The organism is Methylomicrobium sp. Wu6 (assembly GCF_035916875.1).
Lineage (GTDB): Bacteria > Pseudomonadota > Gammaproteobacteria > Methylococcales > Methylomonadaceae > Methylomicrobium.
Map to the genome: position 1 here is coordinate 1 of NZ_JAXUHN010000086.1, position 57,671 is coordinate 57,671.

Here is a 57,671-nt window from a genome sequence, read left to right on the forward strand (position 1 = left end):
TCCCGCACCAAGCGAACCGCTCGTTCCCGAAATTCGGGTGAATAATGGTTTGTGGTTTTCTCTTTCATAGCTTCATCTTCTCAAAAGTTGAAGCCTCCATCAAACCCGGGGCGGTTCACTATAGCGGTCAGTCCTGCATCGCTCAGGCGCGCTTGTCGGCAGCCAAATTCGGGTTTTAAAACTAGCCTTATGATATGGCTACACTAAACCGGACACACTGTTTAAAATCCCCTTAAGCAAAGAGTGAACCCTAATGAAACCAGAAAAACCCAATACTTATACAGCCAAATTCAGAGCCTCAGCCGGTAACCGTTCACGCCCCAGGAGGCAAACAAATCAAAGCCAGGATGGTTACGTTTTCTAACAATCGACACGGGCTTGGCAAGGGCGCGAACGGTTACAGCAAATTTTTTGATCTGCACCAGACCAACGCTAGCCCCATGGCGCTGGAGGCTTTGCAGCGCATCGCCCTGCTGCCATCGAAGCCGACGTGCCGCTGCGATTCAGTCTTTGCTTGGCACCGCCAAGCTCAATGGCTTTGATCCAGCGGCTTGGTTGAAAGAGATCCTGATGGGCAAACAGTCGCATCGACGAACTGCTACCTTTTTATACCGGGAATTGAATCAGGGGAAAACGGTTATGACTCGGTAATTGGGACGTGCACTTACCCAGAAATTCCTTTCTTGCCCACCCCATTTGCGCCTACCCGTCCTTGGTCAGAAAAAACCCGGTAGATTACAGAATTATGCAAATTGTGTATAACGAGATGGGCTAAACGCTTACGCTATTTTAAATCAGTGTGCCCGGCCTAGTGTAGCCACTTCAAGTGTTTGTTTTCAGCAAAATTTCCTCCAGTGCCTTGCCAACCGGCAAGATTCTAGCATTGGAATCCTGCGAGTACCTCACAACTTCCTCGAAAAACTGTGGTAAGCACCCATAAGGTGTAGGTTTTTTACTAATATCGTGAGTTGCAAATATCAACCAACCATTATTTAGGCAAGTTTCGTCAATCAATTTTTTTATTGTCTGGATATCATCTCTGCTTTTTTCTAGAAAAAACGCTTTCAAGTAATTTAGGTCAACTGCCTTCGCATTATATGTTTGACCTCCACATCTACATGAATTGAAGTATTTCCCGGCAATGCGCTTTATACTGGGTCGAGGAACGCTTATTGGATAGCTAAAAGAACTGAGGTCGGCATCGGGAACTAGTGTACTAAGAATTAACTTGTTTTTCAGTATTGAAGACTCAAATGTTTTTGGCTTGGTATCCCACGAATGGCAATGAGCAAATGTGTGGCACCCTAATTCGTGTCCTTGAGCAAGTAATTTTTCGATATCATCAGGAACGAAAATGTTACCGGTTGGCCCATCGGTATTCATCAAGCCTAAAGATGCGTAATAGGTGCCCCTCAAACCATAACGGAATAGGATATCACCTCCTGTATATAGGGCCGATCTGGGAAAGTCGTCAAATGTAAATGAAATAAAGGGAATACGATTATTCATCTTTACTACGCGTCTATATGTAATGTCTGCTAGAACTCTTTGGTAGCGGCCAAATACACGTACATGAAATTGGGAAATGTTCATAGGATGCATACCTTAATTTGATTTGTTAACGGATCGCAGCCCTTGTCTAGAAACATAGCTTGCAGCATAGGGACTCTTATTGTTATTGCTATTTGTTACTGTCTTATATAGATCAAAAACGTCTCGACGCGGATATTTCATCGCAGCAATGAGCAGTATCAACCAGACAAGACTAAGGCGATTAAACATCGCCTCTGTCCAATTATAGAAAACAGAAAGAACAAGAAAGGTAAAACATAGTATCCCATACTTTTCTCCGAGTAAAACATCCCTCCTCAGTTTGAGAGCGGTTGTAATAATCAACCCAAACAGTAGGCTAATCGCAATCAATCCACCATCCAAATAAGTCTGCAAATAACCGTTATGTGCTTGATTTGGAGTAAAAACTAATCTCAATTTCTCTACAATGAGTGACGTGATCTCTGTCTCTCCCCAGAAACTTTGGTAACCTTCTCCAAGAAGACGATTGATGGGCGTCCGAAGTAATTGTTCCCATAGATCGGTACGTCCGGTGAGGGTTAAGTCCTCGCCTAACATATCAAGAATACTCGTTGTAATCTCAGGAGCCATATTTAATATGACTATGAGCAATACTGCTATAAAACAATACAACCCAAGATACTTGAGTTGTCTTTTGCCAAAGGAACTTCTTAGGATGCAAATAATACCTGTGCCCATAATAAAACAAACAAGCGCAGTCGAGCTATTTGCTTTTTCTATTAGCCAAATTACCATAAATATAAGCAACGCATGACTCAAATAATCCATTTTTCCGACAGATCTGAGTTCATTTGTTACTCGATATTGTTGACGATCGCTTGAAACTGAGCTATGAATCTTACTTTGCTCCGATGCAATCGGAGTAATCTTTCGCTTTATTCGAGATAAGGATACCGGAGCAGCGGATATCGTATTTTTATCAATCTGCTTAGCTTGGTTTTTTTCTTTCATTTCGAATAAATTCCAAACTAAAAATATGCCTGAGACGAACGAAACAGCCCCAAGAGCATTCTTTTCGGTTGTGATACCGCAATAAGCATATTCCCAAAGAAAAGAATCAAGATATCGGCCAAGGTCAGGGTAATATTTAATGAATACTACCGAAAGTGGTAAAGCCACATAACAGTATCTTAGGAATATTGCTTTCATAGCATGAATATGATCAGATTCTGTCAGAATTATCATTACCATAATAATATTGCCAAAATCCTTGACCCATCGCTTGATCGCAACAAATGGGTTTTCAGCCCAAAAGACACTAATTAGCCAATATGTAAACAATGCAAAGACCCATCGGTTCTCAGCGAAAGTTTCACTCCAATTTACTTTGCGCTTCGATAAAGTAATGCCGCCTCCAATTATTAAAACAAAGTAAACAGTGGCATCTAAGGGACTCCCTTCGGAGATTTGAGGGGAAACTGAATTATCTCCACCGGTTCCCAACCAGTCTGTAATTGATCTCGATCCAATAATGAAAATCCATACCAATGGAATCCAGGCCGCCAGCGAAGGCATTGGGTGCAAATTTCTATCTCTCCGAAACAGCCACCAAGTGAAGATAAATGAACTGAATAAAGCTAATTGTGGTGTCATTATTTTTCTAAAACGAGGTCTCGCCATTACTAATCATCGCCCCATCATCTATCATTAAGGGAACACTTTAGCGAAGTGATCAATCTGTTCGTAATAGAGGTGGATTCTTTATAACAAAAGTTCTCTCAAGAATTTACAAAATTGTGTTCATTAGAACCCAAAGATACATTAGTCCTAATATGAGTCCATTTTTCATTAAAAAAAATTTCATATCTACAATGGTTAAATCCACGCTTATATAAAATTGAGTTACCTGATTACCAACAAGCCTCAGCCACTTGGAGCAATCGGCGGGGCATCGGTGGGGTCAAGGCGCAGGCACGAAGTAGCCAGGGCACCATGCTGGCCAGGTCGAAACAACGGTTGGGTATTCGAACTCCGCCAAATAGCGTGGTAAATGACGGCTGTTGAGGGCGTGATAAGTGCCATGCAAAGCGTGTTGCCCCAAAAAAAGGCGAGGTTCTCGACACTTTTTTTGCCGCTCCCGGTCACGACTTCATGATCCACCCCCGCTTCATCCAGCCCTTGAAAGGCTCCCAAGCCATCCGTAACGACATGGCTGCCGGCTTTGACCTGCGCTTGACACCAGTGTTTGACCTGCTGTTTGCGAAAGCCTTTCACCTTGTGCATTTTCATGCGCACGGGTCTGCCGTCCTCGGTGGTTTCCACGGCCGCTAAAAAGGGTGTCTTGTTTTCGCTGCCTCCGCCGCGTCCGCGTTTGCCGGCATGCACGCCAGCCCAGTAAGCGTCATCCAACTCAATACGGCCTCCAAGCGGTTGCTGTCTTTCGCTCTCCAGCATCACTTGCATCAGCTTGTGTTTGAGGCTCCAGGCGGTGTTATATAGGGCACCCTTGCATGGTCATTGCTCCTGAATTACCCGTGTCTTACGTTAATTCTTCGACTCTAGAAATGGGCTGAGGGTGCTACGTAATCTAGTAATGGAAATCATGGATGATCGCCATGAACAATCCGCTACCGCCATCCTCAGTCAATTGCCTACCGACCAATGGTATCAAATCGATTGGCGATAATACGTTAGCCGATGCCATTTTAGAACCGATGCACAACGCACACCGGATTAATCTGAAAGGCAAATCAATGCGGAAAAATTTGTATTTCTTGACGCAAGTTGAACACTTGGGATAAAAATTCGTTTCCACCGATAAGTGCTTCGCGAGAAGTTCGTTTGCAACCTGTGAATAGCAAATCAATGACTTAGAGAGCTCAAGAAATGCCAATGAACTTGTTGCTATTCACTTATGTTAGGATTTTGACTGTTCAAATAAATCAGAATACGAGCTGCTGCCACTTCGCTTCGCGAATTAAATCATAACGATTTAGTCATGGCTTTGTGGTTCCGTTGGCCGCTTACGATCGATCCCAAAGAACTTCCGAAAATGTCCGGCGAAACCCGATAATCCTACCTTTGCGTGGCCTTCGATCGCGCCAGTCGCTGGGTATATTTCACAATCCTGACCGACAATGGCAAAGAATTCACCGATCGTTTTACCGCTCAAGGCGAACGCGAACCCAGCGAAAAGCATCCTTTCGACTAAGCTTGCAAGGCCCCGAGGCTGAACACCGTCTGATTCCCCTCGCCATCCGCAAACTAACGGCATGGGTCGAACGCTTCAATGGACGCACCGCTGACTTGCTCAGAAGCACCCGCTTTCTCAGCGCCAGCGAACTCGCCATCACGATCGATCACTATCTGAAACTCTATAATGGCCAAATACCACAACGGCACTTGCTCATCTTTATCCTCTTCAGACACTCAAGGCGCGGCAGGAAAAAGAGCCGGACAGATTCATTTCAGTCATACATAATCTTACGGAACTTGACAATTCTATTGCTGCTCAGCCTTAATTCTGGGGTGCCGAAAAAATCGACTGTAACACTTATTACGGATCTTCAGGTGACTTCTTTATAATGTAGATCAAATTTGCGTGTTTTGCCGAAAGTGTTTTTAACGAAGCAAAGTGTATCATCCAGATGAACGATACAAGTAAAGCATGAACGCCCCAGCTTTTGTTTCGCCGACCATGCCCCACAGAATACTCTGCTTGTATGCTAAGCCTATGTTTTTTACAAAAAGCATAGACTCCCTTTCTCGAAACTACCTTATCATAAAATGTTGGGTAAGGTGCATAACCAGGCTTCCCAGCATCGCGATCGCCTGTAATGAACTTTCTAAAAAAGACGTGGAACCAAAATGGCGTCATCCGTGTCATAAATCCCCAAACTGAATCTCTATTAGGGATCACCAAAACTAAGATGCCGCCAGGTTTCAGCCATCGTACAAAGTTAATTAATACATCCTCAGCCCCACTTACATGCTCCAGAACATAGGAATTAAATATGACATCGTACTTCCCTTCTTCCAGCATCACGGTACGAAGATCACCATAAATCCCAATATCCAGGTCTTTCTCCTGATTTTGCCGCAGATCCAAAGCATGTTGATCAAGATCTATACCTGACAATATATACGGTATATCTTTAAGATCAAGCCCCCAACTTGTACCACATCCTGCTTCTAGGATTTGGAGTGGAATCTCACCGCCGCTTACTTCTCTGATATGGGCAGCCATAACCGCCTTTTCTTCATGCCAGTTATCTAGTTTTATGGGCTCAGGTAGCTCGTAAAAATTACTCATCCCTTTCACACCTCTCAAAAATTGTTCATATTTCCGAAGTTTCTTTCCAATATAAATAAGCGTTTAGCAATAAATCAACAGGTATTCATGGCTTTTTCGCCCTTTGTTTGCGGGTTTCGTCAGAAAACGACACAGGTAAACTTTTTGTTAAGCGCTTATGTTTAGTCATGCATAGTAACTATAGTCCATCGAAAAAAATGGTTCTATGTGATTCGCAGTAGGTAATGCGAAAATACCCCCATGAACTGTGAAGCATCATTCAGCCTCGCCTTGGGACTACAGTCGCCCTGGCAAATTACCGACCTGAATTTCGCAGCCGGCGCAAGTAGACGCAAAGAGCTACACCTTTACATCGGGTTCGCGCTTTCCCGATTCCTTGGGAACGTTATGTCCGGTCCATGATACGGTTGAACGCCAGTGGCAGCACCTAAACTTTTTCGAACATACCTGTTTATCTGCATTGCGCCGCGCATCCTCCCGGACGGTAAGGTAGTCAGCTTCCGTGTTCCGTGGGCGCGACCCGGCAGCGGCTTCACGTTCTTCTTCGAAGCGTTGGTAATGGCAATGATCGAGCGGGAAATGGCGGCCAACCGCTGCTGCACGTCAACCCGCAGCGTATCTGGATCGCATTCAACCATTGGGTCGGCAAGGCGCACTTAGCGTACAATCCATCCGGGATCGAACAACTCGGCATCGACGAGACGTCCATATGCAAGGGACACCATTATGTCACCTTCGGTGTCGACCTGGACCAGGCTGGGTCATCCATGCCGTTGAGGGCAAAGGTAAGAAAACTCTCAAAGACATCCAGCAACACTTGCAAAGCAAAGACGTCGCCAAAGAGCAAATCCAACAAGCCAGCCTGAATTTTCACTGGCCTTTATCGTTGGTGTGAATGAATATTTTCCCAGAGACCCTGCTCACCTTGACCGCTTCCATGTCGTCAAGTTGCTCACCGAGGCGATGGTTCGGGTCCTCCGTGTCGAGCGTAAGGAACACGCGGCACTAAGGACACAAATACACCTTCCTGAAAAACCGTGAAAACCTCTCGGAAAAGCAGTAAACGCAACTGACCGAACTGATCATCCTGCATCCAACATTAGGAACTGCCTACCACCTGAAAGTGCTGTTCAACGACCTATGGACTATGCCCGACAAAGCCTCCGCCCAGACGTTTCTGACACATTGGTGCAAAGAGCTGAGGGCCAAGAACACCTACCTCTATGGACTTCGCCAAGACTGTCAAGGCGCACTGACACGGCCTCGTCCATTTCGTTGCATCCCGCCTCACCAACGGCATCCTGGAGGGGTCAACACAAGGCGCATTAGCCAAACGCCGCGCCTGGGGCTTTCGTAATAAGGCTAATTTCATCAATATGATTATTTCCTCTAAAGCCAAAAACATTCTACCAGAAAGCACGCGAAGCTTCAGGAGAAATAAATATAAAAGCATTGCCCTGATGACTTTAGCTTATCACATGCATTGGGTAACGGTTCACGCCCTTGCCAAGCCTATGTCCGTAAGCGGCTGAAGGTCAAAGCCTAGCACACCCCATGGACGATTTGTCGGCAAAGGCTGATGAATGGTGGCCCGCGCCTCCTTTCGCTTGCCGTTCCCGGCTTTGATTTGTTTGCCTTCTGAGGCGTGAACGGTTACCTGCGCCTTGACCCCGCCGATGCCCCACCGGTTGTTCAAAGTGGCTGAGGCTTGTTGGTAATCAAGTTAAGTTTTAACAGATGCTTTTAGTTGGGAAAATATAGCATCCATGATTTTTGACGTTGTCAAAATCTCTTTATAAGAAATAGGCAGGCTAGCATTATCAGTGATTGATTTATAGAATGCCTCAATTAAGTATTTCATACCTCCTTTCATATGAAAGTCACGACGTAAAAAATGACTGATGTTAGTCAGATTATTTGCCGCATATTGAGCTGATAACAAAACAGGAGGAATAAATTTTTCAAGATAACTTTTATACTTGCTACCTGTGATTTTAATGCAGGTTTGTTGATCATGATCAACGTCTAATGAATTATTCTTTCCGTAAACCCTGAAATGATGCAAGGTCGGACGTATCTGTGTTGAAAAAGTAAAATATGCTGATCTGCACTCGTTCTCAATAATAGTAACCCTAAGCTCATCGATAATGTCATCTTCTCCAAGCTCTTTGAGAAACTCGCTAGTGTAACCTTGAGCAATAACTAAAGGATTTTCCTCGGTAAGGTATTCAGCAATGCTAGCAATTCCATGACTTATATTGTTGTGCATCAAGGCTCCAGGCAACATCCTTACCCAATGATTTTTATCCCCTAAAATCGCCTTTGCATAAGTTTCCGAGCCAAGTTCATAGCAATGATAGCTTTCCATATGTATTGGTGGTCCGCCGAGGTAGCCTGACTTTATCAATTCTCGCATCCTACGTTTCGCATGAGTAAACTGATAATCATGTCCAACAGTAATTTTTCGATCTACTTTTGTTGCAAGATCGATTAAGGCAGAAGCCTCAGCCGTATTGACAGTGAATGGCTTTTCCATATAGACGTGCGCCCCAGCCTCTAAACACAATTTACCAAGAAAATAATGACTTTGAGGTGGCGTCGTGATATGTACGACATCAGGTTTTGATTGTTCTAATAGGTCGCTGGCGCTACTGTAATACTTTGGTATGTCAAACCGCTCAGCAAGTTGCTTTGCCATTAACTCCTCTGTATCGCATGTTGCGATAATTTCTGCACCTTTAATTCTAATTATTTGTTCAACATGGGAATCAGCGATCTTACCGCATCCAATTATTCCAACCCGGATCACTTGTTTTCTCCTACTTGATTTTGGTATTCAAAATAGCGCGAAATAGCTTCATTTGCATCTATCCTGACTTTCCAATTTAGACGTTGCTTAATTTTCTTATTGGAATATGTATTACCTTTCCAATAGTTTTCCCATCTTTTACAGTTAAATGTTGGAGGGAGCTGACGTTCTGACCATTCAGAATATTTTTCCCAAACAAAAGATAATAAATGACTTAAGAAATGGGGTAAATAAATCGAAGGGAACCACCCTACTTTCTGTTTATATGCTTTCAAAAGCTCTCTGCTTGTGGGCGGATTATCGTCGATAATGTTGAAAACCTCACCATCAACGCCATCAACTATTCCTGCTAAAACAATAGCTTCCGCGCAGTTATCGACATAAGTAAGGGGTATCCTATTCTGGCCACCCAAATGTAGAAAAATACCAAACGTGCCTATTCCGACTCTACCGCTTATCCCCTTGCTTCCAGGCCCATAGACTACTGCAGGCCTGGCAATAACATAAGGTATGTTATATTTTTCCCCATAGTCCATAACCAATTCGTCCTGCCGAACTTTCGCGTAGCAGTAGGCCTCGCCTGTTTTGTGAGGCTCATCTTCAATTGCACAACTCTCATCTAATAGGCCTCCTGGAGATATTTTTTGATTGGAATACACCGCAAATGAACTGATATTAACAAATCTTTTAAATTGCGGTGACCCGCTGATGGTATCCAGCAGATTTCGTGTTGTGACAACTGAATTCATAAAAGCATCTGCATAGGATTTTTCTCCTCTGCCAGCGGCTAAATGATAGATGACAGAAACACCCTCCGCACATATAGCACAATCAGTACGAGACTGCAAATTACCTTTAATAATTTGGATTTTGGCATGCTCATTATTCTCGATAATTTTTTTTAGCGAAGCCAGATTACTAGATGGTCTTACAAGGCATCTCAGATTAGTGAATCCATGATCTATTAAATTTTCAACAACTTTGGAGCCGATAAATCCGCTGGCTCCAGTAATCAAAATTGGATCAGAAAAATTTATTATAAATGCGTTGCCGTTCATTGTTTGCTCCACTGACTGTTGCGCCCATGAGTTTCTTGAAAATTTATTTGGTTATGTACTTATCTTTGATGACATCCAGCCCAAGAAAAGAAATAACCCTGCCGATATGATCGAAATAACTGACTAAATACTTCATGAACAAATGATGCTGCACCAGTAGCAAGAATGGCAGTAATATTGTGTACAAAGGTATCGCAATTAGAGACTTCGCATAGGATAAGTAATTATGATTGTAAGGGGTTTTACCCCTGAGTAGCGCACGTCTTAACATAAACCACCTTTTATGTCTTTCCGGAGGTACTATTTCATACACTGGGGCTTCCGCGCACCATACGAATTTATGGCCCTGATCAATGAGCCGACGAAAAAGATCCCTGTCTTCACCTCCACTGCCAAATTCAACTCTGAACAAATTTCCCTCTTCTCTGAAAAGATCGCGTCGCAGCAAGGCATTTCCTGTTCTAGTCTGTTTCCACGTGAGAACCGTTCCGGTCTCGTGCGAAGGTCTCTCATGGAATCTACCTTTTACTATCCAATTCGGCGGGGGAGTTTCGTAATAAGGCAATACAGGGGCAAGAATTCCATCAACTTGAAATCTCATATAGGCTTTAAAAAGTACTAGTAACCAATTTTCGGGGGGAAGTTCGTCGTCATCTATAAATGCAACCAAGTCACCATCAGCATTTTCTATGGCCCGATTTCTTGCAAGGGAAATATTTTGTTCCGCTTCTACAAAATACTTTGCTTGAATCTTTGAAATTTTGTCAAACACCTCAACAATTGGATAAGCTGTTCCGTTCCGATCATTATCTACGATCACCAAGGAAAATGAAAAAAGCCCTTCAGTAAGTTGGCAAGACAGTTTATCCAATAAACCTTTCAGAAATTCCGGTCTCTTAAAAGTACAAATACAAACAGTAATATGCATAATTTCAGGTTTTTTAAATTAGCCAATCAATTGATTGGTTCGTTAAGTGAATAGCAACAAGTTCATTGGCATTTCTTGAGCTCTCTAAGTCATTGATTTGCTATTCACAGGTTGCAAACGAACTTCTCGCGAAGCACTTAATACATTTCGGAAATCACAAAAAATCGTATAGCGATTAAATGAATTTCGCTCCTGCCAACATTCATCTTTTATCGTCTCCCAGTACCATTATTTATCAAACATGGATCGCTGAAGTAACTCAAGTGACAGAAGTTTAGTTATCTCAGTTGTGTAATTAACTCGCCCTTTTGTGTGATCGGTAACTATATCCGCCATAAATTGTCTATTTATATAGGATCTACTTAAACTTCTGTCATCAAGTAAAATTTCTTTAATATAACTTGATAATTCATCTCGAAACCAGACCCGGAAATGATGGAATTTATGCCTACCTAGAAACAGTTGTTCAAAATGCAATGGCGCAAAAACATAGTAGTCCAGAGTTGAGAGCCATTTCGGCATGCCATAGTTAAACGCATAGTCAGCCTTGAACAGGAATTCACGATAAAAGTGAATTAGATGAGTGCTTAAATTAGATTGTTCTCTACTCAATAATCCTCTGTCCGTCATCATTCTGCCAAGCAGAGGATTACCGTCATTAATAAGCCGAAAAGAAAGTTCACTGCTACGGAGTACCTCGATAGGCGCCTGAAACATGAGCTTAACTAACTCGTTGTCTAAATAAGGTGATCGCAGCCTAAGCTGTGATTGCTCCAATCCAAATCTATTAAAATGATGCCAAGGCGACTGTTTAAATGCAGCCAAGGACACTGGATGCCCATGCCAGTTACTGTCGAGGGTATGACTTGCAAGCATTATGTCTTTTTCGAAGCTTGGCTCAAAGAGGCCATGACAAGGAGCTACAGCTTTTAGATGTCGCGCCCCCCTGAGAATCTCGCTACCATAATTTCCTGTCAACCTTATTGGCGCAATATTTCTTGCTAACTGATTAACATATAGATCTGCAGCGCCTGTTACGTCAAGCCCGCCATCGGTTATATAAACAGTCTTATTCGCAAGCTCAGGGAATTGCGATAGGAATTGTTTTCCAACTTCAAATACTTGGTGGGGTTGATTGATAACTTTTGCAATTTTGCGAGAGATCTTAACATCGTAACATTCGTTATACATGCCTCCAAAACTATAACCAGGCAATATATCTGGCGCAAGTTTAAGGTTGGCCAATATCATTCTGGTATCTAGACCTCCCGTCAGCGACATAGCGATCTGATTTGAAGGCTCTAGATATCTTGGCAAAATCTTTATAAAAGTTTCTCTGAAGACTTTGTAAAACTCATCTGGTTCAAGTTGATTTTGACCTTCCCACGTTTCCGGTTTGAAATAGAATTTCTTATTGATTTTGCGTTCCTGATCTAATGTCCATATTGATGCCGGAGGTAATAGCGTTACATTCGCAAAAAGACTGCGATTTTCTAATGCACAACCAAAACTGAAAAACTCACCCAAACTCTTATAATCAAACCGTCTCAGCTCGGGACAGACAGCCAATAAGGCCTTTGCCTCGGATGCAAAATAGATGATGTCCTTGCTTGCAAAAATATACAGACGTTGCATACCATAACGATCATTAAACAATAATGATCTATTGGTTTTAAGATCAATTATTACCCCGCAAAACCATCCATTTAAGAGAGGCATCATTTTTTCGCCATGGACCTCATAGAGATCCAATAGGTAGTTTGCATTAAGGTGAAAGGAACCTTCAAAGCTTTGATTTCGAGTTGGAGAAAAACGCTCATCTGAGAAATCTTCACCCGAGAAAATAAGACAAATATCTTTAGTTTTGTTCCATATCGGCAAACAATCGCTAAAGGAATCCTTATGGTTGACCCAACCTACTGATAAATGAAGCTGTTCATTGGTGTAAGATCCTGAGGTATAAAACGTTTCGTGCACCATACTCTCTAACATTTTTGTTAGAGTAGATGAACTTTCCTTATTTATATCCCTCCCAAAAATTCCGACAATTCCTGGCATATATTAGTTATCCTCTTTAAGAACAAGACCCATAATGTTGTTACAGTCGAGCACATCTAGGCTACTGGCAAGATCAATAGTTCCAGCAATAACTTTAAATTTTTCAACTCAATCAATTCAGAATAATAAAGAAGAAATATTCAGAATAATCTGATACCGCTATTTTAACAAATAGCCGAATGGTAATCCATGACTTTATCCCGAGTGATAAAATATTTTACCGGTTATATTTAAACTGATTCCATTTACGCCTAATATCTAGAATAAAATTTAGCCATGATTCCGGCAACAGTTCTTTTACAGGGCGGTGTAAACTGAGTGCCAAAGTAATTTGACCCTTAAGGCTCAGAGGAATATAAAAACGTTTGAGATCTAGCCGCTCAAAAGCATGGTGTCTCTTAAAATCTCCTAAGCCATGCCTGCTCCAAATTCCGTAATGAAGATAAGGTACACCCTTCTGTGCGCAGATTTGAACGGCTTCGGAAATTAAAGCATTGGTTGGCGCTTTATTACGATGTTCTATCATTGAAATAATTTGCATCAAATGAGAGATACCATCACCATGAACTAACTTGATAAAACCAATAAGTTTATCTTCGTAAAAAGCACCTATAAACTGACTTCGATCCAAAAATGAAATATGGTCGTTTCTCAGGACATCTAAATTTTTTCCATAATGCTTGAAAGCCTTTCCTTGACGCAGCGGGGATTCATCGTAAATTTCTTTAATGCCCTTAATTAATTGATCATTAAATTCGACTTCACGGAGTACCACACCACTTTTTTGTGCTCGACGTATCATATTACGAGTTTTATCATTTATCTGACTTTTCCACCAAGTCTCATAAGTAGTTATTGGCAACACTGAAATGCTATCAATTTCAAAATGAAGTTCGGGAAACAATTCAGTCGAATGGATAGCCTGTAGAAAAGTGAATAAATCTGCGTTCAAATTCTGCGATTTAAGGTCCTCTGTGAATTGCTTAAGATCGTTTACCCATTCATAGTACTCTGCTCTTAATTTAACAGTTTTAACCAAACTGCTTGTAACAACAATTTCTTTATTTTCAATGAGTGTTGGATTTTTACTAATTGTCATTTTCAAGCTATTTGTATAAATGAAGAAATAACTTCTTCTTAGAAAGAATTCTAAAGGCTGTACATTTCGGAAAAGTTGAAAACTCGAACACTATAATTTTACCCTTTTTGATAACTGATTAACTAACATCGATTTACTATGAAGCCTATCTACTAATGAACACAAATTTTTTAAAAAAGTTATTGAGTCTGCTCATCTGCTCCTGTCTACGAAAACCTTCGAGTTCTTTCGAAACAGCTTTCTCAACACCGGATATTTTTGCCCAAATATAACCAGCAAGTATATAAAGACCACCAAGAAAATATGGCTTTTTTTTCATTTGGTAAACCGCCCTAAATAACTCCCAAAGCGGATGTCCACCCAAATAATAATCTTGTTTACCAAATCTGAAGCGTGACTTCAGAATACCACTCATACCTGTACCCATGATTCTATGATGAACAAACGCCCGTTCTGTAAACGTTCTGGTCTCCCAACCCTTCATCCGAGCTGTTGTCACTGCTACCCAGTCAACTCCTCCTCCCTTGATTGGAACATAGCCTCCCATTTGATCAAAGCATTTACGCCTGAAGAGTTGGCATTGCCCCGACACATGATCAATGTTCACAATCTCGTAGTCGTAAGCCACTTTTGAATCTTCTATGAATGCCGTTCCAGCTACACCTAAACGAGGGTTTTCCTTAAATTTTGTGAGTAGTAATTCAAAATGATCTTGCTCAAAGGATATGTCTGCATCAACATTACCAATGATTTCGAAATCCAATGATTTTGTAAGTTCATATCCAGCATTAAATGAGTATGCTTTTCCTGCAAAATTCCTCTCAGTTCGTTCTTCCATTCGCGATAGCTTTATCCAATCGTGAGTAATTAAATATTTTTCAATAATCTCATCGGTTCCATCAGTAGATCCATCACTTATAATCATCCACATTAATGGCAAAACTGTTTGAGAGATCATTGACTTAATCGTCAGCTCTATAAAATCAGCCTCATTTCGAGCTGGAGTTACAATAACATAAGTGGGCAGATTTTTGGCTAATATAGGATCCGCCACAAATCCAGATACTACCTGATTATTTTTCATGAAATTTTCTCTTCAAATAAAACTTATATTACTTGTTCGGAAATATATGCTTGATAACTGTCTTCAAGTAAATAGGTTAGCGCCAGCAGCATCCAAGCTTGAGACCATCTCATATAGGAAATTTTATTTTTCCAAAAAGGAAGATCCACAAAATAAAAATAACCGGATTTTTCATTCCACATTTGCTCAATGGCCCATTCGCATACAAAATATGCTAATCTTAAGTTATTTTCATTGTACTGTTTAAAGTCTATCAGTGTAATAATGCTCTGAGCTACGCTATGAATATCAATTGGATAGACTTTATCGTGAAAATATTTAGGCGCATTATCATCTCTAAAAAAATGATTGCAAAAAAAATCAAACCCTTGACGTGTACTCTTGTCAAATTCTGTTGACTGGATACACTTACTCAACGTTTTTAGTGCACAAAGGTTATAACCCGTATGAAAATTATCAATCCATCTATATTTTGGTGACTCTCCGTAATCCCATGAGCCATCATTATGTTGCATGGAGGCGGAATATCTTGCAGCCTCAATGGCAGGACCTAAAAAGTTCTTTTCCTTAGTATATCGGCTTAATCTCGTTAGCAGCGCTGCAGCTAGTAAGTTGGCATTATGGACAGGTATTCGCATAGTAGGAAATGGATAAGAAAAATAAACTTTCCCATCATCTTCATGTCGATACAGTTCAGCCAGAATATAATCTCCCGCACTGATAGCCATCTCAAGGCATCTTTTGTCATTATTAAACTCAAAAGTATCTAATAACGCATTCGCCACAAAAACCGTACAAACTAAATTTGGCGCACCCTTTGGAACTAGTATTGTTCGCGTCTGCCATGGGAAGCTATAACCCCAGCACCAATATGAACTGTCTTGTGACCGATGGGCTATTAGTTCATCAACCATCTTAGTAATAAGGTCTTCTTGGACGAGAAGCCCGAGCTTTGAAAGCTTGATGAACGACATCAAGAATAGCCCAAGTGCTTTAGGGTTATGTGTCTTGGGTATCTGTAATAGCGGCCTCAGATTGAATGGACACCTCTTCAGAAGCTGGGTAAGAACAAGTCGTGGAATCCTGAAATTGAGAAAAGGTAAGAACTCGAATATTCTGCTGTTTAGAGCGTCATAAGGGTCATAACCCGCCCAATTATTTTTGTTGCAATAATCAAGAAGTTTAAGTGTAATAGTTTTTATACTTTCAATTTGAAACTTATCTACTGGAGGCATATAAGATAATCCAGATATATTTTTCACTTTGCTAATTCATAAAGAATGCCAATCATTAAATAAATCCAAATACCATTTATGTTAAGAATCGTGTGGCATTGTAACTTCATAACAACTTTTGGTGTGCAAGATAAACCTAACACTCCATTAGCCAGTTAATTGAGTCCTTTCTTAAATAAATCTTCATGTTTTCAAATTAAACCTCAATGACCTGATCCCACCTAGTTCCAGGGCCTCCTTAAGCGTCTTTTTTCTTTCCCAAGATTCCCATGCATAGATTAACCATCTTCTCAAGATACTTTGTTTCTTTCGCCAGTTACCTTGAGCGACATGAACTCCAAATTTTCCAAAATGGTTCCAATATTTGGAATCGCATACATTTTCTGGGAAGAGGACTTTGACCTGCGTAGCTGCATCGGGATACTCTGCCAAGGTTCTGGAAACTAAGCCTGGTCCACTGGTGTAAAAAACGAGGTACTCTTCACGAAACAATTTTGGAATCGGCCTCATGATCGCTTGTGTCCACTTCATGTCTTCTTGGGCTCGTATGCAGTTCTTAATAATTGCATGGATAAATGGATGCCCTGCAGTCGCGCCAAATGCATAGTTACCAACTTCCCAGTCCATACCATACTCCTGTCGCAGAAAACCATTAATTGTCAATTCTTCAAATGGAAATACACACTCACAGTTCAATAGTTCCGATAGATTTGACGCGAGGAAAATATCCATGTCGAAGTAAAAACCACCAAGGCGATAAACCGCCAAATACCTAAAGAAATCAAATCGCTGGATAGGAAAACGGAACGAATCAAATACGCTTCGGTATTCTGGAAAATGTTCGTTAATAAAATTTTCCATACTTTCGTCATTAAAAAACAGATATTCAAATTCAGGATTGAGTAGTTTTATATTTTCGGCAGATGCTTTTGAAAACAAAGGCAAATCGAGACTCCCTCCCCATACCTGGATGATGCGTTTTGGAATTTTAGAATTCATAAATCACTTTTCCTCTTCATGGGTTAATCGCAAGTGTCTAGGCTCCTTCGGATATTAATCCGCCAGTTGCCTTCTAAACCAGCGGAGCAATGGCTTAAGAGGACGAGCTAAAATAATCGGGCGCGTGATTAATGCGTGCCCAGCGTTCAGGATACTCCTCAGAAATTTTCCTTGACACCAGTATAGCCGTGCTGTCAGGAAACGGTACTCAGCGACTATATGTAACTTAACATGTTTCCAGTCAAGGGAATGTAGCATCTCAAGCAGCAAGTCTGAAGCAACCTCGTATTCAGTAGCGTCGCACATACTACGAATGCTCGTGAGATATGCCCTAGCCACAGAAGCCTGCTGCATACTCTCTGTGACACCAAGTTCGCTTAATACCTTTGGCGTAATCTCTTCGACCGAGTCTAATGGATCCGATTTTCCACTTCTTCTTAACAACGCTGCAGCCCTGGCACCAAGATTGCTAAGAGCCTGCTGTCTAAACTTACGCACGGATACTTGGCACTGATGGCGCCTATACTTGAGTACCGGCGCATCAAGGTTAGCCAATTTGCAATGCTCAGCGAACCTCAACCACAGATCGAAGTCTTCAGCGTCGACAGCGACCTTCCTGTATCCCCCCACCGAAAGGTAAACGTCTGTTCGCATGAGAACGGTCGGATGCACCAACGGACATTCGCCTCGTAAGAGGCCTGACTTGATCTCGTAATCATCGACAACATTAGTGTCGGGTGTCAACAACTTACCCGTCGCGTTGATGATCTCGGTAGCACCGCCAAGAACGCCGACCTCTGGATGTCTTTCCATGAACTCAACCTGCCACAACAGGCGGTTTTTAAAAGAGATGTCATCGGCATCCATCCGTGCAATGTACTTGCCTCGTGCGAGCCCGCAGCCGCGGTTCAGAGATTCAACCAAACCCCTATTTTCCTGGTGGTAAACTCGCACGCGTGGATCATTTCTTTGGTAAGAATCAAGAATCGCGGAAGAGGAATCGGTCGAGCCGTCATCAATGATGGTGAACTCGAACTCCCGAAAGCTTTGGTTGAGAATGCTCTCGACGGCTTCGCGCAGGAAGCTGTCGCCATTAAAAACACTCATCACAACTGAAACTATTGGAGTAGTCATATTTTTTCTCTTGTCCGAAAGTCTGTGTTACCTAAGAGCTATTGCTTCGTGCCGCCGTCGATAGAATCCCGCCGGTGAATATTCCTCAAACTGGTCACAGCCCATAAGCGGCGTCGCAGATCGGCACTTCATTAATGTATGGTTTCGAGCGTTCTCATGGATAATCACAAACAAGACAATCACTGAATACCTTACGTATCCCACAACCTTTGGTTCTTTGCCGATCGACTTAAGATCTCAGCTATGTCGGCACGCAGCTTCACTTTGCAAAAACGCCACAAAACCAAGCGCCCCATCAACCTGGGCCACTACTGCCTTACCTTTCCACTATCTCCGTTGGCTCCGGAGGGCTAGAGCGCATAAAGAATTTTCTTTCTCTCAAATACACGGCAGCAGTTCTAAGTCCGTCAAAGGCCGTCTCGTGAAGTCGTGGCATATCAGCCACAGCGGCGCGACAGAACTCAGCGAGGCGGGAAGCTACCTCTTCTAGAGAAAAACTTCGCTGAACGAACTGCCGTGAGAATTGCCCGAGCGCCACGAGCTGGTCGTCGGGATGCTCCGCAAGCCAGCGGATGTCTTCAACGAGACGTGCGTTGCTAGGATGACCGTTGCCCCGACCGAAGATACCCTTGTAATAGAAGGATTCAGCCGTCTGCGGGGTGAGCGGAGCGGAGAACCCCTGCTCTCCAACTATGATGACCGGCTTGCCGAATGCCATCCCACGTAGGGCGGACCCTCCCATGCCGACGACGATATCGGCTGAGGCATATGCCGGCCGGGGGTCAAGACGCGCCCCCGCTAACACCACTGCAGGTCGCCCCAACTCGTCGTTGATCTCATCTGCTAGCCGTTCAAGCTTAGCACGCGCCGTGCCGTCTCCTACGATCACAAATCGTAGCGGTAGGTCGCGGCCTAGCGTGCGGACCGCACTGATCGTCCGAAATAAGCTCTCGCTCTTCATTTCCTCAACGAGCCGGGAGACCGTCACTAGCGTAATGTCGCTGTCCCTGATACCATACTCCCTGCGGAACTTAGTTGGATCTACAACACCCGGCGCATTTACGTTAACGTCGACCGGGGGTAGCAAAAGTTCTACTCGCCGATAGCTCATGGCCTTTGCCTTATCCACGAGTTCTGGGATCCCGAACGTCGTTGGCAGCCCCTTAGGCAGCAGACGGGTTACATTCATTTGCATGTCGGTTACGAGCATCGGAATGCGCATCGGCAGATGCACGGCGTAGAAAGTATCGACGCACGGCCACAACTCCCATACATGGATGAGATCGGGGCGTTCACGTCGCACAGCGTCACGTAAGGCGCTCATCCGTGCAGGCGATGGAAAGAAGGGTGCTGTGGGTGCGGGTAGAAATCGCAGGCCTTTCTCCACAATCAGTCGGACCATCGGCCCCGGTGTCGCAAAAAAAACCACGTCGCAACCATGGAAATCGCGGAGCGCCGCAGCGAGCTCTATAGAGTTCACCAGGGTGCCGCCTATGTCAAGTTGATGGACGAAGACGAGGATCTTCATTTCTTTACGCAGAAAGGGAGTGGATCAATGCTCTTGCCGACCGAAGGATACTGCCCCAAATTGCCCGGATTCCCGTTTTCAAGTCCACTATTCTCTAACAGGGCGTTTAAAACACGTTGCGCAGCCCGACCATCCCAGTACTTGGGTATTTGCCCAGCCGGACGTCGCTCTTGCAGGATCTCCTCAATGTCAGGCAACAATTGATCAAGGGTTGTAAGTTTATTCGTGCCCACTTCAATAGTGACGGGCCTCTCTGTGTTTGGCCTGAGGGTTAAGCAGGGAGTTTTGAAGTAGGTACTCTCCTCCTGTAGTCCACCGGAATCTGTGAGAATAAATCGCGCAGACTCTGTTAGACACAGGGAATCGTGATAGCTGAGCGGCTCCACAATCCGTAGTCCTTTTACCCCATCCAATAGAATGTTAAATTGTTCGCACATTTTGCGTGTCCTAGGGTGCATTGGAAACACGACAGGCATGTCTTTAGCGATGAGCCCTAACACTTTAATAACTGAAAACAAACCAGTTTGATTATCCACATTGGAAGGCCGGTGAAGAGTTACAAATATAAATTTCTTCTTTTCTAATTCAAGCCGGCTTAGAATTGAGCTGGCCCGAGCTTTCTCAAGATTTGCCACTAGCGAATCAATCATTACATTGCCGACAAGTTTTATCTTTGTTTCTGGAATCCCTTCTCGTTTTAAATTATCATTAGCGTCAGCCGAAGGCGTTAGCAACAGATCCGCCAATGCATCCGTGACGAGCCGGTTTACCTCCTCGGGCATGCTGCGATCAAAGCTACGTAAACCAGCCTCCACGTGCGCCACCTTGATTCCAAGCTTCGAACAAACTAAGGTGCATGCCATGGTTGAGTTAACATCTCCAACGACTACCACCCAGTCTGGTTTCTCCTGTTCGCAAATGGGCTCAAATTTCGTCATAATATTGGCGGTCTGCACTGCATGCGATCCGGAGCCTACAGCCAGATTGATGTCTGGCTCGGGAATACCAAGGTCAGCAAAAAAAATATCCGACATTTTTTCATCGTAATGCTGGCCGGTATGGATCAGTCGATACTCCAACTCCGTTCCATGGTTAGCGGCATCAGAAGAATAACTTCGTATTTGCTGAATAATAGGAGCCACTTTCATAAAGTTAGGTCGAGCACCAGCAATAATGAAAAATTTAAGTTTTTTGCTCATAATTTCTTTCAGTTTAATATGTTTTCAAATTAAGTTCTACGAGGATATTCTTTCATCATTATCGCCTCAATGTGCGCCATTATCATTTGGAGGGTTTTTTGAGAACTCAACTTAACTGGATTTGTACCTTTGCTACGCCGCTGAAGTAGTATTTTGTTATTAACTTCATCCACATTTTCAATTAATATGAGCCTTCCTTCGTTTTGAAGTTGCCGATCAACAGCACCGCTTTTGCCACGAAATATGCTGTAAACTGGAACACCTAAAGCAGCCGCCTCACGATTCATTGTTCCACCACCACTTACCACCAGATCAGAATGCCAAAGCAGATTGAGGCCATTAACTGCTCGCTTAGGCACAGTCACCTTGGAGTTATTAAACCACTGAGGCCAATCGCTTCTTAATTGGGATTCCTGTAATTTATTCCGTGGCAAGAGGATCGCCTTAACTCCTTTTGTAGCGCAAACTCTTGTCATGAACGAAATAAAAAGAGCATCGCTTTCTGGATTGTGATAGTGTGCTTCATTCGCTGGAGGCCTAACAGTAACCACTATATCATCATCGTTAAGATTAAGTTCGGCAACAATACTTTCATCAGGTTTGAACTCGGGAGCATACACGTCTTCTTTTATACCCTCGTAACTGAATATTCTCTCTTTCTTTTTACATTGAACGTTCTCAGTAGAAAGCGCGGCAGGAATAATTTCCCATCGTGGCTGTAACAATAATGGGGTTCGAGCGTGTTCATAGTCCATGATCATCACGGTCGGGATACGTAGTAGGTTACATAAGAGAATTTGTGACCTAGAGCCGTGAGATAGACCCAACATTGGCTTTTCACCCATGATTAATGGCAAGAATTGCAAGCTGCGCAAGCAGAGACCTATCACTTTCATAATTGGGTTCTTGCCATAATGCCTGCCTACTTTTTTATAGGATAATCCAACCAGATTAGCCAACTCACATACTTGAAAAGCATCACGTGCCGTCAATATCACATTATGACCCTGCTTTTCCAATTCCCTTATGATAGGTTTGAAAAAAGGCACGTGCGGCGTATTGTCAAGATCAATCCAGATTTTCATGAAAGGATAAAATGTATGTTAAAAAATAGTAGCAGGTCCATTCTTAATCATGCTGTTCTTAAGCCAAAACCGGCTGTCAATACTTGCTAGACTCTGATACATATCCATAATGGTATATGGGAAGCGGTTGCCTAGCCTTGTTCAGAACTAAACCAAGCAGGTTTGTCTGTTCTAGAATGTACATAGCTTGTTGAAGCTCATCTGAAGTATTCTTTCCATCCTCTACAACAAGTAGACCAGCATCGACATAGGGCATAAGCAACAATGCATCATCTGCTACAAAAATCGGGGGAATATCGAAGATAATGATTCGCGATTCATATCGCGATTTAATTTCTTTGATAAGATTAGCCATTATTTTGGAAGAAATTAATTCCGAATAATTGATATTTGAGTCTTTTCCCGGCAGTAAAACTAGATTTTCTATGCCTGGATTTATCAATATATTTTCTAGAGGAGTACCCCCCGCCAAATAATCGACAAAGCCGTATTTACATTGGAGACCAAGATATTGGCCCACGTTGGGACGCCTGAGATCGGCATCAATAAGGAGAACACTTTGATTTCCCTCCATCGCTATCGCAATCGCGAGATTTACGGATATGAAAGTTTTTCCTGCGCCAGGCGTCGCACTTGTTATTGCAAAGCTGTTCCAGTTATTTTCCCGAAGCTGCCTGAGGATATTAGTCCGGAGTACACGAAAGATATCTGCTCTTGGATCGTTGTAGAGTCCCATAATAACTCGATTATTACGCAGCACATCCGGATCAATAATGGCCGTTTGAGTTTGTGTGTATCGGGTCGAGTAGTTCTGGCGTCCGTTAGCACCACTATTCATTGACTGTCCGCCAAAAAAGTACAAAACTGCGCGATTATCATCATATTATATTTTCCCTGAGTTTGGATTCATGTTTTCACTAATGGAAGAAAAACAATGCCCATTACTATGCTAGCCAATAGGATGAAAGCTGCGCTAGTCCAGACTATAATCTTCTTCATTTGACGCTGCTTAACAAGACGCTCTTCCAAGTCTGAAGGTGCCTCTATGTAAGGAACCACAACAAGAGGCATAAGCCCGGTGACTTCGCTAATTGCCCGGTACCCCCTAACTCCGGGATCTAGAAATTCGACAAAGAAAGCAACCCCAAAACCCGCGATGATTCCCATAAAAAACCCGCCAATGGCCACTTTTCTTCTAACCGCTTTTTCTGGATGTGTAGGGATAAGAGGCTGCTCGATGAGGGTAAGTGTTTGTCCTTGCTGCTGCTCTTCCAATGTTTGAACAAGTTTTGCATCCAACCATTTTTCTTTGAGCTGTGTGTATTTCTTAATGATACTATCTCGCTCTCTTATCAAATCTGTATAAGCCATTTCAACCTCAGGCGCCTGCGAGAGGATTTTTTGCAATTTTTCAAGTTTCGCTTTCAAATAATCCTGTTTCTGAATCAATGACTCAAGTTCTGATTGACTGCTTTTATATTGTTCTTGTACCCCCAGGTAAGCCGGATTAGTGGAATAAATAGCCGTCTCCTTCTGTTCTTCCTGCAAACGCGGCGGCGTATTTGTTAATTGTTGTTCCAGCCTTTCTATTTGTTTTTTCCGTTTAGATATATCCGGGTGATTACCTGCATATGTTTCTTCCAGTATTTTCAGTTCGCGCCTCGCCTCCGCCAACTGGTTAAGAACGTCTTCATCGACTGGTTGCCCTTCAAAGGTGGGATCCAAAGCCTTTATTTCTCGTTTTAGGCGGACCACAGACGGATGTGAAGGGGAATAAATGCTGGAAATTCGAAAGTATTGCGCACGCAAGATTCTTAGGGCATCATCCCGGCTTTGCGGCACTTTGTCATCAAGCCTACCAGGTAGTTCTTGTTGTGCTCTTGCCAACTCCGCTGTTAAAAAAGCAATCCTTTCCTTCGTGGCGCGGATCTGATGTTCGGTATCTCTCAGTTCGTTCTCAGCTCGGTCTATCGCAGCCATATTGACTTCCGCTTGCTCCGGCAAACTGTAATTATTTTGCTCCTTGAATATTGCAATTTTGTGGTCAATTTCCTGAAGCTCTCGATTTAGCTTATCCGATTCCTCCATGAGGAAATCAGTCGCCTTAATAGCGCGCTGTGTACGGGCCTTATCATTTTGCTCGATGAATAAAGTGGCTAGCTTACTCGCAACCTCTTTTGCCTTAATTGCTTCGCCATGGCTAAACGAAATATCAAAGGCAAGCTCAGCTGTTCCAGAATTAGTTTTAGAAGCAAGAGTAGCAGTGGCTAACTTAACTTCAGCGTTACCCTTGAACAAATTCGCTAGTTCATTTTTCGTAGAGCCATTCTTGATATCGCTATAAAGGCCAGTCGACTCAATAATCGAAAGCACATTTTCGGTCGTCATGACTCTTTGGTAAATTGATTGAATCCGTTCATCTGCATATTGAGATACTGCCGAATCGGGTAGTGCTGTTGGAATTGGCGCTTCAATCAACATCGTTGCCGTTGAGCGATAAATTTTGGGTAGATTATATGCAACAATTAGGGATATTAAGCTGACAAGCAGCCAAGTAGCTACAATGTAATACTTACGCCGTTTTGCAAGATCAAGATAATCAGCTAATGTTTTAGTATATTGTTGCATAGCGCTTGAAAATGGATATCCTATTAAGACACTTACTAAACTCCTGATAACTCCGCTTCCACAGACTCAGGGAATACAGTGATTTCTCTGAATTCATTCCTTTATTTTCCGTTCGTAACGAGCCCTTCGGCAACGCTCAGGAGAACGCTGCCGAAGCCTCCTTTTGGCTTTGCAAGTATCTTTATTAATCACGCAAGGCACCAAACAAGGACTTTACTACATAATCTTGCTGTTCAATATCCATTTGTGGGAACAACGGCAGGATAATCGTTTTCTCCTGTGCCTCTTGGCTGTGCCTAAGTTTCCGGCAGAAGCCAACGGCACAACTGCATTCCTGGTTTCTACCGGCACAAGACCATGAATCAACTGGATAAGCGTCCTCCCGATGTGAACACATTATTCCCCGACGTGTCGCTATTCCTGCATCCAGCATTGACTGCATAACACGCCTCTGGTCTTTTCCTAATGGTAGACGAACACAAAAACTTTGCCAGGTACTGCGCGCCCAGTCCGGCTCTACGGGTAAACCGACACCTGGTATCTCTGCGAGAAGTTTCTTGTAGCGGGCAGCTAAATCCCTACGCTTCTCGACAATCCCCGGTAGACGCTTAAGTTGCTCCCTGCCTACGGCAGCTTGGATATCAGTCATACGGTAATTGTAGCCAACGATCGGATAGGATTCGAAGATCACTTGGCTGGAACCATGACGCACGGTATCAGGGACACTCATGCCATGTTGACGTAACAACCTGAACTTGGCATCCCATTCAGGGTTCGCTGTGGTGATCATTCCACCGTCGCCAGTACTTATCACTTTACGCGGATGAAACGAAAAGCAGGCAACATCACCTTGCGGCTTGCCGATTTTTTCCCATTGCCCCTGCCAAAAAATTTCGCTACCAATGGCGCAAGCAGCGTCCTCAACGACGGGTAATGAATGACGGCGCGCAATTTCAATGATCTCTGCAAGATCGCAGGGCATGCCTATCTGATGAACACACAAAATCGCGCGGGTACGATCCGTCACGGCACTTTCGAGCTGGGTGGGATCGAGGTTAAACGTATCAGGCTCAATGTCAACGAATACCGGCGTGGCGCCGCAATAGCGGATCACGTTAGCAGTGGCTATAAATGAATGGCTGACGGTAATGACTTCGTCTCCAGGCAGAACGCCCACTGCCAGCAGCGCCAAATGCAAAGCCGTGGTACAACTGGATACTGCACATGCATGCGGCGCTCCTACATATTCAGCAAATTCCCTCTCGAATGCGACAACTTCTGGGCCCTGACTAGTCCAGCCACTCAAAATGACGCGCCGTGCCGCCTCAGCCTCATTCTCGCCTAACATCGGCTTGGTAATAGGGATCATGATTGCACCGCCGTCTTGTTCATGCGCCACCAGTCGACCAGCTGCGAAAGCCCATCTTCCAAGCCAACCTGCGCTTGAAAACCAAGCAATCGCCCTGCTTTGGATGTGTCAGCTAGACGCCGCGATACAGGATTTACTGTACGTTCAGGGCCATATTCCGGCTGTAAATCGGAACTCATCACGTTAAGCAACGCCGCGGCCAACTCGTTTAGGCTGGTCTCAGAGCCGCTGGCGACATTGAAAACCTCATCACTCACATCAGATTGTAGGGCCAAGATATTTGATCGGGCGACGTCTTCGATATAGACGAAATCCATGGTTTGGGTACCATCTCCAAGGATCAGAGGTGGCTGCCCTGCAGCTATACGTTCCATCCAACGAATCAGGACTTCGGTATATTTACCATGAATATCCATACGTGGACCATAAACGTTAAAATAGCGCAACGCCACGTAGGGCAGTCCATACATATCATTGAACGAACGCAGCAACCCTTCCAACATAATTTTGCTGGCGCCGTACCAGGTGCGGTTGTTGTAAGGGTGATGGTCCTCTCGCGTAGGAAAGGTATCGGCCAGACCATAGATCGACGCCGAAGATGCCGCCACTACCTTTTTTACACCAGCAATCTGCGCGGCCTCTACTACATGGAAGCTACCATCACACATTACACCCATTGCCTCGCTCGGATTCGCCGCGCAGGCGGTAATGCGCAATGCTGCCATATGGATTAACGCATCAATACCCTGCATCGCTCTTTGCACGGCCTTCACGTCACGAATGTCTTCTTGCACCAGCGTCACACGGGGATCTTTTAAAGCTGCTTCAACATTGGCCAGCGTTCCCCGACTTAAATCATCAAGAATGACGATCCTTGCGGGTGAATAGTCCTTCAGCAACAAATCTATGGTTGTGGAGCCGATCAGACCGCAGCCCCCTGTCACCAGTATGTTCGAATCTTTAATATCCATAAGCTCCTAATTATTTCTGTTATCCGTAATGATGCGGACGATGCGTTTCTCGAAGTTAGTTTCTATATCTTAAGTTTATTTAAACCTTGTCCTGATACTTTTTATGTAATCAAAAGGCGCCATTACCCTACCATCAACCTCAATCTCCAACACCTCAAGAAAGCCGTCCCTACAGGCCACCCATACAGTGTTAGTATCTTTGTTCAACGCGACAACATGGCCAGGGATAGCAAGGTATTTTTCAGTTGGAATTAACTTATTCGCCTTCCAGATGATCACTTTCTTTCCGTCGAGATTACTGAAGGCTCCCTGATATGGGCGGGATGAAGCTCGTATCAGTCTGCAAATGGTTTCGATGCTTTCCTGCCAGTTAATTTGATTGTCCTCTGGAAGACGCGGATAGCATCTAAGTCCCTGTTTCAACCCTTTAACCATATAAAAACCCGGCTGAGACATAGCTGTTTCAATCGCTATCTCAAAGAGCGCAGGAGCTTCTTTTTCAGCCTGTTTCAGGATATCTCCCACATACGTTTCAGACGTGATGGGAATCGACTTACGAGATAAAACGTCCCCTACATCCAACTCTGCTTCCATACGGTGGATATTACCATAGATATGGTCTTCTCCATTTATGATGGACCAGTTGACAGTGGCATTCCCTTTATAATCAGGCAAATTCCCGAGATGGAAGTTCAGGATACCGCACTCGAAACGGTTCAGGAAATCTAGCGGAAGAGTATATTTCCAGTTAACGCTGACGGCCAACCTGATTCCGTATTCATGAAGAAGATTAAAAAGTTCCTCCTGCATTACGTTTTTTGTGACAAAGATTGTAGCCCCGATTTCCGCTGCGAGTGCCTCAAAATCCTGTGCTTTTACATCGTATTCTTCATATGCTTCTTCAGTAATGATAGCTTTGAACTGGAAACCACGGCCAACTAGATATTTGATAGAGTCATAAAGAAAACGGGAGCGCCCAATAGCTACCAGCTTTTTTTCGTAGGTCATATAAGTTCAACTATTTGTACATCGTTATAGATATGTTTTCCGGTTATTAGCGCCTCGGCCGCTTTCAGTCCCCCTGCCTGCAACCGGATGATAGGATCGAAACCAACAGCCGAGGGTAGTACACCCATATGGCCGCTGTGCACTTGGGCCGGAAAATAGCGAACGCCGGATTGTTCAATTTCCGCCAAGGACAGGTCCCCACAATAGCGAAGTATATAAGGATCAAGAAGCTGTTTTTTAATGCTATCCAGCTTCACTGGGTGACTATTCCCAATCCATTCCTTAGTAAAGGGGTAAGCGGTAAAGATTATGGCTTCCGCCTCTCGATAGGATTCCGGTATGCTAACTTCAGGGAAAGCGCCCATCCAATCCACAGGCATACCCGAGTATTTTTCTCGATGCTTGTCATCGTCAATCACCAGCAGCCCCGCGCAGTTCCTTCCCAACACTTTGGCAATATAGGGGCCAAAATCATTGTTGCACAACAGGATGAATCGATTGTTGTATGGGCATAAACCCGCATCAAAAATCATTTTCAGCGCCATATCACCAAGGTAATTGAACACATCCACATCTGGATGCCGCTCATTGGTCGCACCCAGTGCGAATCCGCGCTTCCGGATATACGCTAAGTCCATGTCGGCATCCCGCCATTCCCAAGCCTCATACATAAGGGGTATCACCAGCCCATTTTGGGCATGCCTGAGCTTTTCTTCGTTAAGCGGCCTCAAATGACCTGAGTTGGTAATTACATCCGCTTTACCGATGATTTCAGGAGTTAGCTCTTCCACAAAATGGATATCCAACTCCATGAAATGGCATTCCTCAATAAGTTTACGCGTGAGACTGAAAATCTCATCTACAGTGCCGTAGCGAGTCGACTCAGTGAAGGCATATACTCTTGCACCAGAAAGAGCAGCCAGGACAGGTGTCACCACGTAGGAACCGCTGGCCGCTTCAGTGAGAACTGTCTTCCCTTTCAAATTCAAATCAAGAGACTTTACCGTGCGGTACAACTTATCGATTAGCATACTTAATAATTATCAAAGTGTATCAATATCGCATTACACTCCTTCATCGCTCAGTTCCTACGGATATCTGCTGGCTGTGAGCCATGAGGTACTGGACCCGTGAAGAGCAATAGAGACGATCAGGGGGCTCGCTATAACCACCGTATTGAATTAAAATCAATGGTATTTTAACTTTTTCATGTCAAAAATATTTTACCTAAACTGATTAGACCGTTATCTCGTTTTCTTCAATCATTCTAATAGCTTCACAAACATCTTCACATTGAGCACGAGTTAACTCCGGGAACATGGGTAATGACAGCACTTCGTCAGCCGCCTGTTCTGAATGGGGAAAATCTCCCCTTATATAACCCAAGTCGGCATAGGCCGGCAGAAGATGTACTGGGATAGGATAATGGATCCCGGTCTGGATACCTTTAGCTTGCAAGACCTGTTGCCATTGACTGCGCTGTTTAGTACGGATCGCATAAATGTGATATACATGTCGAGCATAAGACATTTCCTTCGGCGTTGGGACGCCGCTACCGGACAACAGCTCATTGTAATATACGGCAACCGTTCGCCGCGCTTCTGTCCATGCTTCCAGATGCCGCAGTTTCACCCTGAGGACCGCTCCTTGAATACCCTCCAGGCGAAAATTGTAGCCCTTGAGTACATGGTGGTATTTCTGCTCTGCACCCCAGTCACGAAGCATACGGATGGTACGGGTATACTCAGCGTTATCAGTAACAACCATGCCACCTTCACCATAGGCCCCTAAGTTCTTACCAGGATAAAAACTAAAACAGCCCATATCACCTATACTTCCTACCCTTTTCCCTTTGTACTCGGCGCCATGAGCCTGAGCGGCATCTTCTATCACAATCAAGTTATATTTCTTGGCAATTTCAAGAATGGGATCCATGTCCGCCGGTTGCCCATACAGGTGCACGGGAAGGATTGCTTTGGTTTTGTCGGTGATTGCGGCTTCGATTGACTTCACATCGATAGTAAAGGTGCGCGGGTCGATGTCAACAAACACCGGCTTAGCGCCGGTATAGTAAATCGCCGCCACGGTCGCCACAAATGTAAATGGGACCGTAATCACCTCATCATTGGGACCAATTCCGGCCGCAAGAAGGGCAAGATGCAGAGCACTAGTGCCAGTGTTCACGCCAATCCCATGCTGGGCCTGACAATAATCGGCAAATTCATTCTCAAACGCGGCCACTTCACTTCCCAAAGTAAACTGGCAAGTATCCAATATGCCTTGGATCGCTTTGTTGACTTCGTCCTTAATCCCCGTATATTGGGCTTTGAGATCGACAAACGGTATCATGCTACTCTCCTGCCTTGATACATAATTTTCCCATTGACTTCGACGGATCGGCCACGCTCATTCATTGAGCGAGTCGCCGCCTCGATTAATTCGACCACCCTTAAACCGAGATGGCCATTAGTAGATGGTGCCGTTCCATTTTCAATACACTCCACGAAATGTTTTCCTTCAACTAGTAATGCCTCCGTACCGTCTAGCCGTGGCGCCCACATATCCCCGGAGCGGTAGCCGACCCGCATCTCATAAATCTGCTGCGGATCGTCGGTAAAGCTGACACCCTTGTCATAAATTCTGACCTTTTCGCTTGGCTCCAGATCATCGTAGGTGATCATTTTTTTGCTGCCGCCAACAAGAATTTGGCGCATTTTCACCGGCGCCAGCCAGTTCACGTTGACATGCGCAATCATTCCCGAATTATAGAACAATGTCAGGTACGACAGATTTTCCGGTGTGCCAGGAAAATGGTTGGTGCCAACTGCTGACACTGCAATTGGTTGCTCACCCAGTAGATACTCAAGTATAGAAAAGTCATGCACGGCCAAGTCAGAGATGACGCTGACATCCCGCTGAAACAAACCGAGATTGATCCGGGTAGAGTCATAGTATAATACGTCCCCAAAACCATCACCTTTTATGATCTCGGCCATTTTACGTACTGCTCCTGTATAGCAGAACGTATGATCGACGATTAATACAAGACCTCGTTTATCAGCTTCGTCAACCAACTGGCGTGCCTGCTGGGAGGTTTCTGCCATGGGCTTTTCGAGCCACAAATGTTTGCCAGCTTTGAGAATTGCCATTCCTAAATCGAAGTGCGTGCTGACCGGAGTCGCCACCGCAATAGCGTCGATGGATGGGTCCTCAACCAGATCCTGGAATTGCGTAGTCGTTTTTACGCCCGGGTATCGTTTCTGAACGATATCAAGTTTTTTCTGATCCAGATCCGCAACGCCAGCCATGGTAAGCCCCGGTGTTTCGGCAAAATTTCTCACCAGATTGGGTCCCCAATAACCGTATCCAATAACGCCTATTTTAATCATGATGGTCTCCTTAATTGGAATGGTAAACTTTATATTTATCGTTTAGACGAGTACTTCACTTGGAATTAGCATTTTAAATCGATATTATGATCGATTGCCGAACAAGGATTCTCACTCATTATGGTTTGTTTCGCACATCCCCGATTACTCGAGCAGGATTGCCGGCGACGATCGCATAATCAGGAACATCCTTGGTCACCACGGCACCGGCTCCAATCAACGCGCTTTCACCGATCGTGATACCGCACAGAATAGTTGCATTGCTACCGATCGAAGCCTGGGTTTTAATCCGGGTTCGAATCAATTGCCAATCGGCCTCCGTTTGCAGTTTACCCTCTTCGTCAACAGCTCTTGGATAGGTGTCATTGATGAACATGACGCCATGACCCACGAAAACGCCATCCTCAATATCCACGCCTTCGCAAATAAAAGTGTGACTGGAAATTTTACAGTTAGCCCCAATGGAGGCTCCCTTTTGTATTTCTACAAAAGTGCCTATCTTGGAGCCTTGCCCTATTTGGCAACCATATAAATTCACAAGATCCGGATGAAAAATGACTACATCTTTCCCCAGAACCACATTCTCTTTTATCATTTTTTATCCTTATTCCTTGACCTTAAGCTAAAAATTGAATGATTTTATTTCTTCCAAAATAATTCTAGCCCAAATACCGTTTTATAAGTAGGTAACTTTCACCGCTATCCAATCCAGTGAAAAGTCGCGACTGGTGTTCGAGGCCACATTAATCACGCGAACTCGAAAATTAGCATTCGAAAAGTTAGTTACAGTCCAAGCCCTTCCCCAAGTATCGGTTGCACTACCCAAAACATATGTCGCTTCACTTGTGGCCAACGTCGTGGTGTTCTGAGTGGCTGTCCAGGTTAAGCCTCCATCCCACGAGAATTGCACGCACATCTTGGGCGTGCCGGTTGTACTGTCTACAAGAGCATCCAAACGAACTTCGATGCCTTTTATAACGGCACCGCTCGGTATGTTGAAGTTATAATTATAGTAAAGATGCTTGTCCTTTCCACTATTGGTGCATGAAGTGCTCGTATTAATACCACTGTTCGTATCCACGGCAAATAATGTGTCATTCGCGTAGGCATTAGCCGGTGTTGTCTCGAATCCATTGCTATCGCCATTTAATAGAACTGCTAAATTGGAGCTCGGACTTAGGAAGCCAGTTACATTTGGGGTTACCGCAGTTGCCGCATTCGAATAGGCAGAGTTACCGATTCCGTTATAAGCGACCATGCGATAACTGTAGCTGGTATTCGGAGTAAGCCCGGTGGTGTCGGCATAGGCAGTTATATTACTTCCGAGGGTTGCGATCTGCGCAAAAGTCGAACAGCCAGCCCCTTGGCAACGTTCGATTTTGAAGCCGTTCTCATTGGTCGCATTGTCGGTCCAGCTCAAATTGATTTGAGTGCTTGAAGCCGCTGTGGCGGTTAAAGCCGATGGAGCTAATGGGACAGTGTTTGACACTGTGACTGAAATATTGGCGGCGGTTGCCGTATTGCCGGCGGCATCGCTGGCCCGTGCACTGAGGGTATGAGCACCATTAGAGGCAAGTGTCGAATCCCAGGTAATGCTATAAGGCGCCACCGTATCCGGTGCGCCAAGAGACGCACCATCCAATAGGAACTGAACACTGCTCACCCCAACGTTATCGCTCGCATTCGCTGATACGGTGACTGACGAGCCTGAAACGGTCGCTCCATTCGCCGGCACGGTCATTGACACCGTTGGCGCTGTCGTGTCCGCGCCGGAGCCGACATTAACACTAATCCCAGTTGCCGGCGTTTCCAGATTCAGGCTGTCGTCGACCGCGCGACTCTTGATGGTCACCGTTGTCGAAGTTGCCGGCGTTGTCCAACTGTAAGTCCACGTGCTGCGGCCTGTTGCCGGATGCCAGGTTGCTCCTCCGTCGACCGAAACTTCGACGCCACCGACCAAGCCGCCACCGGCATCCGTCGCGGTACCGCTGATTACGACATTGCTTCCTAGCGCAACGGAGGAACCTCCGGCTGGCGAAGTAATCGTGGAAACCGGCGGTGTTGTATCGGTCGATTTTGTCGCCGCTATCAGCCCTGATTGTAACGTTGCAGGTTGCACGTTCATGTCTGCGAACAAATTCACTGTTGCCTGTTGCATCGAAACGTCTGTAGCCGTGCCTGCTCGGTCATGGTTACTGTCCAGCCCCCAAGGCCACTGCACGGTACCAGCTCCGAAAACGAGGGCTCCGTTGCTGGAACGATACAGTGTCAGGGCATGATTTGCAGTACCGGTGCCGAAAGTGGAACCGAAATCCGTCAGGATCGGTGCATTATTGACGATGGTCGTCGAAAGCCGAATCAGACCGGCTGGGCGGACACCGTTATCGAGATCCACATCCCATTCGTAACCCAACGTCCCATTAGGCAAAGTAGCAGTATTGCCAGGAGCGAGTGTCGCGATACTGGTATTTCTCCAAAACCTCATTTTACCGTCTGCTTCAGGTACGGTGATACTGGTTGTCGCGCCATCGTTCACCATGAAGATGGGACCCAATAACGCATTCTCCGGACGTCCGCCATCTGCAGGAGGTGAGTTTCTTGGGTCACGCCAAGTCCCGGTCCAGGTTGGAGGATCATTCGGATCTTGATTGTTAGGAAAGTTATGTGTTTCTTTATAGCAAACGAGAGTGCGGTACGCTGAACCGGACCCATCAATGCTGCTTTCCCAGCGAGTCTTCCAATACACTTCATTGCCGCTAAAGAAAGCCAAGTTTATGCCGGCCCCTCGAGCAGCTTCAACATTGGTCCGTTGTGCGCCTGACCAGTATTCGTCGTGACCGACGGATAGGAAGACTTTATGGTTGGCTATTAAATTGCCACGGCGGTCGCTATCAATACCAGTAAAGTAACTGACGCTGTACCCGTTGGCCTCCAGCCAGCGCACCATCGGATATTCGGCATTAAATACCCAATCTTGTCCGTTATCGACTGCGCGAGTGTTGAAAGGCCGGTTGTAGCTTACCTTGTAGGCTCGGCCAGCCGAGTTACCGCCGGTGCCGGGCCCGGTACCCTGGTACAGACTATTTCCTCCATAGTTGTTATAGGCTTGCCAAGTCGTATCCGATGTTTGGAAGAGCAAATCAGAGGTACTGCTGTCGTCGCGCACTACGAAAACGATGTGGCTCGCCCCCTGAGTATCGTTCCGCACAACCTTCGCGAAATAAATGCCCGACACGGCGTCGGCAGGAACAGACCAAGATGCAGACAAACCCCAATTACCGCAGTCGATGAGACCGGTAGCATTAGTCAGACAGTTCGGCTGTGTCTGCGGTAGTGTAGCCGAGGGTGTGATCGAAGCAATCTTGCGCGCACCCAAGCCGCCGTAAAAACCCATGCGGTAGATGTCGAGCCGGTAGGCCGTGGCATCAGTTTTGATCTTGAAGGATACGGTGTTACCCCGATTCACACTGATATCGGTGGCGTAACCCTGGATGGTCGTATCCCCAGCGCCGGTGATATCCCATTCACTTGAAGGATTACCGGTCTTGCTGTTTTCACAAACAATCGGATTGCCTCCGGCAGAGCAGGGATCAACGCCGGTCGTGAATGACCATGCGTAATCCGCTGCTAATGGATTGCCCGCAAGATCCTTGACTCCGCTTAACTTCGCGGTGTAAGGCGTAGATGCCGTCAACGAGCTGCTGGGTGTCAATGTCGCCGTATTGTTGGCAACTGTATAGGATGCAGGTACCAATGTATTGCTTGCATCCAGCAGTTGAAAGGTCGAGGAATTAACAGTGGCCCCATCAACCGCTTCGCTGAAAGTCGCTGTTACCGGATTGCCAGGAAGGGCTCCCGTGGCACCGGTTGCTGGCGATGTTGATGTGACAGTCGGCGGCGTAGTGTCTGGACCAGTATTCGCGGTGAATACCACATCCACCCAGTAGTTTGTTGCCTGGAAGGTGTTTACCGGGAACCCGCCGGTGCCATAGAGATATACCCCGTTGCCTCCACTTCCTGCGCTACTGAGTGCAGTCAGCGGGCCACTTGTGACGTCTGCTGAAAAGTAGTTACTGTTTATTGAATAACGTCCGACTGGGGCCAGATAGGAGGCTACATACTGAGTGCCCGCCGTTATCGCTATCGGCGTAGTGAAGCTCACTTGCTGCCAACCGGAGGCTGTTTCACTCTGGAAAGTCGCGCTAGCGAGCAAGGCTCCCGTTGTACGGTTCCAAAGCTTTCCTACATGCGTTCCGGTATTGGTGCTGCCTTTGTAGAAGCGTACGCCGCAAATCCAGCCGTTCTGCGTAGACGTGAACTTGACCCCGAGCTCAACAGATGAAGTATCTGAATCGCTAATAACCGACGGAGTAGGATTAGTGGGCCAGATCGAACTGGTCCCCGTACTGCAATTAGGGGCGCCGGAGGCTCCCGTCGTGAAAGACCAATTCACGTTAGCCGCAAGCGGATTGCCTGCAATATCCTTGACACCATTGGTACCGCCTTTGACCGTCGCCGTATAGGTCGTGTTTGCGGAAAGCGCACTGGCCGGCGTCAAAGTCGCGGTATTGTTCGCATAGCTCACCGTTGCCGTTATCGGCGCGTTGCTACCGGCCTGCAATTGAAAGTTGGAAGCGTTGGCACCTGTTATTGTCGTCGCATCCAGCGCTTCACTGAATGTCGCCGTGACAGCAGTGTTCGTTGCAACCCCGGTTGCATTAGGCGCAGGACTTTGAGCTGTCACCGTGGGCGGCGTCGTATCAGGTCCCGTTGCGGTTGAAAAGACGACATCAACCCAATAATTGCTCGAGTTATAAGTGTTAGTTGGAAAGGTGCTACTCGCACTATACACATAGACGCCGTTACCACCGCTAACCCCATCCTGTAAAAGATGTATTGGAGGGTTATCAACTCCGGATGAAGAAAATTGCGGACTGTTATTAACCGCATAATTGCCATTAGGCGCATGGTAAGAAGCGACGTACACGGTATTGGCCGTAATCGCTACCGGGTTCGAAAAAGTAACTTGTTGCCAGCCCGATGTGGTGGCAGTGACGTTTGCCGTTGCTAACTGTTGTCCGCCTAGAGTCCACAAGGCCGCTGTATATGTGCCCGCATTGACTTGATAGAAACGAATGCCGGTAATGACACCATTCAGATCCGACTTGAACTTCACGCCGAGCTCGACAGAACTGGGATCGTTTACCGATGGAGTTCCCGGTGTGGCCGAACTATTCCACGCACTGCAAGGCGTGGCTGCACAAGGCTGGGCCTGTGTTGTGAAGGACCATGTGTAGGGGGCAGCCAGGGCATTACCGGCCAAATCCTTGATGCCTGTCAGAATCGTAGCGGTATAGGTCGTCGAAGCAGACAGCACGGTGCTGGGCGTCAGCTTTGCGGTGTTCGTACTGGAATCGTACCTGACTGTAGCGGACACCGGCGGATTATTCCCGAACTGCAATTTAAAGTTAGAGCTGGTGACGGTCGCCGGATCGACCGGCTCACTAAAAGTAGCCGTGACCGTAGGCTGCTGAATCACACCTGTCGCGCCGTTCACTGGGGAGATCGATGTCACCGTTGGAGGTGTCGTGTCTGCCGCGTAAGCCGCAGTGTAGCCTCCCGCCGCCGCCGCGAAAAAGGCGTATTGAGTTCCTTTAATGCTATCGGTCGTATATGGAACGGCAGCGCCACCCGGCCCGCTGAGCCCAACCAAAACGCCCGCAGCAGTGTGTACCGGTAGCATGGCTTGCAGCCCATTGGCACCGGGGCCCGGGGAAACCGCAAAGCTCAAATTGCTGCCATTCCAAGCCAGCGACCCAAACGACGAATTGTTGCGTGCGTCCAACCACGTCAACATCTGAATACTGGAAACCACTGGCACGCCGCGAGTGAGGGCCGAGTTGACTGTAAAGGTGGCCGCGTCCTCCGTGGGCAAATCGGTATGGGCATTGATGGTATAAGCGCCGTAGTAGGCTTCGGCCCCGAGCGCCCGGTCCAACAAAGTGTTTATCGTGAACGGATAGGTCTGGCCCGACTCGTCAGTCATGTGGCTAACTGCTTGGTAAACATCGATCAGATTACCGCTGAGATCGGCAAACCGCATCGGCATCGCTGAACCGGTAAAGTTACCCGGACGGTCATTGACCCAGCTGGGCGGCCAAAAGTAAAAACTGGTGTCGAGCCGGATACCATGGCTCAGTTCAGTCTGCGCAGCCGTGATCCAGTCGCTCCAGACGAGACAATGGTGGCGCATTGTTTGGGGCGTGGGAACACTGGGATAAGCAGCTTGGAATGCGCCGATCTGTTGCACGTAGTTCGATTCAAGTGAGGTAGGCGTGAAATCTGTGCAATTGGTGTTGATGTGCAAGCCCACCTCGAAACCCGCGGCGCTATAGGCAGCGGCTTGCGCATCGGAAAGATTGCCGGTCTCGGGGTAAATGTACGAGGTACCCCGCACACATTCCCAGTTGGCCACATTACAGCCCGCTGGGCTCAACGAGGTGAACTGATCAAACCGGGGTCCGGTTCCTCCGTTCCCATGATCGTCCCCGGTCATAATGACGACGGCTTTTTTACCGCGCGGGAAATACCAGAAGCGCGGTAAAGGCTTCTTGGCGAGGTTAATCTGGGTAATGAGATTGGCGAGCAGGCGTTGCTGCTCGTCAGCCTGAGGAACAGCCACCAGATTTAGCAGATCGACCCAGTCCGGTTGAGGATCGCCAGATGCATTGCCGTAAAACTTGTCGTCGGAGCGGATCGGCGTGAATCCGTCGCGCTCCTGTGCTGCCCAAGCCGGGTTGCCTTGACGTGTATAGACAATTGAAGCCGCCAGATCGTAAGCGAACGCCGCGGCGTGACCACCGTTTGCACCAACGCTACGGAGTGTAACAGCAGGGCTCACAGTCGCCGTCGTCCAATTGCTGTACAGTGTGGCAACGCTTGATGCGCCATTAAGGGTATAGTTATCTGCAGTGCCGTGAAACTGCATCGGCTGACCGCTGACCCCGATTCCGTTGCCCGGGACTTGCGAGGTATCGACGAGAAGATAGCCATCCGACAAAGTAGATCCCACTGAAATGAGTCCCAGCAAACCGGCGAGCTGCGGATCAGGCCGTATTGCGATCAGGTTGCCGCCGGCTGTAGTCACCCAGTCAGTCAGTGTGGTCACTTGGCCTGAAGTTAAGGGCATCTGCGCCAGAATAACGACGTCATAGGCGGAAAGTAACGCCGGCGTAACGGTAGAGATATCGGCTACGGCAAACGCATTTAGACCCTCCGTCCGCAAAATCTCGGTGTAATAATTATTATAGATGCCACAGGTGGGGCAATTGGATGTGACGACAAGAATCGGCCCGCCTGGCGGGTTAGGGATGGCCGCCTCGGCGACAGGAATCACCCAATCTAAAAGCTGATTAACAATAGAACTTAAGGCTGTATTACTTGGCTTTACATTTTCTATGCTTGTCTTTCCAACAAAATGACGTGAGGCCAACACATCTGAATTTGGTTTAAGTGCGAGAGTAAGCGGCTCCGAACGGCTAGTTTGTGGACCTACTGGAGATGTGTCTGGTACTACTATAGTTCCTACTTTGGTGTCGGTATCTGTATTAAACTCAGTAATCTCACTGTTTTCACTTGCAACATCCAAACTTCCATCCGGACCAAAAGCCAAAGCATTAATGGCGGCAGGCGGTCCTCCTGCCAGTTGCGCCTGCAATTGGCCGGTTGTTGGATTCCACACCAATATCTTGGTGTCTTCTCCCGCGCTCACTAATTTTTTCCCATTGGGACTGAAGGCTACAGCCCTTACACTGCCCTGATGTCCAGAAAGCGCTTTGATTTGCTGACCTGTTGTTATATCCCATAACATAACCGTACTATCCGCGCTGGCGCTGGCCAAAAGCGTCCCCCCGACCGGATTGAAAGCTACCGCATTGACTTCGTCAGCATGACCCAGCAGTGTCTGTAAACGCTTACCCGTCGCAACGTCCCACACTAGAATGCTTCCGTCAGCACCGCCGCTGGCCAACAACTGCCCATTCGGACTGAATGCCAGCCCATTTACAAAATCTTTGTGGCCTGAAAAAATCTTGCTTAATTTGTGCGCTGCGGCGTCATAAAGCAAAACTCTTGTATCTTCGCCAGCGGTTGCGATAAATCGGTCATCGGGGCTCGCTGCGATAGCTCGTGGAGGGTGTTCGGGTCCGTAAAATGTCTGAAGATTCTTACCAGCATCATCCCAAATTTTTATTTCCGTATCTCCACCTACACTTGCCCATTCATTTGCCTTTCCTCGGAAAGCCAAACCCCTAACGGCTCTGCCATGATGCCCTGATACTTTCCAGCGCTGTTTACCGGTCTTATTAAAAACCTGGATCGTACCATCCTCGGCCGCAACCCCCATTTCCTGGCCATCCTGACTTATTGCTATTGCTCTGACTCCCTTCCAGTTTTGTGCACTCCTCCGTTTCTTGCTCATTCCATTACCTTTATTAGCAACTTGATTGCTTCCGGCTGCTTGAGATGCATTTTTTGCTACACCGGGTGCGTTGGAAACATTCAATTGTGAAGGAATATTAGAAACAGAGCTCACGGAAGTTGACGCTTGAGAGCCTGCCAATGATGCACTGAGTAATGTTGGGATCTGAAAAATTTGACGCCCCACTCCCGTTACTAAATCCCAAACGAATACGCCTCCATCCTTTCCAATGGCCGCCAAAGAAGGTTGTTTCGAATTGAAAGCGGCTTTGGTAATTAATTCGGTCGGGCCCACGAGAAGTTTTTTCATTTCCCCCGTAGGAACATCAATCAAACTGATAAGGGAGTCCTCGCCAATACTTGCCAGAAGCCTTCCATCAGGACTGAAAAATAAATGGGTAACAGGTACGCCGCTCTCAGTTGGATGTTCAAAGATCAAACTGCCAGCCACAGGATTCCATAACTGGATTTTAGACTCCTTTCTTCCACTGCTAATTGCTAGTGTCTTGCTATCCGGACTAAATGCGACATCGCTGATTTCCTCCTTAACATCTAGAATTCGTTTAACCGCACCGGAGCGATCAGGATCCCAGAGAGAGACATGCCCCCCCTGTACACTTGCTAAGGTTTTGCCATCTGGACTGTATGCCAAGTCTGTAACAATCGAATCGCCTGGAAGTAATTTATTCAACTTTCCGCTTACGGCGTTCCACAACTTGATTTCTGATTTCTGTCCATTATTTGCACTGGCCAAAAATTTCCCGTCGGGACTGAACGTTAAGTGGTCAACAGTTACACCTAGACTAGGCTGTATTGACTTTGATTGGCCAGTCGTCAAATCCCATAGAAAAATCTCGCTTTCTAGAGTAATCCCGGCAAAACGCTTGCCGTCAGGACTGAATGCAACCTGAACAATGGCTGAGTTTATATTGACTAGCGGAATAGAAAGTTGCTCAAGTCCTGATCCGACATCCCATAGATTGATCGTATCCTTACCGACGCTAACGAGTATTTTTCCATCCGGACTAAAAGCAATCTCACTAACCGTGTTTGCAGGCTGACCCGTAAGAGTTATTGGCGCTAAAGTGGCAGTTAAATCCCATAACGTAATTAGTCCGTCAGAGTCTACATTGGCCAAAATATTGCCATCTGGACTAAACGCGACGAGGTCGCGCTCGTCACTGAGTCGCTCCACGAAGGATGCTTCAAGCGCTTGGCTAGCCCTTGCAGTTCTTACGGGTCCCTCGAAGTCCATAGCTAGAATCGAAGCAACCCAAACAAAAAGAGTAATTGTAATGCCGGTTAGATTCCGATTTTTTATGCTTAAATTTTTCATTTTCTTACCCCTGCTTTAAGTTAGGCTTTCTCAAATTTTGACGATTTTCGGAAAGACTATGCTTCAGTTTTAACTATGCCCTTTAGACAAGCCTAAATTCTTGCTCATAACAATTACGGCGACCTAATTTTTCGCTAAGTCCAGTAAAAGTAGAGTCGGAATTTCATGCATAAAATTTATTTTTTAGCTATGCTTACATACCAATTGAAATTGATTTTTCTCGTCCGAGAGCGGCATTGCGTTGCGTCCAATAATCCACGAATATGACTTAATGCTTGATGCGGGCATAGCCTTTTATTTTTTAGAGTTTACTAAACATTCTAAGGCTTATTTAATTAAATTTAAAATTAGCCCGTAAACAGCATCATATTGGTTGTTCAACCTACGTCCCAATTTTTTTAGAAAATATATTTTTTCTAATTACACGGCGCCTCGGCATTTAAAAACTACCTTGACCGTTTTCAATAAAATCTTTAAATCCATAAGAATGGACCAATTTTGTATGTAGCGAATATCTAGCCTCACCGAGTCATCCCACTCTGTCGTACTTCGCCCTTCTACTTGCCAAAGTCCAGTGATTCCAGGTTTCATTTCTAATATTCGCCTGAGATGCCAGGCTTGATATTTCTCAGCTTCGTAAGGAAGAGGAGGTCTCGGTCCAACTAGGCTCATGTCACCCATCAACACATTAAAAAACTGTGGCAGCTCATCAATACTTGTTTTTCGAATGAAACTCCCAATCCTGGTTACCCTGGGATCCGATTTAATCTTAAATAAAGGCTCTTCCGCGTTTCCCTGATTAATTTTTGCGAGATCCCCTTTAATAAAGTCTTGGATGTATTCACGGTGAATTCGATCGTCCATGTTCACGCGCATGGATCGAAACTTATAGAAGGTAAAGGGATTACCTTGCTTACCCAATCGGATTTGCCTGAAGATAACTGGCCCCGGAGAAGTTACTTTGATAGCTAACGCCGTAATCAACATTAGAGGCATTAGCATAACAATGCCGACTATCGAGCCAACAATATCAATACTTCTTTTTAATAAAAGCTTAAACCAAGGAGTACTTTTTGAAGCCTCCAGGTCGAAAGGAAAAACATCCGGCCCAATACCTCCCTTTTTTTCGAGGCTCTCAAAAATATCGTCAGGATAACTCGAAGCGGTAGCGGAAAATTGTGGCTTCTTATTCCCATTAATTAATTTTGCACAGATCTCTTTAGCTCCCTTATCGTTTGTATCGGGGAGAAGTATACCTATGGTTTTATGATTGACAAATCCACTAATGTCGGTAGCTCGTATCTTGGATCGAACAAAGTTTAAAATCTCAACCATATCAGTACTTTTATCTTCCGCCTCTTCATCTAGAGTCAATAAAACAATTGATAAAGTGGTTTTAGATCGCTGCGCGCGGAGTTTCTCAAGGCGCAATTGATCGATAAAAAATGAATCATAAATGATCTCACCGTAATTATCCCGATAATGACTTGAGCTATTGGGTATAAAGGGGGATATCGCTGACTCTCCTTGAAAATGCTCACAATTTGTATTTTTCATTTTCACCCCAATCGCATGACGCTTTAAAAGATTGACCATACCATTAATTGAACAGAATACTGTCTAATTTATTGATTTTATTACAAAATGTCTATTAGTATTCATGTCAATAGACATTTTGGAATAGAGACTGATCTACATCTGCTATGTGAATTCTGGCATCGGTTACATCGCACTCTCTGACCGACTTGCGAGTATTGCCAACATTTATGCAGAGTCTACTCAGAAAACACTATCTGTTTGATTTAATAGCTAAATCAGTTATTTTTCGTTGCTGTAAGTGCACGGTTTTTGACCAACCCACGCTTAAATCCGTGCACCCTTTTTGCCCATATTTGAATTTGCCAGAGCCGCAATGTAGTAAATTTGCCTCAGAATCACTTTATATCAATAACTTACGCCGAAACCGATAGATTTTATTGTTCATTAAGACTTTCTGAGCAGGCTCTTATTAGAATGTCAATCGGCGCCGAAAATTTTCCACCCACTAGCCGATGGGTAATCGGCTAAAAGCATTTTTGATCAATTGGTTGAGTCACAGATTGGAAAGCGTGGTTGCCCATTCGGTTTGGAAAGTGGCAAATGTTTAACGCCACTAAACAACTACCGGCTAAAAGCCGGTGGGTTTGATTTACGGACTGAAAGTCCGGATACGCGTCGACTCAACGACGCGTCTTATTCGGGTTCCGTTTTAAAATTATCGTTCGGATTCGGCTCAAAGTGATGTTCCAAATGCTGCTTGATCATTTCTTCCGTCATCTGACCGACGGTGGCACAGAAATAGCCCCGCGCCCAAAAGTGCCGACCCCAATAGCGCTTTTTCAAATGGGGAAACTCTTCGAACAGATAACTGGAGGTTCGTCCTTTGATCCGCCTCATAATCTCGCTGGGCGCCAGATTCGGCGGTGCGCTGACCAAAATATGCACGTGGTCTTTGCTCACTACACCCCGGATAATCCGAATCTAAAACGCTTCACAGGTTTGGCGAACGATTTCTTTAACCCGCTCGGCTACCTCTCCCTTCAAAATTTGATAACGATACTTCGTCACCCAAACAAAATGATATTCAATCTGGAAAACCGTATGGCTCCCACATCTATAGTCCATGCCTCACCTCCTTGTGCGCTATTTTCGCAGCTAACAGGCTGTTGATTTTCTCTGCCCCTGAAAGCCGCATAATTTCGTTGCCTGAAACACATGAAACATCGTAATGCATTGTTAAATATGACAAAATTATTCAATTGCAAGATACTTCGAGGCAGTATTCCCCATGCGCGGTGCCGACATTACCCAAGAAGAGCTGTTCAGCTTCCGAACTTTGGAAGCACGCATTCCTAAAAGCCACCCACTCCGCAAGCTGCGGGCGGTGGTCGACATCCTGCTGTCCACGCTGGACGACGAGTTCGGCGTCCTTTACGCCTTTACCGGCCGAGAGTCGATTCCGCCGGAGCGCCTGCTGCGCGCCAGTTTGTTGCAAATCCTGTTTTCCATCCGTTCCGAGCGGCAGTTGATGGAGCAGATCGACTTCAACCTGCTGTTCCGCTGGTTTATCGGGCTGACGATGGACGGTGAGGTCTGGGACCACTCCACGTTTAGCGCCAATCGTGAGCGCTTGCTGAACGAACGGATGAGCCGATTGTTTTTCGAGCGTGTGCTGGCGCTCGCGAAATGGAAAGAACTGGTGTCCGACGAACATTTTTCGGTTGACGGCACGCTGATCCAGGCCTGGGTGTCGATGAAAAGTTTCGTGCGCAAGGATGGGTCAACCCCGCCGCCGGAAGATCAAAGCCGCAATCCCTCGGTCGATTTCAAGGGCGAGAAACGCAGCAACGACACCCACGCCTCGACCACTGATCCGGACGCACGCCTGTACAAGAAAGGCGATGGGGACAAGTCGCAGTTGTGTTTCATGGGCCATGTGCTGATGGAAAACCGCAACGGCTTGGTTGTCGACGTGGAAGTCACGCACGCCACTGGCACCGCGGAACGGGGCGCCGCCAAGGACATGGTGAAACGGAGTATTGCTAAGCCCGGTGCCACGCTGGGGGCAGACAAGGGTTACGATACCCAGGACTTTGTTGCAGCCATGCGGACCTGCAAAGTAACGCCGCATGTCGCGCAAAAAGCCAAAGGCTCGGCGATTGACAAGCGAACCACGCGGCACAAGGGTTACCGCACCGGCCTGAAAGTGCGCAAGCGGATCGAAGAGGTCTTCGGTTGGTCGAAGACGGTCGGCGGGCTTCGCCAAACAAAATTCCGTGGCCTGCAGAAGGTGGCGGCGCAAGCCGTGTTCACCTTCGCCGCGTATAACTTGACGCGGCTGAGCAGCATTTTCGGTTGGCGATATTCGACCGCTTAGGCGGTCGTGAGCCTGAAATTCGCCGAAAGGCGAAATGAAGCCTCGCCCGAGGCTGAAGGTACCGGCTAAAACCGGGATTTCAGCGCTGATCCGGCTTCCAGCTGTTAAACAAAATCGAAAATGAGGCTTGGAGCCGAAGGCACTGGGGCGTTTTTCAACAACCTGCTAAAGCTGACCGGCTAAAGCCGGTGATTTAAACCTTATTGATGAAAAATTAACATCCTCACGTTCTTCGGCGGCAAAAAGCATTCTTTTGGCATCGTAAACTCCGAAGCCGTTTTGCGAAATGAGGTGCTGTTTTAGCACTGCGGATGTGGGATTTTTCGTAAGATTCCAATTGAAATTTCAGTGCACAAATGAAATTTAATAAAATCATATATGATTGTTTTTTCAATGAAAATAAGAATTTATCGGTCCAATCATTTGTAAAACTGATCGCCATCCAGACATGCTAAATTGAATTGTGCCAGGTAGTTTTTGGTCTTCATTTCGGCAATAAATACCGCGCGAAGACACTGAATTAAGATGGGAAATTGCTCATTGATCGGTCGCGGTAGAGATGGCTGTTACCAGCCACCCCCCGCACAGATCCGTACGAGCGGAATTACCGCATACGGCTCCTGCCAAGAGTCTTGGCCTGAAATCGCTCTTCTGGGTGCGGGTGCAGCACTTTGAGTTGAGGCAGGAAGCTATCAGCAAGCTTGCCAAAACGACTCCATGGCATTCTGTTACGCTGACTCCTTCTCAATAAAGCATGTCTCCACGCCCTTTTGACTTCGGTAACAAAGCCTTTAAGTCGTTTGAGATTGCCGGGCACCGCGTAATAATTCAGGTAACCTCTGACCACACTGGCAATCCACTTACCCATCACAGGAATGGGTTCGTGTCGCCTTCGATGCAATTCAGCGCGAATTGCGCTCAATGTGGCCCTCATTCTTTTCTTGATTGTCAGCCTTAACAGTTTGAATCCGCCTTTTCGGGTCTTACTACAGATATGGGTAAACCCCAGAAAATCAAAGGTCTTAGGTTTACTTTGACCTTTTTCCATACATTGTTTTTCTGCAAATCGTCCGAACCGGATGAGTCGTGTTTTGTCAGGATGAAGCTCCAGTTTAAATTTTGCCAGTCTCTCCTTCAAGTAGTGCAGGAAAGCCTTGGCTTCATTTTCATACTGAAACCCCCAGACACCATCATCGGCATATCTGACAAAGATGACATCCCCTGTAAGGTGTTTGTTTCTCCAATTATGCACCCATAAATCCAGCACATAGTGCAGATAGATGTTGGCGAGCAACGGCGAAATCGGAGCCCCTTGCGGGGTTCCCTTAGTTGATGTCAATTTTATACCCTTACTATCAATAGTCCCTGCAATCAGCCATTTTCTTATTAGCCTTATCATGCGCTTATCGGCTATACGATGCTCTAGAAATTGTATCATCCATTCATGGTCAATCTCATCAAAGAATGCCCTGATGTCTGCATCCAGTATCCAGTTTATTTTCTTGCCGAAAATGCCCTCAGCCAATGCGTCCAGCGCATCATGCTGACTTTTACCCTGCCGGAATCCATAGGAAAAACCCATAAAGTCTGCTTCATAAATACAGTTCAACACTGTCGCTGTCGCCTGTTGAACCACCTTGTCTTCAACGGAGGCTATACCCAGCGGACGTTGTTTACCGTCCGCTTTCGGGATATACACCCGTCTTGATGGGGTGGCGCGATAGTGACCCGATTGTATTTCTTTTTGTAGCTCTGTCAGTCTGCCTTTACCTATCAATGCTTCATATTCACGCCAGGTGACTTTATCAATTCCGGGTGCTGCATTCTTTTTGAGTTCATAGAAACTCTCCCAGAGCAGTTCCGGTGTAATATGATGCATCAAGGCACTAAATCGGCATTGCTTATCCCGTCTTGCAACTTCACGCACACCTGCTAGTCCACGAGACGCCCTTTTATCACAGCGCTGTGTCTGTGGAGCGGGGAGTTCACCGGTGTTCCTCTTGGCTATATCCCTTCCCTCCGTTGCTTCCTCAGTCATTCTCATTTCTTCGTTCAACAATTTCATTGGTACTATAGATATATCCGACTTCTCATTGACGTAAATGGATGGATTACGGTTTTACCTTCCCAACCCTGTCCACCGCCGTATTGAAGTGGTGGACATCAATGAGATCTCGCTGCTTCCGTAGAGTAAACTTCCCAGCATGCGCAGGGTCTCCGACCGCGTGGGATCAGATGCATCGCTTGCGATAGCGCTTTGCACTGTATTGCCTTCCGCTTCGCTTAACAGCGTCGGCATCCCAGATTCCTGATTTCGCGGCTCAATGGCTGGCCTGCTGGTTTCCCCTGTCAACGCTTCGACATATCCCTCGCGAGATATGCCGCATGACTCGGGGTCAGGGTGGTTCGCTAGACCTTCCCCGTGCTGAACTTTCATCAGCTATCTACTATCGGCTTTGCAGCCGCACTAAGCGTCTACCCGTACCACCCATAAAATAGTTTTCGTCTGTTGCATCCTGTGATTTTTTGATCAGGAGTTTTGGCATGGCCATCACAGCAAAATGGCGGCAGCATATCGAAGCGTGGCAACGGAGTGGCCTGTCGCAAGCGGCGTATTGCGCCGAGCAGCAACTCAATGTCCGTACGTTCGCGGCGCGATTGAGCGCCTCTCGCAAATTATCCAAGTTGGATTCGACGGCCTTGATACCGGTGCAGATTCAACCGAAACCGGCTGTCACTGAGGTCATTGTCTTTACCCATGCCCAAGGCCATCGCCTGGAACTGCCGGCTTCAACGCTGGCGAGTTGGGTAGCGGAGTTGTTGCAATGCCTGGCTTGATCGCAAGTCCGGCACAGATCTGGCTGGCGGTAGCGCCGGTCGACATACCCAAGGGCACAAGTAACAAATCGCGCTCTTCGGTCAGACGGACAACCTCTTTCTGCAAGCGTTTTAACTCATCGTAGAGATGCTGATCGGTGCGGACAGTTTTATCATGGTCAGTCGGAGAACTGTATTTGCTGATCCAGGTGTGCAAAGTATTAACGTTAATCCCGAGATCTTTGGATACCTGAGTAATGGGTTTATCTGATTCATTCGCCAGCTTGACGGCTGAAGCCCTGAATTCGGCTGTATAAATATTGGGTTTTTCTGGACTCATTGGGGATTCACTCTTGTTTGAGAAAATTTTAAAGAGTGTGTCCGGTTTAGTGTAGCCACTTCAAATTTCAGGATGTAACTCTGCGCGGACTCAAAGTGGGCGGAGGAATCGTCGCTTCCAGCCAAAGTCAAGGTAACGACAATGACTTCCAGCTACCCGGTTATGTCACACTCAATCTGATGACCAGCTACAACACGAAAATCAAAGGCAAATCGGTAACTTTCCAAATCAATGCCAATAATTTACTCGACAAAACTTACTACCCCGGGTCGAATTCGTGGAGCATGATTGGCGTTGGCGCGCCACGCTCCTTCTTGGGGGGTCAGTGAAGGTAAAGTTTTAACTCCCCTAAACAGCAACCTTGAGTAAAAAAACGTAACTTGAGGAGATGGCTTTTTCTTCCAGCCCTTCTCGAAATATTCAGAAGAGTACTTTTTCCTGACGCGCACTCAATTGACCGTTCAGTCGATCATATAATTTAGTTTTTAATTATAAGGCTTACGCAAGCAGCATGCGGAGGGACGGATTTTTGAGTTGTTGACAGAGATAGTCATCGAGTTTCTCTTGTTTCTATTGATATACCGTTCGCCTCGGGGCGTAGGCGAATTGCTTTAGCCGTCCCCAGACCAAACGCACTGGCAATAGGATTGCGCTGAATGCGGGTTTTGCGGTATTGACAGCGTTTCAGGCCATTGACCTGCTTGCCTTCGCGGTGCAGTTGCTCGATCTTCCAGCGATAGCCGCAACCCTGGGGTACCGCCGCCGCGGAGTGCTGAATGTGATCGTTCGTGACGATCCCATCCGTGCGGTGGGTAGACACCTCAACCCGGAGCCACTACACCTTATGGGCTTTAGGAAAGCCTTTGCTCTTGATCCGTTTGCCGTGTCCTGTTCAGCCCGGCTCTATAGCAACGTATCGAGGCGTTGGCCGCGCACCGCCGGAATCATCCACGTGACGGCTCACTTTGAGAGGACAATAATAGACTTTCTGCAAGGATTCGATGAACAGCATCAAATCTTTTGTGGCGTACCAGGTATCTATCAGCACGGCATGAAACGGCAGCCGCATATGAGTGACCACGTTGCTGAGCATCTCGTGGACATGATCCAGTTTAGATTTGCCATCGCCGTCGGGATCATAGAGCCGGTAATCAATCAGCCAGAATTGATCTTGCTCCGGATTGACATAGACGCATGCCGCGGATCAGGCCGTGCGTATTGCCGCTGTATTGGCAACGCACTCATTTGATCTGCCGGGAAAAGCCCTTATCAAGCACGGTATCGTCGAAGAGCAGATAGCCGCTCGGTGTGGTGACAATCTCGGCACGGACGTTATCCTCCATCAGCCGGTATCATCCATTCATGCCACAGGTAGCGGTTGATGGCATCGTGACTGAAGGTCGGGGGGTAACCGGCAAAATAGGTTAACGTGTCATTGATCTGGCTGACCAGAAGAAATTAGCAATAATCTAAGCATATCATGGTTGTATGAGAGAATGATCAAGATCTTTTTGGCCTTCTCCACCTCATTATGTGCCTTTATCTATCAATCTTTTGTGCGTAAATACTGCTAGTGAACCGATGTTGCAAAATCATAAAAACCTGGCTATATTAAATAAAAACAACAACCTACATTCATTATGTGTTGCACCTATGCTGGATTGGACGGATCGCCACTGCCGTTTTTTCCATCGCCTGATTTCGAAACAGGCACGCCTTTATACCGAGATGGTCACGACAGGGGCGTTGCTGCATGGCGATAGGCGGCGTTTTTTGCAATTTGATGCGAGCGAGCATCCGCTCGCCTTGCAATTGGGCGGCAGCGACCCAGCCGATCTGGCCGCCTGCGCGAGGATGGCCGAGGATTTCGGCTACGACGAGGTGAATCTGAATGTCGGCTGCCCGAGCGACCGGGTGCAGAACGGGCGTTTCGGCGCCTGTTTGATGGCAGAACCGGAATTGGTGGCCGAATGCGTCGCGGCGATGCGGAAAGCGGTTTCGATTCCGGTCACGGTCAAGTCGCGGATCGGCATCGACGACCGGGATTCCTACGAGGAACTGAGCGGATTCATCGGCACGGTCGCGGCGGCCGGCTGCGAGACTTTCATCGTGCATGCGCGCAAGGCCTGGCTGAAGGGCTTGTCGCCGAAGCAGAACCGGGAAGTGCCTCCACTGCGTTACGATGTGGTCTACCGCCTGAAACAAGATTTTCCGGCCCTGCAGATCGTGCTGAACGGCGGCATCACCACGCTCGAACAGGCGGAAGACGTACTACGGACTGGAGTCGACGGCGTGATGGTCGGGCGGGAGATTTATCACAATCCTTACTTATTGGCCGAGGTCGACCGACGTCTGTACGGCACAGCAACCGAAGCGATCACGCGCACGGAGATCATCGAAAAATTGTTGCCATATATCGAGCAGCAACGGGCCGAAGGCGTGCGTCTGCACAGCGTCACCCGGCATATCCTCGGCCTGTTTCACGGCGAGCCCGGCGCCAGGTCCTGGCGCCGGCATCTCAGCGAACACGCGGTCAAATACGACGCGGACGTCTCGGTTGTCCGCGAAGCATTAAATTTCACCATTCAATGATGTATACTGCGTCGACTTTTTAATATTGAGAACTGCATTGTGGAAGAGTATTTTTCGAAGATTATCGCCGCGGTGGGCGAGGATCTGAACCGCGAGGGTCTGATCGATACGCCGAAACGCGCCGCCGAGGCGTTTAAATTTTTGAATAACGGTTACGAAAAAAACCTTGACGAGGTCTTGAACAACGCGGTTTTCACCGCCGATACCGAAGACATGGTAATCGTGAAGGACATCGAACTATATTCGCTGTGTGAGCACCATCTGTTGCCGTTCATCGGCAAGTGCCATGTCGGCTATCTGCCGCGCGGCAAGGTGCTGGGCCTGTCGAAAGTCGCGCGGATCGTCGACATGTACGCCCGGCGTCTGCAAATCCAGGAAAAGCTTACCAAGCAGATTGCCGATGCGATTGAGCATGCGGTCGACGCCAAAGGCGTCGCGGTCGTGATCGAGGCGAAACATTTATGCATGATGATGCGCGGCGTCGAAAAACAAAACTCGGTAATGACGACTTCGGTGATGACCGGCATCTTCCGCAAGGAAATGAATACACGTTCGGAATTCTTGAATCTGATCAACCGCTAGGCGCCGCATGACGACGAAGAAAACCGGGGTATTGCTGGTCAATCTGGGTTCCCCGACGGAACCGACCACTGCGGCGGTCCGACGATTTTTAAAGGAGTTTCTTTGGGACCCGCGCGTCGTTAATCTGCCACGGCCGCTATGGTGGCTGATTCTGCATCTGTTTGTGCTGCCGCTGCGTCCGCGCCGGTCTTTTTTGGCTTACCGTAAAGTCTGGGACGAAAAGGGTTCGCCGCTAATTTATCTGACCCGGCAGCTTCGCGAAAAAGTGGCGGCCAGACTGGCGGCGCAAGGCACGCTGGTACGCGATGCGATGCGCTATGGCGAACCGACCATCGCGGGTCAATTGCTCGCCTTTAAAGGAGACGGCATCGACAGACTGGTGATTCTGCCGCTGTATCCACAATATTCTTCAACCACAACCGCATCGGTGTTCGACGCGGTTGCCGATGAATTGTCCAAATGGCGGCATATTCCCGAGGTCCGCTTCATCAGCGATTATTATCGCGATCCGGGCTACATTGCGGCGGTCGCCAAATCGATCGAACATAGCTGGCATTTACACGGCAAGCACGAATTGCTGTTGATGTCGTTTCACGGCCTGCCGGAAGTCCTGACCGAATGGGGCGATCCGTACTTCAAGCATTGCGAGCAAACAGCCGCTCGGATCGCGAAACAGCTTTCGCTGCAAGATCACGAATGGCGGATGGTGTTTCAATCGCGCTTCGGCAAAACCGAATGGCTGAAACCGTATTGCCTGGACACATTGCAGGCCCTGCCCGGACAAGGCATCAAAACGGTCGATATCGTCTGCCCCGGATTTGCGGTCGATTGCCTGGAGACGCTCGAAGAGATCGCGATCGCGAACAAAGAAGAATTCCTCAAGGCGGGCGGCAGCACCTGCCATTATATTCCGGCTTTGAACGATTCGGATACGCATGTGGATGTGCTCGTCAACCTGCTGGCGTCATACGATTAACCACTAGAACGAAGACGCCATGCGGAGTCGCGGGCATCGAAGCGCATTCCTCGGCCCGTAGCTCTTGATCGAGGCAACGTTAGTTTGATTTTATAACGAGAGATCACCGATGACGGAAACGATATTACAAAGCTGGCAAAATACCTGGCCCGAGATTAAATCCACCCGGCCTTTGGATACCGGAACCGGCGTAATCGATGCGAGCGCTTTCAATACGATCGAAGTCGATAACCTTTTCGAATCGGTCAATCATTGCTCGACTACGCTCGGACAGGCGTTTTTGTACCGCTCGCTGTCCCGACCTCTGGATGATCTTGAGCAACTCAACGCAAAGCAGGAAGCTGTGGCGGAAATCCATCACAATCAGCCGCTGCGTGAAGCGCTCGAACGTCTCATGCAACATGGGGCCGATACCGAAAAAAATCTGTATATGCTGTTGTATGCGGAATTTGTCGGTTCGTTCGGCTCCGCGCGCGGCCAGCATGAAATCGAGGGTTACGGCTATGCGCAATATAAACGCGGCGTGCGTTTCATGCTTGATCTGGTCGATGGCATTCGCCAGATCGAAGCGCCCAAAAGCCGCTTCCTGAACGGCGTCTTCGACAAAATCCACGCCTTTGCGGCAAGCCGCGATTATTCGCTGATGGCCGGGCCGGTCTATGTAACCGAAGGCGTGATTCAAGCGAAGGAGGAAAAGCAAGGCTGGTTTCCGATTTCGGTGATTTTCAAGCCTCGCCTGTTCAAGCCATTGATCTTCATCGCTCTGGCCTTTCTTCTAGGACTGCTGCCGATGGCGATGAGCATCACCACACCGGCGCAGATCATTTTCTTCGCGCCGCTGTTTCTGGTCTATTTTCCGATCGTCGGCGGCTACGACCGCGACAATTGCATTATTCCCCTGCGCAATCAGTTTCGCAGTTCGCACGCGGTTGGCGAAGCGCTGGACGCACTGGGGCAATTGGACGAATTGCTGTCCTTCATCAAATTCTCGGAAGCCTTCGGCGGCGACATGGTGCTACCGAAGTTGATCGATGCTCCACATCACCGGATCAATCTGGCCGCGGCTAGAAATCCGGTACTCGGCAAGGCCAATCCGAACTATGTCGCGAACGATTTTGTGCTCGACGACGACAAGCTGGTATTGGTCACGGGACCCAACAGCGGCGGCAAGACCGCTTTCTGCAAAACAATTACGCAAATCCAGTTGCTCGCGCAGATCAGTTGTTATGTGCCGGCCAAGGCCGCGACACTGACCATAGCCGATCGAATTTTTTATCAAGCGCCCGAAATCAGTCATCTTGTCGACGGCGAAGGCCGTTTCGGCACCGAATTGAAACGCACCAAGGACATTTTCCTCGCGACCACCGCGAAAAGCCTGGTCGTACTCGACGAGATGTCGGAAGGCACCACTTTCGAGGAAAAAATGGAATCATCGACGAACGTGCTGACCGGCTTTTACCGCAAGGGCAACAGCACGGTGCTGATCACCCACAATCATCAACTGGTCGACCATTTCATCGAACAAGGCATGGGCATCGCCAAACAGGTCGAATTCGCGCATGAGGCGCCGACTTACCGATTGATTCCTGGCATTTCGCGCGTCAGCCATGCCGACCGCGTGGCCAAGAAAATCGGCTTTTCGAAAGAAGATATCGACAACTATCTGGCGGGTTCATCATGAAAATAGGCACCGCATTATCGAACAGCGCCACCAAGGCCCTCTTGCTCGGCAGCGGAGAACTCGGCAAGGAACTGGTCATTTCGTTGCAGCGCTACGGCATTGAAGTGATCGCCGTGGACCGCTATGCGGATGCCCCCGCGATGCACGTCGCGCATCGCAGTCATGTAATCGACATGACCGATGGCGAGGCGGTCAAAAAAATCATCGCACTTGAAGCACCTGATTTCATCATTCCCGAAATCGAAGCGATCGCGACCGATGCGCTCGCCGACATCGAACGGCAAGGCATCGGCACCGTCGTGCCGAATGCGCGCGCAATTCAATTAACGATGAACCGCGAAGGCATCCGCACGCTCGCCGCGGAAGAGCTCAAGCTGCCGACCTCCGCTTATGCATTCGCGGAAAGTTTCGCTGAGTTGAAAAACGCCGTCGATCAAAAAATAGGCTATCCTTGCTTCATTAAGCCGACGATGTCATCATCCGGCAAGGGCCAGTCGATGGTCAAAGGCCCCGAGCAATTGGAAGCGGCCTGGAACTATGCGAAAGCCAGCGGCCGGGTCGATACCGGCAAGGTGATCGTCGAAGCCAAGATCGATTTCGATTTCGAGATTACCTTGCTGACCGTGCGTGCGTTGAATCCAAACGGCGAGATCGAGACCTATTTTTGCGCACCGATTGGTCACCGTCAGGAACACGGCGACTACCGCGAAAGCTGGCAGCCGCAGCCGATGACGTCCGCGGCGATTAAAGCATCGCAGGAGATTGCGTTTAAGGTCACCGGCGCGATCGGCGGACGCGGTATTTTTGGCGTCGAGTTGTTCGTGAAGGGCGATAATGTCTGGTTTAGTGAAGTAAGTCCCAGACCGCACGACACAGGTATGGCTACAATGATTACTCAACAACAGAATGAATTTGAACTGCATGCCCGAGCAATTCTTGGCTTGCCGGTCGATACCGGACTATTGAGAATCGGCGCGAGCGCCGTTATATTGAGCCGGGAAGAAGCCGTCGATGTGGTTTATGAAGGGCTCGCAGCCGCATTGAGCGTGCCGGGCAGCGAAATCCGTCTGTTCGGTAAACCGCGCGCCTTGGTCAACCGGCGCATGGGCGTAGCTTTGGCAAGCGCGGAAACAATAGAAGAAGCGAGAGAAAAAGCGGTTAAAGCCGCCAGCTTGGTCATTATCAATTCAGGATAAAGGTGGAGTCATGCTGAGATTAGCCACAGTTTTAATCACCCTAAGCATATCCGGTGAAGCGCTGGCCGACATTTATAAATATGTCGATAGTTCCGGCCGCACCTACTATACCAATATTAAATCTGAAAACACCCCGTACAAGCGCATCATGGTAACGAAATCTTACTATTATGCTCGACCCGCTCCTGCCATGGCGGGTTACAGAAGCTACCTCGGAGACCAAAACAAGCGAAAATTCAGCGATCTGATCAATGAAGCGGCTTACCGTCATCAGGTCGATCCGAAACTGGTGCATGCAGTAATCCAGACTGAATCGGCCTATAACGCCGGCGCGGTTTCATCGGCCGGCGCGGTCGGCTTGATGCAGTTGATGCCGGACACCGCGAGGCGCTACGGCGTCGACGACCGCCGCAATCCGGATCAAAATATCGACGGCGGCACGCATTATTTGCGAGACCTGATCCAAATGTTCAGTCCGAATCTGGAACTGGCTGTTGCCGCATATAATGCCGGCGAAAACGCGGTCATCAAACACAATTACTCGATTCCGCCATACCCCGAAACTCGCAACTATGTAAGGCAGGTTTTGGCGGCGTATAATCGCTTGTCTTTATAAAACTTACGCGCCCCGTTTTTAGACGAGCGCGGCAGGCAAAGGCGTTGAGTTTAGCCGTTCATCCCGAATGTGCCGAGTCATTGCCGACTTCGCCCTTCGACTCAAAAGAATCGGCCAGCGAAAGTGCCTTTGCCAACCAGCGCGTCATCAGCCAGCACGCTTGCTCCGGTGTCTGGCCGTAGGTCAACAAGCCGTCCCGATGCCCCAGCATTACAATTACACCCTGCCCCGGATGACTTTCAACCAGTGCGCCAACCGCTTGCGCCATTGCCGGCGTTCCGTATGCGATGCCGGCCTCCACGCAAGGCAGTTTCAATGCTACGGCGTTCCGCCAGACACCCGGACTATGGCCGTGCGCAACGCAACAAACCGTTGGGTTGGCACTGTAAACGGCCGCGTGCGTCAAGGCTTCCGACGAGGGCGGTAGCGGTCCTTCGGCAGAAAGATAATTCTGATCGGGGCGCGCCTGCAATACGCAAGCGTAGTGTGCAGCTGTCAACTGAGGAATATGCCCAGTTTGGGTGCCGGTGATCAAAAAGCTGCCCGCATCGAGACGAAGGCTTAAGTTTCCGTAGCCCAACCCGTCATAGCGCGCGCCATCCTGCCCGATCATTCCGAGCCGCCAGAGCAGGCTGCGCCAGGCGTTCAGCTCGGCAAAACCAGCCTCTATTCGGGCAGGCGCAACCTGATAATCCAGGCGGAATTTGATGACGCCTTCCTGTTCGGCCATTGTGTCGGTTTACGTGTTTGGATAAGAAAATTATTTACGTCTGCTTTGCACAGAATTTGCGTCTACACTTGGAATACTAATCGGATTTTATCATCGATATAACAATCTCGATGACTATAAAAATAGATACAAACAGCCCAATTTATCGTGGTTTACTGATGCCGCACGGCAAAGAGCTTAGGAGACTGTAATTTTCGATGGAAAAGAGTAAACACCATTTTGCAGTTGAAGAAGAACTTTGCAAAATCGAAAAGCAGTTAACTCTGGCTCAATCCGTGGCGGGCTTTGGCATTTGGGATTGGGATATTCAATCCGACCAGATTTCTCTCAGTCCCGCGTATTTAAAACAGCTCGGGCTTCCGGAAGATAGCCGGCAAAGCCATCAAGATTTTCTGGCTATGGTCCATCCGGACGACAGAAGCATTATTGATAAACAACTACAAAACTCGTTAGCCGGAACGCAATCCGACGACGCGGTTGAGTTTCGACTGATCCGCGCGGATGGCGCTGAGCGCTGGTTTGCCTCCAAAGACCGGTTTATTTTTGAGAATGGCAAGCCTATCCGAGCGCTTGGCATCCTGGTCGACATCACCGGGCACAAACTGAAGGAAACCCGGATTCAGTTACTCAATCAAGTTTATGCGGCGGTAGCCCAAACTAATCGACTTGCAAGACACGCAAAGAACTCTAGCGAACTGTTTGATGCCGTATGCCGCATCGCGGTTGATCACGGAGGCATGAAAATGGCGTGGATCGGCAGAAATTATCCCGAAAATGACTGCATTGAAGTTATCGCTTGCCATGGCGCCCATCTGGACTATCTGGATGATATTGTTATTTCCGTAAGACCCGATATTCCTGAAGGACAGGGCCCTACCGGCACCGCGTTGCGTGAAGGGCGCGCGGTTCTGCTCCAGGATTTTTCTGAAAGTCCCACAACCATCCCATGGCAGGCTCGTTCCCTTGCCTCAGGCAATTGGCAAGC

38 protein-coding genes and 5 pseudogenes (1 of these 43 running past the window's edge) are annotated in these 57,671 nt (G+C 47.1%); 11 read left to right on the top strand and 32 right to left on the bottom strand.

Translation table 11 applies throughout. The features are described from left to right. Positions 1 to 486: 486 nt before the first annotated feature. Positions 487 to 622 (top strand): annotated as a pseudogene (locus U2W12_RS14050) (transposase domain-containing protein); the annotation flags it as partial. A gap of 200 nt (positions 623 to 822) precedes the next feature. On the opposite strand, the gene U2W12_RS14055 reads toward U2W12_RS14050, so the two are convergent. The 3 genes and pseudogenes from U2W12_RS14055 to U2W12_RS14065 all read right to left on the bottom strand — a co-directional run. Beyond that, a complete protein-coding gene (locus tag U2W12_RS14055) occupies positions 823 to 1,593 on the bottom strand; it encodes a polysaccharide deacetylase family protein (protein WP_326501322.1) in 771 nt (256 codons plus the stop codon). A gap of 12 nt (positions 1,594 to 1,605) precedes the next feature. Next, entirely contained in the window at positions 1,606 to 3,186 is a 1,581-nt protein-coding gene (locus U2W12_RS14060) for an O-antigen ligase family protein (RefSeq protein ID WP_326501323.1), read from the bottom strand. 270 nt (positions 3,187 to 3,456) lie between these two features. Continuing rightward, a pseudogene (locus U2W12_RS14065) lies at positions 3,457 to 4,017 on the bottom strand (IS1595 family transposase); the annotation flags it as partial. A 601-nt stretch (positions 4,018 to 4,618) separates the two neighbouring features. Between U2W12_RS14065 and U2W12_RS14070 the strand changes: the two are divergent. Continuing rightward, complete coding sequence (locus U2W12_RS14070) at positions 4,619 to 4,744, top strand: hypothetical protein (RefSeq protein WP_326501324.1); 126 nt, start codon at positions 4,619 to 4,621, stop codon at positions 4,742 to 4,744. Between the two features lie 345 nt (positions 4,745 to 5,089). On the opposite strand, the gene U2W12_RS14075 is transcribed toward U2W12_RS14070, so the two are convergent. Further along, complete coding sequence (locus tag U2W12_RS14075) at positions 5,090 to 5,845, bottom strand: class I SAM-dependent methyltransferase (RefSeq protein WP_326501325.1); 756 nt, start codon at positions 5,843 to 5,845, stop codon at positions 5,090 to 5,092. 240 nt (positions 5,846 to 6,085) lie between these two features. Between U2W12_RS14075 and U2W12_RS14080 the strand changes: the two are divergent. Further along, a pseudogene (locus tag U2W12_RS14080) lies at positions 6,086 to 7,227 on the top strand (ISL3 family transposase); the annotation flags it as partial. A 341-nt stretch (positions 7,228 to 7,568) separates the two neighbouring features. Here the strand turns inward: U2W12_RS14080 and U2W12_RS14085 are convergent. The 24 genes and pseudogenes from U2W12_RS14085 to tnpA all read right to left on the bottom strand — a co-directional run bounded on the left by U2W12_RS14085 (position 7,569) and on the right by tnpA (position 43,904). Then, a complete protein-coding gene (locus U2W12_RS14085; protein ID WP_326501326.1) occupies positions 7,569 to 8,654 on the bottom strand; it encodes a Gfo/Idh/MocA family oxidoreductase in 1,086 nt (361 codons plus the stop codon). Beyond that, entirely contained in the window at positions 8,651 to 9,712 is a 1,062-nt protein-coding gene (locus U2W12_RS14090) for an NAD(P)-dependent oxidoreductase (RefSeq protein ID WP_326501327.1), read from the bottom strand. Before U2W12_RS14090 ends, U2W12_RS14085 begins: the two co-directional genes overlap by 4 nt. A 43-nt stretch (positions 9,713 to 9,755) precedes the next feature. Further along, positions 9,756 to 10,640, bottom strand: coding sequence for a glycosyltransferase (locus U2W12_RS14095; protein ID WP_326501328.1), 885 nt, complete (start codon positions 10,638 to 10,640; stop codon positions 9,756 to 9,758). Between the two features lie 228 nt (positions 10,641 to 10,868). Continuing rightward, the gene (locus U2W12_RS14100) at positions 10,869 to 12,698 is read right to left on the bottom strand and encodes a hypothetical protein (RefSeq protein ID WP_326501329.1); all 1,830 of its coding nucleotides are present in this window, start codon (positions 12,696 to 12,698) and stop codon (positions 10,869 to 10,871) included. A gap of 217 nt (positions 12,699 to 12,915) precedes the next feature. Further along, positions 12,916 to 13,797: a hypothetical protein gene (locus U2W12_RS14105; RefSeq protein ID WP_326501330.1), complete on the bottom strand. Its 882-nt coding sequence runs from the start codon at positions 13,795 to 13,797 to the stop codon at positions 12,916 to 12,918. Between the two features lie 145 nt (positions 13,798 to 13,942). Then, a complete protein-coding gene (locus U2W12_RS14110) occupies positions 13,943 to 14,881 on the bottom strand; it encodes a glycosyltransferase (RefSeq protein ID WP_326501331.1) in 939 nt (312 codons plus the stop codon). A gap of 23 nt (positions 14,882 to 14,904) precedes the next feature. After that, positions 14,905 to 16,143 carry a hypothetical protein gene (locus tag U2W12_RS14115; RefSeq protein ID WP_326501332.1) on the bottom strand — a complete coding sequence of 413 codons (1,239 nt, stop codon included), beginning with the start codon at positions 16,141 to 16,143 and terminating at the stop codon, positions 14,905 to 14,907. Positions 16,144 to 16,299: 156 nt separating this feature from the next. Beyond that, complete coding sequence (locus U2W12_RS14120; RefSeq protein WP_326501333.1) at positions 16,300 to 17,115, bottom strand: glycosyltransferase; 816 nt, start codon at positions 17,113 to 17,115, stop codon at positions 16,300 to 16,302. Positions 17,116 to 17,169: 54 nt separating this feature from the next. Then, the gene (locus tag U2W12_RS14125) at positions 17,170 to 18,249 is read right to left on the bottom strand and encodes a glycosyltransferase (protein WP_326501334.1); all 1,080 of its coding nucleotides are present in this window, start codon (positions 18,247 to 18,249) and stop codon (positions 17,170 to 17,172) included. Between the two features lie 316 nt (positions 18,250 to 18,565). After that, positions 18,566 to 19,777, bottom strand: a complete 1,212-nt coding sequence (locus tag U2W12_RS14130) for a glycosyltransferase family 4 protein (protein ID WP_326501335.1) — start codon at positions 19,775 to 19,777, stop codon at positions 18,566 to 18,568. Continuing rightward, positions 19,774 to 20,976, bottom strand: coding sequence for a UDP-N-acetylglucosamine 2-epimerase (non-hydrolyzing) (gene wecB / locus U2W12_RS14135; RefSeq protein WP_326501336.1), 1,203 nt, complete (start codon positions 20,974 to 20,976; stop codon positions 19,774 to 19,776). Before wecB ends, U2W12_RS14130 begins: the two co-directional genes overlap by 4 nt. A 29-nt stretch (positions 20,977 to 21,005) precedes the next feature. Next, complete coding sequence (locus U2W12_RS14140) at positions 21,006 to 22,061, bottom strand: DUF354 domain-containing protein (RefSeq protein WP_326501337.1); 1,056 nt, start codon at positions 22,059 to 22,061, stop codon at positions 21,006 to 21,008. Between the two features lie 76 nt (positions 22,062 to 22,137). Then, positions 22,138 to 22,899, bottom strand: coding sequence for a CpsD/CapB family tyrosine-protein kinase (locus U2W12_RS14145; protein WP_326501338.1), 762 nt, complete (start codon positions 22,897 to 22,899; stop codon positions 22,138 to 22,140). Between the two features lie 68 nt (positions 22,900 to 22,967). After that, positions 22,968 to 24,689, bottom strand: coding sequence for a lipopolysaccharide biosynthesis protein (locus U2W12_RS14150; protein ID WP_326501339.1), 1,722 nt, complete (start codon positions 24,687 to 24,689; stop codon positions 22,968 to 22,970). Between the two features lie 184 nt (positions 24,690 to 24,873). Further along, a complete protein-coding gene (locus U2W12_RS14155; protein ID WP_326501340.1) occupies positions 24,874 to 26,058 on the bottom strand; it encodes a DegT/DnrJ/EryC1/StrS family aminotransferase in 1,185 nt (394 codons plus the stop codon). Further along, complete coding sequence (locus U2W12_RS14160; RefSeq protein WP_326501341.1) at positions 26,055 to 27,029, bottom strand: NAD-dependent epimerase/dehydratase family protein; 975 nt, start codon at positions 27,027 to 27,029, stop codon at positions 26,055 to 26,057. Before U2W12_RS14160 ends, U2W12_RS14155 begins: the two co-directional genes overlap by 4 nt. 75 nt (positions 27,030 to 27,104) lie before the next feature. Further along, complete coding sequence (locus U2W12_RS14165; protein WP_326501342.1) at positions 27,105 to 28,037, bottom strand: formyltransferase family protein; 933 nt, start codon at positions 28,035 to 28,037, stop codon at positions 27,105 to 27,107. Further along, positions 28,034 to 29,068 (bottom strand): hypothetical protein, encoded by a 1,035-nt coding sequence (locus U2W12_RS14170; protein ID WP_326501343.1) that lies wholly within the window; start codon positions 29,066 to 29,068, stop codon positions 28,034 to 28,036. Before U2W12_RS14170 ends, U2W12_RS14165 begins: the two co-directional genes overlap by 4 nt. Positions 29,069 to 29,273: 205 nt before the next feature. Further along, a complete protein-coding gene (locus U2W12_RS14175) occupies positions 29,274 to 30,386 on the bottom strand; it encodes a DegT/DnrJ/EryC1/StrS family aminotransferase (protein WP_326501344.1) in 1,113 nt (370 codons plus the stop codon). Next, complete coding sequence (locus U2W12_RS14180) at positions 30,383 to 31,426, bottom strand: Gfo/Idh/MocA family oxidoreductase (protein WP_326501345.1); 1,044 nt, start codon at positions 31,424 to 31,426, stop codon at positions 30,383 to 30,385. The genes U2W12_RS14175 and U2W12_RS14180 overlap by 4 nt, the downstream gene beginning before the upstream one ends. A 118-nt stretch (positions 31,427 to 31,544) precedes the next feature. Further along, a complete protein-coding gene (locus U2W12_RS14185) occupies positions 31,545 to 32,021 on the bottom strand; it encodes an acyltransferase (RefSeq protein WP_326501346.1) in 477 nt (158 codons plus the stop codon). 81 nt (positions 32,022 to 32,102) lie between these two features. Then, the gene (locus tag U2W12_RS14190; RefSeq protein WP_326501347.1) at positions 32,103 to 41,240 is read right to left on the bottom strand and encodes a N,N-dimethylformamidase beta subunit family domain-containing protein; all 9,138 of its coding nucleotides are present in this window, start codon (positions 41,238 to 41,240) and stop codon (positions 32,103 to 32,105) included. A 420-nt stretch (positions 41,241 to 41,660) separates the two neighbouring features. Continuing rightward, positions 41,661 to 42,797, bottom strand: a complete 1,137-nt coding sequence (locus U2W12_RS14195) for a sugar transferase (RefSeq protein ID WP_326501348.1) — start codon at positions 42,795 to 42,797, stop codon at positions 41,661 to 41,663. Positions 42,798 to 43,472: 675 nt separating this feature from the next. After that, a pseudogene (gene tnpA, locus U2W12_RS14200) lies at positions 43,473 to 43,904 on the bottom strand (IS200/IS605 family transposase). A gap of 163 nt (positions 43,905 to 44,067) precedes the next feature. On the opposite strand from tnpA, the gene U2W12_RS14205 reads away from it, so the two are divergent. Next, the gene (locus U2W12_RS14205; RefSeq protein ID WP_326501349.1) at positions 44,068 to 45,156 is read left to right on the top strand and encodes an IS5 family transposase; all 1,089 of its coding nucleotides are present in this window, start codon (positions 44,068 to 44,070) and stop codon (positions 45,154 to 45,156) included. 604 nt (positions 45,157 to 45,760) lie between these two features. Here U2W12_RS14205 and ltrA read toward each other — a convergent pair. From ltrA to U2W12_RS14220, 3 genes and pseudogenes are all read right to left on the bottom strand, one after another. After that, positions 45,761 to 47,221 carry a group II intron reverse transcriptase/maturase gene (gene ltrA / locus U2W12_RS14210; RefSeq protein ID WP_326501350.1) on the bottom strand — a complete coding sequence of 487 codons (1,461 nt, stop codon included), beginning with the start codon at positions 47,219 to 47,221 and terminating at the stop codon, positions 45,761 to 45,763. Positions 47,222 to 47,908: 687 nt separating this feature from the next. After that, positions 47,909 to 48,313, bottom strand: a complete 405-nt coding sequence (locus tag U2W12_RS14215; protein ID WP_326501351.1) for a transposase — start codon at positions 48,311 to 48,313, stop codon at positions 47,909 to 47,911. Between the two features lie 498 nt (positions 48,314 to 48,811). Next, positions 48,812 to 49,765 (bottom strand): annotated as a pseudogene (locus tag U2W12_RS14220) (transposase). Between the two features lie 129 nt (positions 49,766 to 49,894). Between U2W12_RS14220 and dusA the strand changes: the two are divergent. The 6 genes from dusA to U2W12_RS14250 all read left to right on the top strand — a co-directional run bounded on the left by dusA (position 49,895) and on the right by U2W12_RS14250 (position 55,956). Continuing rightward, positions 49,895 to 50,905, top strand: coding sequence for a tRNA dihydrouridine(20/20a) synthase DusA (dusA, locus tag U2W12_RS14225; protein ID WP_326501352.1), 1,011 nt, complete (start codon positions 49,895 to 49,897; stop codon positions 50,903 to 50,905). Positions 50,906 to 50,944: 39 nt separating this feature from the next. Then, complete coding sequence (folE, locus tag U2W12_RS14230; protein ID WP_326501353.1) at positions 50,945 to 51,487, top strand: GTP cyclohydrolase I FolE; 543 nt, start codon at positions 50,945 to 50,947, stop codon at positions 51,485 to 51,487. A gap of 7 nt (positions 51,488 to 51,494) precedes the next feature. Next, positions 51,495 to 52,463: a ferrochelatase gene (gene hemH, locus U2W12_RS14235; protein ID WP_326501354.1), complete on the top strand. Its 969-nt coding sequence runs from the start codon at positions 51,495 to 51,497 to the stop codon at positions 52,461 to 52,463. Between the two features lie 109 nt (positions 52,464 to 52,572). After that, positions 52,573 to 54,144, top strand: coding sequence for a DNA mismatch repair protein MutS (locus U2W12_RS14240; protein ID WP_326501355.1), 1,572 nt, complete (start codon positions 52,573 to 52,575; stop codon positions 54,142 to 54,144). Continuing rightward, positions 54,141 to 55,340, top strand: coding sequence for a formate-dependent phosphoribosylglycinamide formyltransferase (purT, locus tag U2W12_RS14245; RefSeq protein WP_326501356.1), 1,200 nt, complete (start codon positions 54,141 to 54,143; stop codon positions 55,338 to 55,340). Before U2W12_RS14240 ends, purT begins: the two co-directional genes overlap by 4 nt. A 10-nt stretch (positions 55,341 to 55,350) precedes the next feature. Then, on the top strand, positions 55,351 to 55,956 hold the full coding sequence (locus U2W12_RS14250) for a lytic transglycosylase domain-containing protein (protein ID WP_326501357.1): 606 nt from the start codon (positions 55,351 to 55,353) through the stop codon (positions 55,954 to 55,956). A 58-nt stretch (positions 55,957 to 56,014) separates the two neighbouring features. Here U2W12_RS14250 and U2W12_RS14255 read toward each other — a convergent pair whose 3' ends face one another. Further along, entirely contained in the window at positions 56,015 to 56,686 is a 672-nt protein-coding gene (locus U2W12_RS14255; RefSeq protein WP_326501358.1) for a class II aldolase/adducin family protein, read from the bottom strand. Between the two features lie 197 nt (positions 56,687 to 56,883). Here U2W12_RS14255 and U2W12_RS14260 point away from each other — a divergent pair, with 197 nt between their 5' ends. After that, positions 56,884 to 57,671: the beginning of an EAL domain-containing protein gene (locus U2W12_RS14260; RefSeq protein WP_326501359.1), read on the top strand. 2,218 nt of this gene lie beyond the right edge of the window; only the first 788 of its 3,006 coding nucleotides appear in the window; it begins with the start codon at positions 56,884 to 56,886; its stop codon lies off the right edge, out of view.

Excerpts from the sequence above, each read along its gene's own strand:
- U2W12_RS14055 (WP_326501322.1), bottom strand. The coding sequence starts at position 1,593 with ATGAACATTTCCCAATTTCATGTACGTGTATTTGGCCGCTACCAAAGA.
- U2W12_RS14060 (WP_326501323.1), bottom strand. The coding sequence starts at position 3,186 with ATGACACCACAATTAGCTTTATTCAGTTCATTTATCTTCACTTGGTGG.
- U2W12_RS14075 (WP_326501325.1), bottom strand. The coding sequence starts at position 5,845 with ATGAGTAATTTTTACGAGCTACCTGAGCCCATAAAACTAGATAACTGG.
- U2W12_RS14090 (WP_326501327.1), bottom strand. The coding sequence starts at position 9,712 with ATGAACGGCAACGCATTTATAATAAATTTTTCTGATCCAATTTTGATT.
- U2W12_RS14095 (WP_326501328.1), bottom strand. The coding sequence starts at position 10,640 with ATGCATATTACTGTTTGTATTTGTACTTTTAAGAGACCGGAATTTCTG.
- U2W12_RS14100 (WP_326501329.1), bottom strand. The coding sequence starts at position 12,698 with ATGCCAGGAATTGTCGGAATTTTTGGGAGGGATATAAATAAGGAAAGT.
- U2W12_RS14105 (WP_326501330.1), bottom strand. The coding sequence starts at position 13,797 with ATGACAATTAGTAAAAATCCAACACTCATTGAAAATAAAGAAATTGTT.
- U2W12_RS14110 (WP_326501331.1), bottom strand. The coding sequence starts at position 14,881 with ATGAAAAATAATCAGGTAGTATCTGGATTTGTGGCGGATCCTATATTA.
- U2W12_RS14120 (WP_326501333.1), bottom strand. The coding sequence starts at position 17,115 with ATGAATTCTAAAATTCCAAAACGCATCATCCAGGTATGGGGAGGGAGT.
- U2W12_RS14125 (WP_326501334.1), bottom strand. The coding sequence starts at position 18,249 with ATGACTACTCCAATAGTTTCAGTTGTGATGAGTGTTTTTAATGGCGAC.
- U2W12_RS14130 (WP_326501335.1), bottom strand. The coding sequence starts at position 19,777 with ATGAAGATCCTCGTCTTCGTCCATCAACTTGACATAGGCGGCACCCTG.
- wecB (WP_326501336.1), bottom strand. The coding sequence starts at position 20,976 with ATGAGCAAAAAACTTAAATTTTTCATTATTGCTGGTGCTCGACCTAAC.
- U2W12_RS14140 (WP_326501337.1), bottom strand. The coding sequence starts at position 22,061 with ATGAAAATCTGGATTGATCTTGACAATACGCCGCACGTGCCTTTTTTC.
- U2W12_RS14145 (WP_326501338.1), bottom strand. The coding sequence starts at position 22,899 with ATGAATAGTGGTGCTAACGGACGCCAGAACTACTCGACCCGATACACA.
- U2W12_RS14150 (WP_326501339.1), bottom strand. The coding sequence starts at position 24,689 with ATGCAACAATATACTAAAACATTAGCTGATTATCTTGATCTTGCAAAA.
- U2W12_RS14155 (WP_326501340.1), bottom strand. The coding sequence starts at position 26,058 with ATGATCCCTATTACCAAGCCGATGTTAGGCGAGAATGAGGCTGAGGCG.
- U2W12_RS14160 (WP_326501341.1), bottom strand. The coding sequence starts at position 27,029 with ATGGATATTAAAGATTCGAACATACTGGTGACAGGGGGCTGCGGTCTG.
- U2W12_RS14165 (WP_326501342.1), bottom strand. The coding sequence starts at position 28,037 with ATGACCTACGAAAAAAAGCTGGTAGCTATTGGGCGCTCCCGTTTTCTT.
- U2W12_RS14170 (WP_326501343.1), bottom strand. The coding sequence starts at position 29,068 with ATGCTAATCGATAAGTTGTACCGCACGGTAAAGTCTCTTGATTTGAAT.
- U2W12_RS14175 (WP_326501344.1), bottom strand. The coding sequence starts at position 30,386 with ATGATACCGTTTGTCGATCTCAAAGCCCAATATACGGGGATTAAGGAC.
- U2W12_RS14180 (WP_326501345.1), bottom strand. The coding sequence starts at position 31,426 with ATGATTAAAATAGGCGTTATTGGATACGGTTATTGGGGACCCAATCTG.
- U2W12_RS14185 (WP_326501346.1), bottom strand. The coding sequence starts at position 32,021 with ATGATAAAAGAGAATGTGGTTCTGGGGAAAGATGTAGTCATTTTTCAT.
- U2W12_RS14190 (WP_326501347.1), bottom strand. The coding sequence starts at position 41,240 with ATGAAAAATTTAAGCATAAAAAATCGGAATCTAACCGGCATTACAATT.
- U2W12_RS14195 (WP_326501348.1), bottom strand. The coding sequence starts at position 42,797 with ATGAAAAATACAAATTGTGAGCATTTTCAAGGAGAGTCAGCGATATCC.
- U2W12_RS14205 (WP_326501349.1), top strand. The coding sequence starts at position 44,068 with ATGCGCGGTGCCGACATTACCCAAGAAGAGCTGTTCAGCTTCCGAACT.
- ltrA (WP_326501350.1), bottom strand. The coding sequence starts at position 47,221 with ATGAAATTGTTGAACGAAGAAATGAGAATGACTGAGGAAGCAACGGAG.
- U2W12_RS14215 (WP_326501351.1), bottom strand. The coding sequence starts at position 48,313 with ATGAGTCCAGAAAAACCCAATATTTATACAGCCGAATTCAGGGCTTCA.
- dusA (WP_326501352.1), top strand. The coding sequence starts at position 49,895 with ATGTTGCAAAATCATAAAAACCTGGCTATATTAAATAAAAACAACAAC.
- hemH (WP_326501354.1), top strand. The coding sequence starts at position 51,495 with ATGACGACGAAGAAAACCGGGGTATTGCTGGTCAATCTGGGTTCCCCG.
- U2W12_RS14240 (WP_326501355.1), top strand. The coding sequence starts at position 52,573 with ATGACGGAAACGATATTACAAAGCTGGCAAAATACCTGGCCCGAGATT.
- purT (WP_326501356.1), top strand. The coding sequence starts at position 54,141 with ATGAAAATAGGCACCGCATTATCGAACAGCGCCACCAAGGCCCTCTTG.
- U2W12_RS14250 (WP_326501357.1), top strand. The coding sequence starts at position 55,351 with ATGCTGAGATTAGCCACAGTTTTAATCACCCTAAGCATATCCGGTGAA.
- U2W12_RS14255 (WP_326501358.1), bottom strand. The coding sequence starts at position 56,686 with ATGGCCGAACAGGAAGGCGTCATCAAATTCCGCCTGGATTATCAGGTT.